Annotated in this window: 44 protein-coding genes (1 of these 44 running past the window's edge); 5 read left to right on the top strand and 39 right to left on the bottom strand. The window is 59.7% G+C overall.

The window, feature by feature from the left end; translation table 11 throughout:
• Positions 1-382: 382 nt before the first annotated feature.
• The 5 genes from phoH to putP all read right to left on the bottom strand — a co-directional run bounded on the left by phoH (position 383) and on the right by putP (position 6,576).
• A complete protein-coding gene (phoH, locus tag ACR6A7_RS09780) occupies positions 383-1,171 on the bottom strand; it encodes a phosphate starvation-inducible protein PhoH (protein WP_434124678.1) in 789 nt (262 codons plus the stop codon).
• 506 nt (positions 1,172-1,677) lie between these two features.
• Entirely contained in the window at positions 1,678-2,952 is a 1,275-nt protein-coding gene (gene efeB / locus ACR6A7_RS09775; RefSeq protein ID WP_434124677.1) for an iron uptake transporter deferrochelatase/peroxidase subunit, read from the bottom strand.
• 1 nt (position 2,953) lies between these two features.
• Complete coding sequence (efeO, locus tag ACR6A7_RS09770) at positions 2,954-4,075, bottom strand: iron uptake system protein EfeO (RefSeq protein WP_434124676.1); 1,122 nt, start codon at positions 4,073-4,075, stop codon at positions 2,954-2,956.
• Positions 4,076-4,079: 4 nt separating this feature from the next.
• The gene (gene efeU / locus ACR6A7_RS09765) at positions 4,080-4,913 is read right to left on the bottom strand and encodes an iron uptake transporter permease EfeU (RefSeq protein ID WP_434124675.1); all 834 of its coding nucleotides are present in this window, start codon (positions 4,911-4,913) and stop codon (positions 4,080-4,082) included.
• 178 nt (positions 4,914-5,091) lie between these two features.
• The gene (gene putP / locus ACR6A7_RS09760; protein ID WP_434124674.1) at positions 5,092-6,576 is read right to left on the bottom strand and encodes a sodium/proline symporter PutP; all 1,485 of its coding nucleotides are present in this window, start codon (positions 6,574-6,576) and stop codon (positions 5,092-5,094) included.
• 451 nt (positions 6,577-7,027) lie between these two features.
• On the opposite strand from putP, the gene putA reads away from it, so the two are divergent.
• Complete coding sequence (gene putA / locus ACR6A7_RS09755) at positions 7,028-10,978, top strand: trifunctional transcriptional regulator/proline dehydrogenase/L-glutamate gamma-semialdehyde dehydrogenase (protein ID WP_434124673.1); 3,951 nt, start codon at positions 7,028-7,030, stop codon at positions 10,976-10,978.
• A gap of 94 nt (positions 10,979-11,072) precedes the next feature.
• On the opposite strand, the gene ACR6A7_RS09750 is transcribed toward putA, so the two are convergent.
• From ACR6A7_RS09750 to hinT, 8 genes are all read right to left on the bottom strand, one after another.
• Positions 11,073-11,615 (bottom strand): glycine zipper 2TM domain-containing protein, encoded by a 543-nt coding sequence (locus ACR6A7_RS09750; protein ID WP_033750889.1) that lies wholly within the window; start codon positions 11,613-11,615, stop codon positions 11,073-11,075.
• Between the two features lie 293 nt (positions 11,616-11,908).
• On the bottom strand, positions 11,909-13,213 hold the full coding sequence (locus ACR6A7_RS09745) for an NAD(P)/FAD-dependent oxidoreductase (RefSeq protein WP_434124672.1): 1,305 nt from the start codon (positions 13,211-13,213) through the stop codon (positions 11,909-11,911).
• Between the two features lie 210 nt (positions 13,214-13,423).
• The gene (ycfP, locus tag ACR6A7_RS09740; protein ID WP_434124671.1) at positions 13,424-13,963 is read right to left on the bottom strand and encodes an alpha/beta hydrolase YcfP; all 540 of its coding nucleotides are present in this window, start codon (positions 13,961-13,963) and stop codon (positions 13,424-13,426) included.
• A 36-nt stretch (positions 13,964-13,999) separates the two neighbouring features.
• Positions 14,000-15,043 (bottom strand): beta-N-acetylhexosaminidase, encoded by a 1,044-nt coding sequence (gene nagZ / locus ACR6A7_RS09735; protein WP_434124670.1) that lies wholly within the window; start codon positions 15,041-15,043, stop codon positions 14,000-14,002.
• 35 nt (positions 15,044-15,078) lie between these two features.
• Positions 15,079-15,894 carry a thiamine kinase gene (gene thiK / locus ACR6A7_RS09730; RefSeq protein WP_434124669.1) on the bottom strand — a complete coding sequence of 272 codons (816 nt, stop codon included), beginning with the start codon at positions 15,892-15,894 and terminating at the stop codon, positions 15,079-15,081.
• Positions 15,878-16,483 (bottom strand): penicillin-binding protein activator LpoB, encoded by a 606-nt coding sequence (gene lpoB, locus ACR6A7_RS09725; RefSeq protein WP_434124668.1) that lies wholly within the window; start codon positions 16,481-16,483, stop codon positions 15,878-15,880. Before lpoB ends, thiK begins: the two co-directional genes overlap by 17 nt.
• A 10-nt stretch (positions 16,484-16,493) precedes the next feature.
• Complete coding sequence (locus tag ACR6A7_RS09720; protein WP_434124667.1) at positions 16,494-16,862, bottom strand: YcfL family putative periplasmic lipoprotein; 369 nt, start codon at positions 16,860-16,862, stop codon at positions 16,494-16,496.
• Positions 16,863-16,883: 21 nt separating this feature from the next.
• Entirely contained in the window at positions 16,884-17,234 is a 351-nt protein-coding gene (gene hinT, locus ACR6A7_RS09715) for a purine nucleoside phosphoramidase (RefSeq protein ID WP_033750906.1), read from the bottom strand.
• A 353-nt stretch (positions 17,235-17,587) separates the two neighbouring features.
• Between hinT and ACR6A7_RS09710 the strand changes: the two genes are divergently transcribed.
• Complete coding sequence (locus ACR6A7_RS09710; protein WP_434124666.1) at positions 17,588-19,180, top strand: MFS transporter; 1,593 nt, start codon at positions 17,588-17,590, stop codon at positions 19,178-19,180.
• Positions 19,181-19,189: 9 nt separating this feature from the next.
• Positions 19,190-20,329 carry a beta-galactosidase BglB gene (gene bglB, locus ACR6A7_RS09705; protein WP_434124665.1) on the top strand — a complete coding sequence of 380 codons (1,140 nt, stop codon included), beginning with the start codon at positions 19,190-19,192 and terminating at the stop codon, positions 20,327-20,329.
• Between the two features lie 174 nt (positions 20,330-20,503).
• Here the strand turns inward: bglB and ACR6A7_RS09700 are convergent, their stop codons facing one another.
• The 17 genes from ACR6A7_RS09700 to yceD all read right to left on the bottom strand — a co-directional run bounded on the left by ACR6A7_RS09700 (position 20,504) and on the right by yceD (position 33,557).
• Positions 20,504-20,695: a hypothetical protein gene (locus ACR6A7_RS09700; RefSeq protein ID WP_434124664.1), complete on the bottom strand. Its 192-nt coding sequence runs from the start codon at positions 20,693-20,695 to the stop codon at positions 20,504-20,506.
• A 114-nt stretch (positions 20,696-20,809) separates the two neighbouring features.
• Positions 20,810-21,061: a bacteriocin immunity protein gene (locus tag ACR6A7_RS09695; RefSeq protein ID WP_434124663.1), complete on the bottom strand. Its 252-nt coding sequence runs from the start codon at positions 21,059-21,061 to the stop codon at positions 20,810-20,812.
• Positions 21,062-21,070: 9 nt separating this feature from the next.
• On the bottom strand, positions 21,071-21,334 hold the full coding sequence (locus ACR6A7_RS09690; RefSeq protein ID WP_434124662.1) for a pyocin-S2/colicin E7-DNase domain-containing protein: 264 nt from the start codon (positions 21,332-21,334) through the stop codon (positions 21,071-21,073).
• Positions 21,334-22,767, bottom strand: coding sequence for a PTS glucose transporter subunit IIBC (gene ptsG / locus ACR6A7_RS09685; protein WP_434124661.1), 1,434 nt, complete (start codon positions 22,765-22,767; stop codon positions 21,334-21,336). Before ptsG ends, ACR6A7_RS09690 begins: the two co-directional genes overlap by 1 nt.
• A gap of 285 nt (positions 22,768-23,052) precedes the next feature.
• Positions 23,053-23,844 carry a metal-dependent hydrolase gene (locus ACR6A7_RS09680; protein ID WP_434124660.1) on the bottom strand — a complete coding sequence of 264 codons (792 nt, stop codon included), beginning with the start codon at positions 23,842-23,844 and terminating at the stop codon, positions 23,053-23,055.
• A gap of 19 nt (positions 23,845-23,863) precedes the next feature.
• On the bottom strand, positions 23,864-24,853 hold the full coding sequence (holB, locus tag ACR6A7_RS09675; RefSeq protein WP_434124659.1) for a DNA polymerase III subunit delta': 990 nt from the start codon (positions 24,851-24,853) through the stop codon (positions 23,864-23,866).
• On the bottom strand, positions 24,850-25,482 hold the full coding sequence (tmk, locus tag ACR6A7_RS09670) for a dTMP kinase (RefSeq protein ID WP_434124658.1): 633 nt from the start codon (positions 25,480-25,482) through the stop codon (positions 24,850-24,852). Before tmk ends, holB begins: the two co-directional genes overlap by 4 nt.
• The gene (gene mltG / locus ACR6A7_RS09665) at positions 25,472-26,491 is read right to left on the bottom strand and encodes an endolytic transglycosylase MltG (protein WP_434124657.1); all 1,020 of its coding nucleotides are present in this window, start codon (positions 26,489-26,491) and stop codon (positions 25,472-25,474) included. Before mltG ends, tmk begins: the two co-directional genes overlap by 11 nt.
• Positions 26,488-27,300 (bottom strand): aminodeoxychorismate lyase, encoded by an 813-nt coding sequence (pabC, locus tag ACR6A7_RS09660; RefSeq protein WP_434124656.1) that lies wholly within the window; start codon positions 27,298-27,300, stop codon positions 26,488-26,490. Before pabC ends, mltG begins: the two co-directional genes overlap by 4 nt.
• Positions 27,301-27,420: 120 nt before the next feature.
• The gene (gene fabF, locus ACR6A7_RS09655; RefSeq protein ID WP_434124655.1) at positions 27,421-28,662 is read right to left on the bottom strand and encodes a beta-ketoacyl-ACP synthase II; all 1,242 of its coding nucleotides are present in this window, start codon (positions 28,660-28,662) and stop codon (positions 27,421-27,423) included.
• Positions 28,663-28,746: 84 nt separating this feature from the next.
• The gene (acpP, locus tag ACR6A7_RS09650; RefSeq protein WP_025901771.1) at positions 28,747-28,983 is read right to left on the bottom strand and encodes an acyl carrier protein; all 237 of its coding nucleotides are present in this window, start codon (positions 28,981-28,983) and stop codon (positions 28,747-28,749) included.
• Between the two features lie 153 nt (positions 28,984-29,136).
• The gene (fabG, locus tag ACR6A7_RS09645) at positions 29,137-29,871 is read right to left on the bottom strand and encodes a 3-oxoacyl-ACP reductase FabG (RefSeq protein ID WP_434124654.1); all 735 of its coding nucleotides are present in this window, start codon (positions 29,869-29,871) and stop codon (positions 29,137-29,139) included.
• A 10-nt stretch (positions 29,872-29,881) separates the two neighbouring features.
• On the bottom strand, positions 29,882-30,814 hold the full coding sequence (fabD, locus tag ACR6A7_RS09640) for an ACP S-malonyltransferase (protein WP_434124653.1): 933 nt from the start codon (positions 30,812-30,814) through the stop codon (positions 29,882-29,884).
• Between the two features lie 16 nt (positions 30,815-30,830).
• Positions 30,831-31,784 carry a beta-ketoacyl-ACP synthase III gene (locus ACR6A7_RS09635; RefSeq protein ID WP_434124652.1) on the bottom strand — a complete coding sequence of 318 codons (954 nt, stop codon included), beginning with the start codon at positions 31,782-31,784 and terminating at the stop codon, positions 30,831-30,833.
• Positions 31,785-32,825, bottom strand: coding sequence for a phosphate acyltransferase PlsX (gene plsX, locus ACR6A7_RS09630; protein WP_434124651.1), 1,041 nt, complete (start codon positions 32,823-32,825; stop codon positions 31,785-31,787).
• Between the two features lie 25 nt (positions 32,826-32,850).
• On the bottom strand, positions 32,851-33,021 hold the full coding sequence (rpmF, locus tag ACR6A7_RS09625; RefSeq protein WP_017348070.1) for a 50S ribosomal protein L32: 171 nt from the start codon (positions 33,019-33,021) through the stop codon (positions 32,851-32,853).
• 14 nt (positions 33,022-33,035) lie between these two features.
• Positions 33,036-33,557: a 23S rRNA accumulation protein YceD gene (gene yceD / locus ACR6A7_RS09620; RefSeq protein ID WP_033750954.1), complete on the bottom strand. Its 522-nt coding sequence runs from the start codon at positions 33,555-33,557 to the stop codon at positions 33,036-33,038.
• Between the two features lie 140 nt (positions 33,558-33,697).
• On the opposite strand from yceD, the gene ACR6A7_RS09615 reads away from it, so the two are divergent.
• On the top strand, positions 33,698-34,282 hold the full coding sequence (locus ACR6A7_RS09615) for a Maf family protein (RefSeq protein ID WP_434124650.1): 585 nt from the start codon (positions 33,698-33,700) through the stop codon (positions 34,280-34,282).
• A gap of 13 nt (positions 34,283-34,295) precedes the next feature.
• Here ACR6A7_RS09615 and rluC read toward each other — a convergent pair whose 3' ends face one another.
• Positions 34,296-35,252, bottom strand: a complete 957-nt coding sequence (gene rluC, locus ACR6A7_RS09610; RefSeq protein ID WP_434124649.1) for a 23S rRNA pseudouridine(955/2504/2580) synthase RluC — start codon at positions 35,250-35,252, stop codon at positions 34,296-34,298.
• A 570-nt stretch (positions 35,253-35,822) separates the two neighbouring features.
• Between rluC and rne the strand changes: the two genes are divergently transcribed.
• Positions 35,823-39,197, top strand: a complete 3,375-nt coding sequence (gene rne, locus ACR6A7_RS09605) for a ribonuclease E (RefSeq protein ID WP_434124648.1) — start codon at positions 35,823-35,825, stop codon at positions 39,195-39,197.
• A gap of 139 nt (positions 39,198-39,336) precedes the next feature.
• On the opposite strand, the gene flgL is transcribed toward rne, so the two are convergent.
• The 8 genes from flgL to flgE form a co-directional block, all read right to left on the bottom strand.
• On the bottom strand, positions 39,337-40,302 hold the full coding sequence (gene flgL, locus ACR6A7_RS09600) for a flagellar hook-associated protein FlgL (protein WP_434124647.1): 966 nt from the start codon (positions 40,300-40,302) through the stop codon (positions 39,337-39,339).
• 11 nt (positions 40,303-40,313) lie between these two features.
• Positions 40,314-41,954, bottom strand: coding sequence for a flagellar hook-associated protein FlgK (flgK, locus tag ACR6A7_RS09595; protein WP_434124646.1), 1,641 nt, complete (start codon positions 41,952-41,954; stop codon positions 40,314-40,316).
• A 122-nt stretch (positions 41,955-42,076) separates the two neighbouring features.
• Positions 42,077-43,015: a flagellar assembly peptidoglycan hydrolase FlgJ gene (gene flgJ / locus ACR6A7_RS09590; protein WP_434124645.1), complete on the bottom strand. Its 939-nt coding sequence runs from the start codon at positions 43,013-43,015 to the stop codon at positions 42,077-42,079.
• Positions 43,016-43,017: 2 nt separating this feature from the next.
• Entirely contained in the window at positions 43,018-44,118 is a 1,101-nt protein-coding gene (locus ACR6A7_RS09585; RefSeq protein ID WP_434124644.1) for a flagellar basal body P-ring protein FlgI, read from the bottom strand.
• A gap of 19 nt (positions 44,119-44,137) precedes the next feature.
• Positions 44,138-44,800 (bottom strand): flagellar basal body L-ring protein FlgH, encoded by a 663-nt coding sequence (locus tag ACR6A7_RS09580; protein WP_434124687.1) that lies wholly within the window; start codon positions 44,798-44,800, stop codon positions 44,138-44,140.
• A 111-nt stretch (positions 44,801-44,911) separates the two neighbouring features.
• Complete coding sequence (gene flgG / locus ACR6A7_RS09575; protein WP_120452019.1) at positions 44,912-45,694, bottom strand: flagellar basal-body rod protein FlgG; 783 nt, start codon at positions 45,692-45,694, stop codon at positions 44,912-44,914.
• 15 nt (positions 45,695-45,709) lie between these two features.
• Positions 45,710-46,468, bottom strand: coding sequence for a flagellar basal body rod protein FlgF (locus ACR6A7_RS09570; RefSeq protein WP_033750975.1), 759 nt, complete (start codon positions 46,466-46,468; stop codon positions 45,710-45,712).
• A gap of 20 nt (positions 46,469-46,488) precedes the next feature.
• Positions 46,489-47,371 carry the 3' portion of a flagellar hook protein FlgE gene (flgE, locus tag ACR6A7_RS09565; RefSeq protein WP_434124643.1) on the bottom strand. It continues 335 nt past the right edge of the window, so the window shows 883 of its 1,218 coding nt (coding positions 336-1,218); its start codon lies off the right edge, out of view; its stop codon occupies positions 46,489-46,491.

The following is a 47,371-nucleotide window of genomic DNA, read 5'->3' as shown; positions in this document are numbered from 1 at the left end:
GAGCGAAAGTTCAGGCTTTTTTCGTTTATATTCCTCGATGAGAGGGGTATGAGAACCCCCGCCGGGGTTCGACAACGCACATTTTAAATTCCCGCAACAACATCCACACCGTCTTAAAATCAACAACCTGCAAACGCGCGATATCTCCTACAACCGGGACACATCCATGCTCAAACGGGCCGTAACGCATACCCGTAACAGGTTTACTGACACAGCTTTTTCGCCCATATTAAATGCCGGTTAACTGGCCGCAACTTGCTGGACAAGGGGTCGCCATCAGCCCAGCGGTCAGTTAACTCTCCTCCAGAAAGCCTTTGTTATCATCCATAAAAAAACCCGGCTTGCGCCGGGTTTTGCTTGCTACACAGACGACTCAAATCCATCAACCATACGCATGCAGCGTGCGCTGACAGAGTGCCGAGCGCACGCAGTCATCTTTGCCGAAACGTACAATGCCGACCATCTCGTCCTCTTCGAATCGCGCCAGCGCGTCCGCAAGACCGGAAGGCACCCCAGCGGGCAAGTCGCACTGGGTAATATCGCCGTTAACAATCACCGTGACGTTTTCGCCAAGGCGTGTCAGGAACATTTTCATCTGGGCTGCGGTCACGTTTTGTGCCTCATCGAGGATCACCACCGCGTTTTCAAAGGTACGACCGCGCATATAGGCGAAAGGCGCGATTTCCACCTTGCCGATTTCGGGTCGCAGACAGTACTGCATAAAGGAAGCGCCAAGACGTTTAACCAGAACGTCATAGACCGGCCGGAAGTATGGCGCGAATTTTTCTGAGATATCCCCTGGCAGGAATCCCAGATCTTCATCGGCCTGGAGTACCGGACGCGTGACGATAATCCTGTCGATATCCTTATGTATCAGGGCCTCTGCCGCTTTCGCGGCGCTGATCCAGGTTTTACCGCATCCCGCTTCGCCGGTTGCAAAGATCAGCTGCTTCGATTCTATGGCCTGGAGATAGTGCGCCTGAGCATCGTTTCTGGCGGCAACTGGCGAACGATCGCGCACGTCGCGCGCCATGCCGATGGCATCCAGCCCACTCATCTGCACTAGCGAAGTGACCGATTCTTCTTCGCGCTGACGATGACTACGAGAGTCACTACGAAGCACCCTTCTGGCTTCACGACGCGCTTTGATCACTGCTTTCTGTCTTCCCATAGTCGCACCTTACAGTTGGTTTCATTTCCCGCGTTGGGCCGCTGCCCGCCACGATTAACTGAACGCTTTAGAGGTTTGATTGGCTTCCTTTCGAGCCATGACGTACCGTTGATAAAGATGTGTCGCCGCACCGAAGCGCAGAGGCACACCGGTAAAATCGAAGATCGAGAAACAATTTGATAAAGAAGAAGAGGCTGTCGAAGGCGCGCATGCCCTCGCTGAGGAGTGTGGAACCTGAGGTAAAGCTGTCTGTCCTGTAAAGGACCTTCCCATGCGCGACTCCAGTCTGCGAACCAACACGCTTATCCATTAAACTGCACTAATTTTAACAGAGTTGGCAACATTAATTTTACGACTATGCCCAGAATTCAGAAATAACAGTCGCTGGCAGGCAGGCAAAAGCAGCATTTCTTATGGCAATCAAGGGATTAGATTTTCAGGCGGGAAACAACTATTTTGCACGGCGCGCAGAAACCGCGCCGCCGATGCGGCGGCGCAGGGTGTCGTCAGGCTTCCAGCAGCGGCTGCGCCAGATAGTGCTCAGGGTCGGGAACGCCCGGTAAAACAAAGAAGTAGCCGCCGCCGACGGGACGCACATACTCCTCCAGCGCTTCGCCATTCAGCCGCTTCTGTACGGTGATAAAGCCTTTTTCCAGGTCGTGCTGATAGCAGACGAACAGCAGCCCCATATCGAGCTGCCCCGATGCGGTGGTGCCCGCCGAATAGCTGTAGCCGCGGCGCAGCATCAGGCTGCTCTCTGTCTCGGGCGTGCGCGGGTTGGCGAGGCGGATATGGGCGTCGAGCGCGATAACCTCGCCATCGGGATCTTTCGTATAATCCGGCACGTCACGCTCGTGCTGCATGCCCAGCGGCGCACCGCTCAGCTTGTCGCGGCCGAAAATTGCCTGCTGTTCGCCGAGCGGCGTGCGGTCCCACATCTCTACGCGGAAGCGGATAATCCGCGCCGCCTGATAGCAGCCTCGGCGCGCCCACGCTGGCTCATCCTGATCGGCCGTTACCCACAGCAGCTTATCCATCAGCGGCTTATTCTGCGTGTCGGGATTGGCCGTGCCATCCTTGAAGCCCAGCAGGTTAATGGGCGTCTCTTTCCCCTGGCTGCGCGCGGCGTGATCGGCGATAAAGCCTTCGCGCCGCCAGCGCACGCCCAGCAGATCGGGCGTATATTTCACGATATCGCGCAGCGCATGGATGACCGTGTCCTGGGTGTTGGCGCAGATCTGCAGCAGCAGATCGCCATGGCACTGGGCAGCATCCAGCGAATCGTTGGGAAAGCGCGTCATGCTTTGCAGCTTCTTCGGTTTCAGCGCCTGCAGGCCGAAACGCGCATCGAACAGCGACGCGCCTACCGACACTGTGATCGTCAGGTTGTCCGGCGCGATCTCAGCGCCCAGAATGCCTGAATCCATTGGCGGCAGCTTAGGGTTAGTCACCGCCGGTGCCGGGCCCCCGCGGGTCAGAAAAGCGATACGGGCGGTAAGCAGCTGAAACAGGCGCATCAGATCGGCCTTATCGCTGGCCAGCACGTCAAAGGCCACCAGCATCATCGACGCCTGCTGCGGCGTGAGAATACCTGCCTGATGCTCACCGTAGAAGGGTTGCACCTGACGTCGCGCGTCAGGTGCAACCGTACCGGGAGAGAAGCTGTCAGCCGCCGCGTGGAACGGGCAGCCGCCGCTCACAGCGGCCGCGCCGCCCAGCAGTCCCAGCCCTTTTAACAGGCGCCGCCTTGCAGGCTGCGCCTCATCCTGTTGACGACTCATATCAATCGAGACCTAAAGTACCGCGCAGTAAAGAGAGATCCTCCGCCAATGCGGTAACCGGCCCTTTCAGGGCATTGCGATCCGCACTGGTGAGTTTCTCGTAGGAGGCGAAGCCCTCTCCCTCGCGATACTTGCCGAGAATGGCATCGACTTTTTTGAAGTTGCCATCGACTTTCGCCAGCAGCTGCGGATTCGCCTGCTGCAGTTGCGGACGCAGCAGATCGACAATCTTTTGTGCGCCGTCGATATTCGCCTGGAAATCCCACAGGTCGGTGCGGCTGTAGCGATCCTCTTCGCCGGAGATTTTGCTGGAGGCGATCTCTTCGATCAGGCCCGCCGCGCCGCCGACTACTTTCACCGGCGGGAACGCCAGCTCGCTGATGCGGGTCTGCAAATCCTGCACGTCGCGGTTGAGCTGGGTGGCGTAGCCCTCCATGCCTTTGGTGCTGTTATCGCTGAACAGCGCTTTCTCCAGGCGGTGGAAACCGGTGAACTTCGGATCTTCCGCTTTCTTTTCGTAATCGTCTTCGCGCGCGTCGATGCTGCCGTCAAGATCGGAGAAGAGCTCGGCGATAGGCTCGATACGCTCGTAGTGCTGACGGGTCGGCGCATAGAGCGCTCGCGCTTTCTCGATATCGCCCGCTTTCACTGCATGGGTAAAGGCTTCGGTGCTTGACGCCAGCTGCGCCACTTCCTGCGTGACCCAGGCTTTATAGGCGGTGATGGGACCGGCCAGCGCCAGCACGTCAGATTTGCCCGCTTTTGCGGCTGGCGACGCCTCGCCCTGCACGGTCAGTTTGCCTTTTGGATTACTCAGCAGGCCGCAGGTCATCTCATACTCGCCCGGCTCAAGGTTGGCGGTGAGCTTCTGGCTAAAACCCGGCGCGATATTTTCGCGCTCCTCCACCACCAGCACGCCTTTCAAAATCTCCCACTCCAGCGCTTTCTGGCTGTTGTTCTTGATCAGAAACTGGGTTTTGCCTGGCTTGACCGTGAGCTGCATCGGCTCGCACTGGGTATCCGTCACGCTGACGGCGACCTGCGGAATATCGGCGGCCGCAGCGGTTCCCGTCAGCGCCAGCAGCGAAGCCAGCAGGGTTTTGCGGCGAAAGCGAATCATCATAGAGTTATCCCTGTTTAGTCGAGAGTTGGCGCGCCGGACGCGCCGGCAGTAAAAACAGCAGCAGCGCCGGAATAAGATAGAGAAAATAGGCCGCCACTTCGCTGACGCTCGGCGTCTCCTGATAGCCCAGCACGCCCTCAAGCAGCGTGCCCGCCAGCGAATGGGTGGAGAGCACGTTGCTCAGGTCGAAAGCGACAGTCTGAAAATGGTTCCACAGGCCCGCCTCATGGAAGGCACGCACAGCGCCCGCCGCCAGCCCGGCGGCGACGAACAGAATAAACAGGCTGCTCCAGCGGAAGAAGTGCGCCATATTCAGGCGCACGCCGCCCCAGTAGAGCAGCATACCGAGCACCACCGCCGTCGCCAGCCCGAGAACGGCGCCCACCGGCGGCGCGTAGCCGACATCCTGGGTAAAGGCCGCCAGCAGAAAGAACACCGACTCCAGCCCTTCGCGCGCAACGGCGAGAAACACCATCAGCACCAGCGCCAGCCCGCCGCGCCCGCTCTGATTCAGCGCCTGATCGACCGCCTGCTCAAGCTGCACGCGCATATTGCGCGCCACTTTGCGCATCCAGAACACCATGGAGGTCAGGATCGCCACCGCGACCACAGCCACAATGCCCTCGAACAGCTCCTGCTGTTTTTGCGGAAATTCGCCGGTGGTCTGGTTGATGATAATGCCGAGCGCCAGGCAGAGCGCCGCCGCGATAACTACGCCCGCCCACAGCGCGGGAAACCAGCGCGAACGGCCGGTACGCTTCAGATAGCTGGCGATCAGGCTGACGATCAGCGCCGCTTCCAGCCCCTCGCGCAGCATAATAAGAAAGGGAACAAACATCGCCGACCTCGTGAATGTTAAGCAGCGTCAATCGCAGGTAAAGTTAGGTAAAATGCGAACGATACCGATTATCATTATCGCGGAGGAAAAAACAAGTAATGCAGCGAAATTATTTCTGGACTGAAGACACAAAAAAGCCCGCTCCCATACGGAAAGCGGGCTTGTATGTTGTAATGAATTATTTAGTCAGGTATTCCGCCTCGGCCGCGTCGAAGCGCTGCTGCGCAGCGGCGGACGGCTCGCGGCCCAGCAGGCTAAAGAGCACGATGGCGATGCTGGAGAAGGCGAAGCCCGGAATGATTTCATACAGGCCCAGCCAGCCGAACTGCTTCCAGATCAGCACCGTCGCCGCGCCGATAACCATGCCCGCCAGCGCGCCGTTGCGCGTCATGCGCTTCCAGCAGACGCCGAACAGCACCACCGGACCAAAGGCGGCGCCGAAACCGGCCCAGGCGTAGCTTACCAGTCCGAGCACGCGGTTATCCGGGTTCGAAGCGAGTGCAATGGCGATCAGCGCCACCAGCAGCACCATGGCGCGGCCAAACCACACCAGCTCTTTCTGGCTGGCGTTTTTGCGCAGGAAGCCTTTATAGAGATCTTCGGTCAGCGCGCTGGAGCAGACCAGCAGCTGACAGCTGAGGGTCGACATTACCGCCGCCAGGATGGCCGAGAGCAGAACGCCGGCGATCCACGGGTTGAACAGAATGCGCGCCAGCTCGATAAAGACGCGCTCGCCGTTGCCGCTGACGTTCGCCGCCTGCTCCGGGTGATTCTGGAAGTAGGCGATGCCAAAGAAGCCGACCGCCACCGCGCCCGCCAGGCAGAGCACCATCCACGCCATGCCGATGCGGCGCGCGGTGCGGATCGAGCGATGCGAATCCGCCGCCATAAAGCGCGCCAGGATGTGCGGCTGGCCAAAGTAGCCCAGTCCCCAGCCCAGCAGCGAAATCACCGCGATGAAATCGAGCCCCTTCAGCATATTGAGGTTTTCAATGCTTTTCGCCTCGATCACCGCCAGCGAGTCGTCCAGTCCGCCAACGGCGACAATCACGATAATCGGCGTCAGGATCAGCGCAAAAATCATCAGGCTCGCCTGCACGGTATCAGTCCAGCTCACCGCCAGGAACCCACCCACCAAGGTATAAAGAATGGTCGCCGCCGCGCCGGCCCACAGTGCGGTTTCATAGCTCATGCCGAAGGTGCTTTCAAACAGGCGCGCGCCCGCCACCACGCCCGAGGCGCAATAGATGGTGAAGAAGATCAGGATCACCAGCGCAGAGATGACGCGCAGGATTTTACTTTTATCTTCGAAGCGGCTGGTAAAGAAATCGGGCAATGTCAGGGCGTTGTCATGGTGCTCAGTCTGCACGCGCAGCCGCCCCGCGACGATCTTCCAGTTCAACCAGGCGCCGATCGTCAGGCCGATGGCGATCCAGCTTTCTGAAATGCCAGAGAGAAAAATCGCGCCCGGCAGCCCCATCAGCAGCCAGCCGCTCATATCAGACGCGCCCGCCGACAGCGCGGTGACCACGCTGCCCAGGCTGCGGCCCCCCAGAATGTAATCGTCGAAGTTTTTAGTAGAACGGTAGGCCACGAACCCTATCAGCACCATCCCAAGGATATAAATAACAAAAGTCACCAGCATCGGTGTGCTTACACTCATTCGTCTCTCCACTTTATAGTTGATTTCCCGAGAGAAACCGCACGCTGTGGCCTCGCCGGAACGGGACGGGCCGCAGGTTTTTTTCCAGATTCAGGCGTCTGCGCTTTCCTGAGGCGCGGTATCCTGCCGGAAAGGCGCGATGCGCACAATGGATTTAACACAGGCCTTACAGCGATTTCACCTGTTAATCACGTAATTTTGTTAACAGGTTGCACTCGCTCACAGTTCCACAGTTGCACCCCGGCAAACCTCCGTCAATGCAGTAAGTTAGCGCTGCGCAATTGTGGCGAGATTCTTGCAGCAAGTTCCATGCCGCCTTTTAAGGCGTTAACAAATTAATCATTAAAAAGGCTGTTAAGCCGGTCACACTTAACACGGTTGCACAAAGTTGCAACATCAGAGATAGTGCTGGCCACGCAGTATGAGCGCTAAAGACAGGAGCAGACAGGTCATGGGCACGACAACAATGGGGGTGAAGCTGGATGAGGCCACCCGCGAACGCATTAAACTGGCGGCACAGAAGGTTGACCGCACGCCGCACTGGCTAATTAAACAGGCGATTTTTAACTACCTCGGTCAGCTGGAGAGCGGCGACGCCCTGCCGGAGATCCCTGTGACGACGGGCGCACAGCCGGAGCAGGAGGAGATCGTCCCGGAAGAGACGCACCAGCCGTTCCTCGATTTCGCCGAGCATATTCTGCCGCAGTCGGTGGCGCGTGCCGCCATTACCGCCGCCTGGCGCCGCCCGGAGACCGACGCGGTGCCGATGCTGCTTGAGCAGGCGCGTCTGCCGGCGGCGCTGGCGGAAAAAACGCATCAGCTCGCCTGGAGCCTCGCCGACAAGCTGCGGCACCAGAAAGGGGCAACCGGACGCGCCGGCATGGTGCAAAGCCTGCTGCAGGAGTTCTCTCTCTCCTCTCAGGAGGGCGTGGCGCTGATGTGCCTGGCGGAAGCGCTGCTGCGTATTCCCGATAAACCGACGCGCGACGCGCTGATCCGCGACAAAATCAGCAACGGCAACTGGCAGTCGCACCTGGGCCGCAGCCCCTCCCTGTTTGTTAACGCCGCTACCTGGGGTCTGCTGTTTACCGGCCGTCTGGTTTCAACGCACAACGAAGCGAATCTGTCGCGATCGCTGAACCGCATTATCGGCAAGAGCGGCGAGCCGCTGGTGCGCAAAGGCGTCGATATGGCGATGCGCCTGATGGGCGAACAGTTCGTTACCGGCGAAACCATTGCCGAGGCGCTGGCGAACGCGCGCAAGCTGGAGGAGAAAGGCTTCCGCTACTCCTACGATATGCTGGGCGAAGCGGCGCTAACCGCCAGCGACGCCAAAGCCTACCTGGTCTCTTACCAGCAGGCGATCCATGCGATTGGCAAAGCCTCTAATGGCCGCGGCATTTATGAAGGCCCCGGCATCTCGATCAAGCTTTCCGCCCTGCACCCGCGCTACAGCCGCGCGCAGTACGATCGCGTGATGGAAGAGCTCTACCCTATTCTGAAATCCCTGACGCTGCTGGCGCGCACTTACGACATCGGCATCAATATCGACGCCGAAGAGGCGGACCGCCTTGAGCTGTCGCTCGATCTGCTGGAAAAGCTCTGCTTCGAGCCGGAGCTGGAGGGCTGGAACGGCATCGGCTTTGTCATTCAGGCCTATATGAAGCGTTGCCCGTTCGTGATCGACTCACTGATCGATCTGGCGCAGCGCAGCCGTCGCCGCCTGATGATCCGCCTGGTGAAAGGCGCCTACTGGGACAGCGAAATCAAACGTGCCCAGGTGGAAGGCCTCGAAGGCTATCCGGTCTATACCCGCAAGGTCTACACCGATATCTCTTACCTCGCCTGCGCGCGCAAGCTGCTGTCGGTGCCGAATCTGATCTACCCGCAGTTCGCTACCCACAACGCCCACACGCTGGCGGCCATCTACCAGCTGGCGGGCAATAACTACTATCCGGGCCAGTATGAGTTCCAGTGCCTGCACGGCATGGGCGAACCGCTCTACGAGCAGGTGGTCGGCAAAGTGGCAGACGGCAAACTCAACCGTCCGTGCCGCATCTATGCGCCGGTCGGCACCCATGAAACCCTGCTCGCCTACCTGGTGCGTCGCCTGCTGGAAAACGGCGCCAATACCTCTTTCGTTAACCGTATCGCCGATACCTCGCTGCCGATTGACGAGCTGGTGGCCGATCCGGTTGTGGCGGTGGAAAAACTGGGGGCGAGCGAAGGGGCGATTGGCCTGCCGCATCCGAAGATCCCCCTGCCGCGCGATCTTTACGGCGCGGGACGCAGCAACGCGGCGGGCATCGATATGGCCAACGAACATCGTCTGGCGTCGCTTTCCAGCGCCCTGCTGAGCAGCGCCGCGCAGCCCTGGCTGGCACAGCCGATTATTGACGGCGAGCTGAGCGACGGCGAAACCCGTCCGGTAATCAATCCGGCTGCGCCGGGCGATATCGTCGGCCAGGTGCGCGAGGCGAGCGAAACGGAGGTGTCGCTGGCGCTGGATGCGGCGGTGAATGCCGGTCCAATCTGGTTCGCGACGCCGCCGGACGAGCGCGCGGCGATCCTCGATCGCGCCGCGCAGCATATGGAAGACGGCATGCAGCAGCTGATCGGCATCCTGGTGCGCGAAGCGGGCAAAACCTATAACAACGCCATCGCCGAAGTGCGCGAAGCGGTCGATTTTCTGCGCTACTATGCCGGCATGGTGCGTAATGATTTCGATAATGAAACGCATCGCCCGCTTGGTCCGGTGGTCTGTATCAGTCCCTGGAACTTCCCGCTGGCGATCTTTACCGGCCAGATCGCGGCCGCGCTGGCGGCGGGCAACAGCGTGCTGGCCAAACCGGCGGAACAGACCCCGCTGATCGCCGCACAGGCGGTGCGCATTCTGCTGGATGCTGGCGTGCCTGCGGGCGTGCTGCAACTGCTGCCGGGCGACGGCGAAACCGTCGGCGCGCAGCTGACGCGCGACGCGCGCGTGCGCGGCGTAATGTTTACCGGCTCTACTGCCGTGGCGACGCTGCTGCAGCGCAACCTGGCTGGCCGCCTCGATCCCCAGGGCCGCCCGACGCCGCTTATCGCCGAAACCGGCGGGCTTAACGCGATGATCGTCGACTCTTCCGCGCTCACTGAACAGGTGGTGGTCGATATTCTCGCCTCGGCGTTCGACAGCGCCGGACAGCGCTGCTCGGCGCTGCGTCTGCTCTGCATCCAGGAGGATGTGGCGGATCACACGCTGAAAATGCTGCGCGGCGCGATGGCCGAATGCCGCATGGGCAACCCGGAGCGCCTCTCTACCGATATCGGCCCGGTCATCGACGCCGAGGCGAAGGCGAATATCGAGCGTCATATCCAGGCGATGCGCAACAAAGGCAATGCCGTCTACCAGGCGGTGCAGGATCATCCGGAAGATCGCGCGGAGTGGCAGAGCGGCACCTTTATTAAGCCGACGCTGATCGAGCTCGATCAGGTCAGCGATCTCGACAAAGAGATCTTCGGTCCGGTGCTGCACGTGGTGCGCTTCGCGCGCAATGCGCTGCCGCAGCTGATCGACCAGATCAACGCAGGCGGCTACGGCCTGACGCTGGGCGTGCATACCCGCATCGATGAAACCATCGCGCAGGTCACCGCCAGCGCGAAAGTCGGCAACCTCTACGTGAACCGCAATATGGTGGGTGCCGTGGTTGGCGTGCAGCCGTTCGGCGGCGAAGGACTCTCCGGTACCGGCCCGAAAGCGGGCGGCCCGCTCTATCTTTATCGCCTGCTCTCCAGCCGTCCGGAAACGGCGCTGAGCGCCACCTTTGCGCGCCAGGATGCCGAGCGTCCAGCGGACGGCTCGCTGCGTGAGGCGCTGCTGGAGCCGCATAAGGCTCTGGCGGCCTGGGCGCAGCAGGATAAGCCGGAACTGGCTGCGATCTGCCAGCGCTACGCCACGCTGGCGCAGGCGGGCACCGTGCGGCTGCTGACCGGCCCGACCGGCGAGCGCAACACCTTCTCGCTGCTGCCGCGCGAACGCGTGCTCTGCCTCGCCGATAACGAGCAGGACGCGCTGGTGCAGCTGGCGGCGGTGACCAGCGTCGGCAGTCAGGCGCTCTGGCCCGACGATGAGCTGCACCGCACGCTGCGCCAGACGCTGCCGCAGGCGGTACAGGCGCGCATCGCGCTGGCGAAGGATCTGTTCGCGACCCACTTTGACGCGGTGATCTACCACGGCGACGCCGATCAGCTGCGCACGCTGTGCGAGCAGATCGCGGCGCGCGACGGCGCGATTGTCTCGGTGCAGGGCTTTGCGCGCGGCGACACGCAGCTGCTGCTGGAGCGGCTGCTGATTGAGCGTTCGCTGAGCGTTAACACCGCGGCGGCCGGCGGCAACGCCAGCCTGATGACCATCGGCTAATACCTCGTCTCATCCGTATCGGCACCATACAAAAAAGGCACATCGCAAGATGTGCCTTTTTATTTTGTGTGTGCTGTGTGGGAATCTTTGCCCGTTAAGCCTGATTGCTGTTCAGAATAAGCTGGCCGTTACGGTCCAGCGGGATGCGGGTGCCAGGGTCGTTTTCCATGCGGATTTTGCCCTGCTGGTCGCCTATTTTATAGGTCACGTCATAACCCAGCATCTTTTCTTGTTTATCGTATACCGTTTTGCAGCGCTGTTCTGAGGTGGTGTAGGTGTCGCGATCCTGCAAACCGCCCTGCACCTGGTTGCCGGCATAGCCGCCCGCCAGCGCGCCTGCGACCGTTGCCACATCGCGTCCCCGTCCGCCGCCAAACTGGTGACCCAGCACGCCGCCCGCTACCGCGCCCAGCACCGAACCGGCGATGCGGTTCTCATCCTGTACTGCGCGACGATGGGTCAGCGTCACATTGCGACACTCCTGACGTGGCTGCTTAATGCTCTCTTTGATTGGCGTCGCTGAAAGCACCTGCGCATACTGCGGACCACGGTCAAATACATCCATGCTGGCAACGGCGGCCACACCCAAAGCGGCAGCCACGCCGATACCGATACCCGCTAACATCGATTTATTCACAGGATTGTCCTCCTGAAGTTGTTACCGTGCATGCGTGCCGCGACGATGTCCCCTGTCGCTATGGCACAGAACGGCGTGCACGACCCGCCGTATCATTGCAGGAAGTTTTGCAGATGGTCCGAAATTGCAACATCAGATTAATGGAGGAAAACGCACCGGAAGCGGATCAGGACCAGCTTTTCGGAGAGTTCTGAGCAAGGGGGGCAGCAGAACTTTAATTAATTTGTGTTATGTTTCAGCAGCTTAACAAGCATATGAGAAAAGAAAAGGCGGCTTACGCCGCCTGGGAATCATTAGTGCAGCTTGAGGCGCGGACGGATCACGCGGTTAAGGCTGCCTACCAGCATCATCAGGCCAGTCTTGAAATAGCCGTGGAGCGCAATCTGATGCATACGATATAAGGAGATGTAGACAAAGCGCGCAATGCGGCCCTCTACCATCATGGAACCGCGCATCAGGTTGCCCATCAGGCTGCCCACGGTACTGAAGCGCGACAGCGACACCAGCGAGCCGTGATCTTTATAGACGTAGGCTTTCAGCGGCTTGCCGCTACGCTGGGCGAGAATATTCTCCATCGCGCGCGACGCCATCTGGTGTGCCGACTGGGCGCGCGGCGGCACGAATCCGCCTGACGGCAGCGCGCAGGAGGCGCAGTCCCCGATGGCGTAGATATCGTCATCCAGCGTGGTTTGCAGCGTCTCTTTCACCACCAGTTGGTTGATGCGGTTGGTCTCCAGCCCGCCAATCTCTTTCAGGAAGTCCGGCGCTTTAATACCCGCCGCCCATACCATCAGATCCGCCTCGATAAATTCGCCGCCTTTGGTGTGCAGGCCATTTTTATCAGCGCTGGTCACCATGGTTTGCGTCAGCACGCGCACGCCCAGCCTGGTTAGCTCGTTGTGCGCGGCGGCGGAGATGCGCGGCGGCAGCGCAGGCAGAATACGCTCGCCCGCCTCCACCAGCGTGACGTTGAGCGCTTCACTGCTCAAACCTTTATAGCCGTAGCTGTGCAGCTGCTTGACCGCGTTGTGCAGCTCGGCTGACAGCTCGACGCCGGTCGCCCCGCCGCCGACAATAGCGATATTGACCTTCTCCAGCCGACCTTCGCTGGCGGAGAACTTCAGGAACTGGTTAAGCATCTCATTGTGAAAACGCCGCGCCTGGTGCGGGTTGTCGAGGAAGATGCAGTGATCTTTTACGCCCGGCGTGCCGAAATCGTTCGAGGTGCTGCCGAGCGCCATCACCAGGGTGTCGTAGGCCACCTCGCGCTGCGGCACCAGCACTTCGCCGTTGTCGTCGCGCATCTCCGCCAGCTCAATGGTTTTGCGCTCGCGGTTGATGTTGGTCAGCGAGCCGAGCTGGAACTGAAAGCCGTGATTGCGCGCGTGCGCCAGATAGCTCAGCGCATCAATGCCTTCGTCCATCGATCCGGTTGCGACTTCGTGCAGCAGCGGCTTCCACAGGTGGCTGTGGTTGCGGTCTACCAGAATAATCTCGGCCTTTTTCTTACGGCCCAGCTTGTGACCGAGCTGCGTTGCCATCTCCAGCCCGCCCGCGCCGCCACCGACAATAACGATTTTTTTCATGGATGTAGTCAACAAGACCCCCTCAAAATGTGAACCAATAGTTAATCAATGGTTAAATTAAACCTTAATAAACATAGGGTTGGCGAAGTTAAAATCGCTGCTGAGGGCAGAATAGCATGGGCAGGGAAGATGGTCATACCAAAATTGATTTACATCAATTACCAGGCGGTTAACTCAGATTATTACGCAAAAGGTGCAGGCGCCTGACAGGCGCCCGGCTGCTCAACCCAATGTTTTAAAAGCGTTAATGCGCTGGAGATGCGGGGAGAGGCTGCTGAACTTATGGCCTGCGTTATCATCCCAGACAATGTCGTAGAAGGGGCGCAGCGTCTCTGCGCTGCGCTGGCTATCCAACGCCTCGTCGTGGCGCGACAGAAACACCAGGCAGCGATCGCGGTTCTTTTCGCGAAAGTCGCTGACGCACTTAGTGGCGATGTCGAGATACTCTTCAGGCCGGTCAATTTTTCCCTCCATATTTTCGAAGGGAAAGAGATTGGGATTGAAAATCGCCTGGCGAATGCCGCAGAGAAAGCCGATGCGCTCCGCCCAGTAGCCGCCCAGCCCGACGCCACATATCAGGGGCTGGGCGCCGCCGTGCGTCAGCAGCTTGTCGGTCTCTTTCAGCAGGAACTGCATATCGTGTCTGGGGTGGCGGGTGCTGTAGCCGATCATCCTGACGTCAGGATCGATAAACTGCAGCTGCAGCACCTTTTCATGGTTGCCCGGACTGGTGGAATCGAAACCGTGCAGATAGATAATCATGACACTCCTCAGCGTTGTGCGCGCCAGGAGGAGAGATTACTTTCCTGACGCTTTGTGTTCCAGCCAGCGCGCCTGCAGGTTGCTCAACTGCTGCGCGTTCTGCTTCCAGCGCGCGCTCTGCTGTAGGCTCTGGCGGGTAAAGGTTCCCCGATGGTACAGCCGCGGCACGCGTTCAACACCGATCGCGATCAAATTATCCAGCACGCTGATCGCGCCTGCGCGGTGGTTGCAGACCAGGATCATGTCGCATCCGGCCGAGAGCGACTGCTGCGCACGCTCCGCATAGCTGCCCATGATGGCAGCTCCCTCCATCGACAGATCGTCAGAGAAAATGACGCCGTCAAAGCCCAGCTCTTCCCGCAGCACCCTCTTCAGCCAAAAGGGCGAACCACTGGCGGGCAGCGGATCCACCTCCGTATAGATAACGTGCGCTGGCATGACGGCATCCAGCGCCCCCTCGTCAAACAGCGCCTGGAAGATCGCCATGTCGTGACGACGCAGCGTCTCGAGATCGCGCGGGTCGCGCGGCGTCTCTTTATGCGAGTCGGCACTGACCGCGCCGTGGCCGGGGAAGTGCTTGCCGGTGGTTTTCATGCCCGCCTCATGCATGCCAGCGATAAAGCGGCGCGCCATCGCCAGCGCAATCTGCGGATCCTCATGGAAGGCGCGGTCGCCGATCGCCGCGCTGATGTGGCCGAGGTCCAGCACCGGCGCGAAGCTGATATCGATATCCATGGCGATCATCTCCGCCGCCATCTGCCAGCCCGCCTGCTGCGCCAGCTCGCCGCCGCGTTGCGCGTCGTGCAGCGCCGCGAAAGACTGCATCGCGGGCAGCGTGGTGAAGCCGTCGCGGAAGCGCTGAACGCGTCCGCCCTCCTGGTCGACCGCCACCACCAGCCGCGTGCGCGAGGCGCTGCGGATCTGGCGCACCAGCTCGTTTAGCTGCGCCGGATCGTGGTAGTTGCGCGCAAAGAGGATCACGCCGCCAACGGTAGGATGCCGCAGGATCTCGCGCTCTTCGGCGTCCAGTTCAAAACCTTCGACATCCAGCATCAGCGGGCCGGGAAGTTGTGTCGTCATAATCATTTCCTGGCGCGGCGCTCTCGCCGCGCGAATTAAAGAGTTTGCCAGCTCTGCCGCGCCAGCTGGCGCAGGGACGCATCGTCGCTCTGCTCGGCGCGCAGCTGATACCAGCTGGCCATCAGCAGCCGCAGCCAGGGCTGCCAGCGCGCAACCTGCCGCGCCAGCGCTGCGGGCGACAGATGCGCCGCCCCGGCATAGGCCTCTAGCCAGCTCTCCGCCCTGTCGGGATCGGCGGCGCACAGTGCCGCCAGCTCGAGAGCCACGTCGCCATCGGCGGCGTACTCCCAGTCAATCAGATGCAGCCCTTGCGCATCGGCAATCAGGTTACCGGCGTGAACATCCATATGCAGCGGCGCCAGCCGCAGCGGCGCGGGTTCGCCCGCCTGCGCCAGTCGACGCAGAGCGCGCTGCCAGCCCAGGTGCCGCTGTCGGCAGAGCTGCCAGTAGCGCTGTAGCAGCGGCAGCAGCTGCAGGCGGTAGCCGGTCTGCGGCTGGCGGTGCAGCCGCAGCAGCAGCGCGACCACTTCGTCACGCCGCTGGTGAAACCGCTGTGGCGACAGCGGTTCGCCCTCGCGCCACGGCAGCAGCAGCAGCTGCGCATCACCCAGCAGGGGCCGCGGCGTCAGGCCGCTGGGGTGCAGCTTGCGCAGCAGGCGGGCTTCGCGCTGGCGATCGACAAAAGGAATCGGCGGCTGCGGCGCAGGGCGCGCGACAAACGCGCCCTGCTCGCTTTCCAGTTTACAGCTGTGGCCGGTAAGCCCCTGCAGCGGCGTCAGCCTTTCCGCCGAAATGTCCGGCAGCCGCTCTTGCAGACGCGCCAGCAGTAAGGGATTAATTCTGGGCGACACCTTTGCCTGACCAGATAATCTCGCCGGTTTGCACCAGCATCAGCTGCATCTGCAGCGTCGGGGTTTTTACATCGCCCTGTGCCGTGCTGTAGAGCACATACTGCGCGTTCAGCGTGCGGGCCAGACCGATCGCCTTGCTGCGCGAGTTCAGGCTGTCCTCCGGCGAGAGGCCAAGCGTCTGCTTGGCCTGCGCCAGCTGATCGCTGGTCACCAGCGTAAACTTGCCGTTGTTGGCCAGCGCGTTTTGAATCGCGTCGGTGGCTTTTTCGCTCTGTAACGCGCCGTTGGTGCTGTTCTTAATGCGATCGACCATCAGCACGCTGCCCGGTGCGACACCGTTGGCGGAGCGCAGCATCTGCGCCACCAGCGGCTGCACGCTGGCGTCCCAGTTAATGGTTTTCAGCTTCGGCGGCTGCGGCACCGGCTGCGTCGGCTCTGGTACTGGCTGCGGCTGCGGCACCGGCTGCGGCTGGGTGGGTTCGGCGGGCTGCGTCGGTTCAACGGGCGCAGGCTGCTGCTGCTTAATCACGCAGCCGGAAAGAATGAGCGCCATCAGGAGCGCTCCGGAACGAGGGAGTCGGCGAATCACGTAACAATCCTCAGAGATAAAGGTAGAGACGAACCTTGCTGGCCGTCAGGTTGCCCATTTGGGAAGCGGCGACAATACTGCCGTGCGCCGGAACGGTGACCCGCTGCGCCGGTTCGCCCGGCATAATTTCCAGCCCTTTGTCGTCGTACCAGTAATAACGATAGTGGATCACCACCGGCGTCTCGCGCTGATTATAGAGCACGCTGCGCGCGCGCTGCTGCCCATCCTGCTCATCCACCACCGGCTCATCGGTGATGATGCCGGCAGAGAGCACAGAGGACTCCATCACCAGCGACTGCGACGTATCGATCATCGGTTTATCGCTGCTGCAACCTGCCAGTGTCAGCAGGAGCGGCAGGCTTGTCAGCCATTGACGCATAACTCGCTTCCGTATGGAGGATCAGTCGGCCAGCATCGGACCCAGCGGACGCCCGCCGAGTAAATGCATATGAATGTGATAAACCTCCTGACCGCCGTGACGATTACAGTTAACGATCAGGCGATAGCCATCTTGATCGATGCCCTCGGCGCGCGCGATTTTTGCGGCGACGGTAAACAGTCGGCCTAGCGCCTGCTCGTGGGCGGGCAGCGCGTCATTCGCAGTAGGGATTAACACGTTCGGGACAATCAAAATATGGGTCGGCGCTTTGGGAGAGATATCGCGAAACGCAGTGACCAGTTCATCCTGATACACAACGTCGGCAGGAATTTCGCGACGGATGATTTTACTGAAAATCGTTTCTTCAGCCATGGTGCATTTCCTTAAGCCTGATGGACAGTCAATCAGTATGCGTGAGGAATTTGTTTTCTTTCAAGCTCAGGACCACTTTTCCCCGATTAACTGCCTGCCTTTGCGCCATTTTCACCGCTTCTTTTAACTGTGCGCCGCTTCGCAAATTCCCACTCTGCGCGAGGTTAAAATGAAACACCGTTTCATAAATTAGAAACGCGCCACCCTTTTCTTTGCGTTATTGCCAGCCAGGGACGACGCCTGTCGGAATCGCGAAGGTTTGACCCGGGCTGCGGCTCTACTTTCTATCTATTCCGAGTATGTCGTCCGGATAACAAAGGATGTAAAGACTATGGCTATAAAGGAGCATCCGTATGCGCTCACGTAAAATTGGTTTTGGCCACTATCTGGCTTATGGTTCCGGGGATTTTCTCGGCGCAGGCACCACGGCGCTGACTGCCGCCTGGCTGCTCTATTTTTATACCACCTTCTGCGGTCTGACCCCTATCGAAGCAACTTTTATCTTTGCTGCCGCGCGCGTGCTGGACGCGGTGGTCAGCCCGCTGATGGGCTTTCTGACCGATAACTTTGGCTCTACCCGGCTGGGCAAACGCTTTGGCCGCCGCAAATTCTTTATTCTGCTGGGTATTCCCTGCGTCTTCAGCTACAGCCTGATGTGGATCGGCGATATGAGCTTCTGGTGGTATCTCGCCACCTATCTGCTGTTCGATATTGTCTACACCATGATCCTGGTGCCCTATGAAACGCTGGTGCCGGAGATGACCGATGATTTCAAACAGAAGACCCGCTTCTCCGGCGCGCGTATTGCGCTGGCCCAGCTCTCGGCAATTCTTGCCGCCTTCCTGCCAGGCGTGTTAATCGGCGCGCTGGGCAAAGATAACCCGCTCTCGTTTTTCTACGCCAGCCTGGTCTTTTCGATTATCTGCGCGCTGGTGCTGACGCTGGTCTGGCTCTTTACCTGGGAGCGCGATGCAGACGATTTCTCCGAGGAGTCGCGTCGCGCCGAAGAGGAGAAGCGGCAGCTGTCGCTGATGCAGAGCCTGAAGCGTCTCTATGTCGAGCTCGCCTCCACGCTGCGCATCCGTATTTTCCGTCAGCATCTCGGCATGTATCTGGGCGGCTATATCGCGCAGGATGTCTTTAACGCCGTCTTTACCTGGTATGTGGTGTTCGTCCTGATGCAGAGCGCGCAGATCGCTTCCAACCTGATGGGCACCATGGCGGTGCTGCAGTTTATCGCCGTGATGGGCATGATCCCCCTCTGTATCCGCATGGGGCCGGCACCAGCCTACCGCCTGGTGGTCGCGCTGTTCGGCCTCGCGGCCCTCTCCTATGCCGGTCTCTGGTATGCAGGCATGAATGACAACTTCTCGCTGCTGCTGCTGATCTCCGCGCTGGCAGGCCTGGGACGCGGCGGTATCAACTATGTGCCCTGGAATATCTACACCTATATCGCCGACGTAGACGAGGTGATTACCGGTCAGCGCCGCGAAGGGATTTTCGCCGGCATTATGACCCTGACCCGCAAAGCCTCTCAGGCGGGCGCGGTCATGCTGGTCGGTATCGTGCTGCAGCTCTCCGGCTTCGTCTCCGGACAGGCGACCCAGCCGCCGGGCGTCAGCCATACCATTCTCGGCATCCTTAGCCTCGGCACGCTGTGCGTGCTGGCCTGCGGCTTCCTGATTTCGCTGCGCTTTAAACTCAATCTGCAGACCCACACCGTGCTGCGCGAAGAGACGCTGAAGATGCGCGAAGCTGACCGCGTCCTGCCAGAGCGCATCACGCCAGAGGCGCGCGACATCGTCGAAACCCTGGCCGGCATGCCATATGAGAACCTGTGGGGCAACAACAATATCGGCTTCCTTAACCGTCATAAACCGGCCGCGCCGCCGCTCAGGGCCGCGCGTCCCATCGCTTCTTCCCTTACTACGACCTTGAAACGATAGGAATGAATCATGACTGTATTTCCTGTGAAACAGAGTGCTCTTTTGTGCCAACCAGAATTTCTGCTGCCGCGCCGGGAGCTGTTGCAACTGATTCACAAACTGACGCAAAACCTGGTGAATATCACCGACGAAACGGGGGAGTTTTTGCTACGCCTCGATGACGGGCGCGTGATTGATACCAAAGGCTGGGCGGGCTGGGAGTGGACCCACGGCATCGGGCTCTACGGCATGCTGCACTATTATCAGCAGACCGGCGATCGGCAAACGCTGAGCATTATCGACGACTGGTTTGCCGCGCGTCTTGAGGAAGGGATGCCGACCAAGAACGTCAACACTGTCGCCCCCTTTCTGACGCTCGCTTATCGCTATGAAGAGACCGGCAACGCCGCCTGGCGGCCGGTGCTGGAGCGCTGGGCGGAATGGGTCATGTATGAAATGCCGCGCACGGAACAGGGCGGCCTGCAGCATATCGTCTACAACAACGAAAACCACCAGCAGCTCTGGGACGATACGCTGATGATGAGCGTGATGGCGCTGGCAAAAATCGGCCAGCTGCTGAATCGTCAGGAGTTTATCGAGGAGGCGAGCTATCAGTTTCTGCTACACACGCAATATCTGATGGATCGCCAGACCGGGCTCTGGTTTCACGGCTGGAACTTTGAAGGACGCCATAACTTCGCCAATGCGCGCTGGGCGCGCGGCAACAGCTGGATCACCATTGTGATCCCCGATTTTCTGGAGATGATGAACTGGCCGGAACAGCATGCGACGCGCCGCTTCCTGCTACAGGTGCTGGAGAGCCAGGTGAAAGCGCTGCGCGACTGCCAGCATTCGAGCGGCCTGTGGCATACGCTGCTGGACGATCCCGATAGTTATCTGGAAGCATCGGCGACAGCAGGCTTCGCCTACGGCATTATCAAGGCGGTGCGCAAGCGCTACCTCAGCGCAGATTATCTGCCCACCGGCCTGAACGCGCTGCGCGGCGTGATCGCCAATATCGACGAAGACGGCGAGCTGAAACAGGTTTCGTTCGGCACCGCCATGGGCAGCGACCTCGACTACTACCGCAACGTGCCGCTGACCTCGATGCCCTATGGGCAGGCGATGGCGCTGCTGTGCCTGACGGAGTATTTGCGCGTTTATCTCTGAGAGCAAAACGCAGATAAAAAAGCCCTGCCTGTGCGGTAATGCTTGTCAGTTAAGCTTTTAAGAATGCCGCGGCGGATAACGCTGCGGCTTCTTTTTTACCGCCCGCGGATAGTGTCTCTGCCGCCAGCCAGACAACACGAAGCTTTCCGCCGTCGACATGATTTCATTTATCAACTACGGTATTCGCCCCGGTGCAACCCGAGGCGGCAGACTCAGCTGGCCGGTCAGATACAGCGCCGCCTGCTTAAAGCCCGGCTGATATGGTTCGACGTTTTTAAGGTGTATGCCGCCTGCGCCATCATAAAGCGCAGACAACGCTTTCGGCGAGAAATTAAGAATAGTGTCCAGAACCTGACTGAGCAGCATAAAAAAACCTGTAATCCTCCATGAGAGATTACAGAGTTCACACAGCCACCGGATCGTTCAACCGCTCATTTCTGCCTTAACTGATCGGCATTATCCCTAAAGAGGCCTTATCACTTATGACTTGAAGCCACTTTTACGCTGGGCTTTTCGCCATGCTTTAACAGCGGCGACAATCTTGACAGGTGTTGCGTCCTTATCTTCGCTGTAGAAGATCAGGTCAGAACCTTCAGGGTGCTCACTGACCGAAATGAAATTTTCCAAAAGCTTGTCCTGATAAGCCTCACCGCCTTTAGCGCTACAGATTTCACTCACAAGCCGGGTGAATTCTGCTTCCGTGTACTCCTCGAATGTATGCTTCAGTTCCATATTTCCATCTTATTGCTTTGAATGGATTTCGATATGACGCTTTGGTGTCAGAGCGCGAAGGTTATCGATATCATATACTTCGCCGCCTTGTAAGATAAGTTCGACAGGATAAAGCTCAAAAGAGCGATGACCGCCAACCCTTTCCTTTGTATGTACGCAAGGTGCTAATCCTTCCTTCATACGTGGACGGCTGTTAGTGCTAAACCGACATCCGCGATGGCACTGCGCCAAAAAAAAGCCCCGCTTGTGCGGGGCTTTTTTCTTATCACGCATTACATGCTGCGAATGTAATCGTCCATATCGGTTTTCAGGTTATCGGACTTGGTGCCGAAAATCGCCTGAACGCCAGAGCCTGCGACCACCACGCCACGAGCGCCGAGGTTTTTCAGCTCGTTCTGGTTAACCTTGCTGACGTCCGCTACGCTGACGCGCAGACGCGTAATACAGGCATCCAGGTTGGTGATGTTCTCTTTGCCGCCGAAGGCGGAAACCAGCTTGCCCGCCATTTCGCTGCCGGTCGCTGAAGAGGACTCGGTGGTGGTCTCTTCACGGCCTGGCGTTTTCAGGTTCAGCTTCACAATCAGCACGCGGAAAATGGTGTAGTAAACCAGACCGTAAATAATGCCGACGACCGGGAACAGCCAGATTTTACTGCTGTTGCCGCTCAGTACGATAAAGTCGATCAGGCCGTGCGAGAAGCTGGTGCCGTCACGCATACCGAGCAGAATACAGATCGGGAACGCCAGACCGGCCAGAATTGCGTGGATCACGTAGAGGATCGGCGCAACGAACATAAATGAGAATTCGATCGGCTCGGTAATACCGGTCAGGAATGCAGTCAGCGCGGCGGAGATCATGATACCGCCCACTTTGGCGCGGTTTTCAGGCTTCGCCGAGTGCCAGATGGCGATTGCCGCCGCCGGCAGGCCGTACATTTTGAACAGGAAGCCGCCAGAGAGTTTGCCCGCCGTCGGATCGCCCGCCATGTAGCGCGGGATATCGCCATGGAAGACCTGACCCGCCGCGTTGGTAAACTCGCCAATCTGCATCTGGAAAGGGACGTTCCAGATATGATGCAGGCCGAAAGGCACCAGCGCACGCTCAACGACGCCATAGATACCGAACGCCACAACCGGGTTTTGATAGGCTGCCCACTGCGAGAACTCCTGAATCGCCGAGCCAATCGGTGGCCAGATAAAGGAGAGCAGCACGCCCAGTACGATCGCCGTCAGGCCAGAGATAATCGGCACAAAACGCTTACCGGCGAAGAAGCCGAGATATTCCGGCAGCTTGATACGGTAGAAGCGGTTGAACATATAGGCCGCTATCGCACCGGCGATAATGCCGCCCAGTACGCCGGTATCCGCCAGATGATGCGCAGCAATCTCCTCAGCGGAGAGATGCAGCACCAGCGGCGCGACCACCGCCATAGTTTTCACCATGATGCCGTACGCCACCACTGACGCCAGCGCGGAGACGCCGTCGTTGTTGGTAAAGCCGAGCGCCACGCCGATAGCGAAGATAAGCGGCATATTAGCAAACACCGAACCGCCCGCTTCCGCCATCACGTGGGAAACGACGGCTGGCAGCCAGCTAAAATTTGCCGAACCAACACCTAATAAAATGCCGGCGATCGGCAGAACCGATACCGGCAGCATGAGCGATTTACCGACCTTTTGCAGGTTCGCAAATGCGTTCTTGAACATAGCCTGAAGCTCCTGAGTATGAGTGCGATTTTGCGCAGTGCGCTGGGTCGCAGGGGAGGATCCGCAACCCGTATGACGGTGACCGCCTTTTAATTATTACGAAGGGTAAAATAAATCCGTCAGCGTTACTTTGACGACTATCACGTTTCCGGGATCGGCTCAGCCTGATATCAGTATATTCCGACTGACAGCGCCCGTTTTACCGCCATAAAAGCGTAGCCCTGCGATATAAAGCAGGGCAATCAATGGGTATTACCGAATTATTACAGGCTTTGAAATAAAACCCTAACCGCCGAGATGGCTCAACGGCACCTTGAAAAGCGTTGAGAAGTTTTGCGTGGTCGCCGAGGCCAGCGTCTCGATATCGACCCCTTTCAGCACGGCAAGATATTCCGCCACGTCGCGCGTATAGGCTGGCTGGTTCTCTTTGCCACGATACGGCACCGGCGCCAGGTAGGGAGAGTCGGTTTCCACCAGCATGCGATCCAGCGGGACATAGCGCGCCGCTTCGCGCAGCTGTTCGGCGTTACGGAAGGTGACGATACCGGAAAAGGAGATATAGAAGCCCATATCAAGCAGCTTCGCCGCCGTCGCCTGATCCTCGGTAAAACAGTGCAGCACGCCACCGCAGCGCTCGACCTGCTCTTCGCGCAGAATCGCCAGCGTATCGTCACGCGCGTCGCGGGTGTGCACGATAATGGGCTTGTTCAGCGCGATGCCGGTGCGGATATGCTCGCGGAACGACGCCTGCTGCTGCGCTTTGGTTTCCTGTTGATAATAGTAGTCGAGGCCGGTTTCGCCCAGCGCCACCACGCGCGGATCGGCGGCCAGACGACGAAACTCCTCGACGTCGTACGGCTCTTCCTGATTCAGCGGGTGCACGCCAACCGAGAGCGCGATATTTTCACGCTCGCCCACCAGCGCCTTCAGGGTATGAAAACCCGGCAGCGTGGTGGCGATTGCCAGCATAAACTTCACGTCGCGCGCGGCGGCCTTGGCCAGCACATCGTCGAGATCGCGATGGTTCTTTTCATAATCCAGGCCATCAAGATGGCAGTGTGAATCCACAATGAACATAAGGTATCTCGTTTGGTCGTTAAGCGACTACGCCGGGCTTGCGTTGATCGGCCCAGCTCAGAAGTCGGTCGGTTAACAGCAGTTCGCGGTTGACGGCGGCTACGTGGATTAGCTCTTCCCGGCACTGCATCCACGCACGCGCGCTTTTATCCAGCGCACGGGCGGGAAAGGTTTCGGCCAGCAGCGCCACCACATCCTCACGGTCGGGATTGCTTAGCCAGCGCACGGCGCCCTGCTGCCATTTGATCGCATCCACCAGCAGCGCCATCAGCCAGCTGATGCGCGCGGCAACATCTTCGGCATTAAGCAGCGGCAGCAACAGCAAAATATCCTGCCGCAGCGCGGCCGGCAGCGCGTCACACAGGTTCTGGCGCGCCTGCCAGCGCGCCGGCTCCAGCAGCTGTAACGCCGCCGCAGGCGCGCCCGCGCTGAGACGCAGCGCGGTCTGCAGCGCGACAGACTCGTGCGGTAGCTGCCTGCCCAACCACTGCAGGCTCTGCGCCTCGTCCGGCGGCGCCAGCGAGAGCGCCATACAGCGGCTGCGCAGCGTGGCCAGCAGACGCGACGATTCGCGACTGCCTAAGAAGAACCAGCTGTTGGCTGGCGGCTCCTCCAGGGTTTTCAACAGCGCGTTAGCCGCCGATTCGCTCAGCTGCGCGGCATCGGGTAGCCAGACCACCTTCGCCCCGCCCTGCTGGGCAAAATGATAAAGTTTTTCAGTCACCTGACGCACCGCATCGATGCCCAGCGTGCTTTTGCCCTTCTCCGCCTCCAGGCGGTACCAGTCGGGATGCGTCTGCGCCTGCATCAGCTGACAGCCGTGACACTGGCCGCAGCTCTTGAGTCCATCCTTTTGCTGGCACATCAGCCAGCGGCTGACGCCCCATACCAGCGCCTCCTCACCCATGCCGTCAATCGCCTGGATCAGCAGCGCGTGATGCGCGCGTCCCGCCTGATGCTGGCCGATAATGTAGCGGTAGGGCTGATTCAGCCACGGATACCAGTTCATGCCTGCCGATCCAGCCAGCCGCTCAGGGCCGCTTTGATCGCCTGGGTGACGCTGTCGAGCGGCTGCGTGGCATCCACCGTCAGGATGCGATCGTCTTCGGCAGCCAGCGCCAGATAGCGCTCGCGAGTGCGTTCGAAAAAGCGCAGCGACTCCTGCTCGATGCGGTCCAGCTCGCCGCGGGCGCGGGCGCGCTGCAGGCCGATTTCCGGCGTGACGTCGAGGTAAAGCTGAAGGTCGGGGCGAAAATCGCCCAGCACGGCGTCGCGCAATGTGCGCATCAGCCCGGCGTCCAGCCCGCGCCCGCCGCCCTGATAGGCCTGCGAAGAGAGGTCGTGCCGGTCGCCGAGGACCCAGGCGCCGCGCGCCAGCGCGGGCTTGATCACCGTATCCACCAGCTGCACGCGGGCGGCGTAGAGCATCAGCAGCTCCGCTTTGTCCGTGACCTGTTCCCCCTCGATGCCCTGCTTCACCAGGATGCGCAGCTGCTCCGCCAGCGGCGTGCCGCCCGGCTCGCGGGTGAAGACGATATCCTGAACGCCTCGCTCGCGCAGCGTTTCGACCACCGCCTCGCGCGCCGTGGTTTTTCCGGCGCCTTCCAGGCCTTCAATGACGATAAACTTACTTTTCATCTTTTTCCTTCAGCGTTTGCCGGTAGGCCTGTACCGCCTGGTTATGACTGGCAAGGTTGGTGGTAAAGGTATGACCGCCCTTGCCGTCGGCGACAAAATAGAGGTAATCGGTTTTTTCGGGATGCGCGGCCGCTTCCAGCGAGGCTTTGCTCGGCACGGCTATAGGGCCAGGCGGCAGGCCATTTATGGTATAGGTATTGTAATCGGTCGGCGTCTCGAGGTCTTTACGCGTCAGCGTGCCCGTATACTTCTCCCCCATGCCGTAAATCACCGTCGGATCGGTCTGCAGCTTCATGCCGGTGCGCAGCCGGTTGATAAACACCGAGGCGACACGCGCACGTTCAGCGCTGACGGCGGTCTCTTTTTCAATCACCGAGGCCATGGTGACCATCTCCTGCGGATTGTTATAGGGCAGATCTGGCATGCGATTTTTCCAGATCTGATCCACCAGCGCCGCCATGCGAACGTGCGCGCGCTGCAGCAGCGCGATATCGCTGGTGTTGGCGGTATAGAGATAGGTATCGGGATAGAAACTGCCTTCCAGCGCCAGCGGATCGATGTTCAGCGTCTTCGCCAGCGTGGCGAACTGATCATCTTTCAGCTGGTGTTTGATATAGGGGGCAGCGCGCAGCTCGGCGAGCCAGTCACGCAGTCGCTGTCCCTCGACCAGCCGCAGCGGGAACTGCGCCTCTTTGCCGCTGGCGAGCAGCTGCAGCAGCGCGCGCACCGTCATTCCCTCCTCCAGCCGGTAGGTCCCCGCTTTAAAACGCGCCAGCTCCGGTTCGAGCTTCAGCAGCGGACCGAACCAGACGCTTTGCGGGATCAGATGCTGGCTCTCCAGCTGCGCCTCCAGCGCCACGCGGCCGGTGCCCGCGGGTAAGGTATAGATTGTTTCCTGGTCAATGGTTAACGGCGTTGCGGCGAAGCGCTGGATTTGCCAGTAGCTGTAGGCCGCCGCCAGTACCAGAATCACCGCGATAACGGCGAAAATTTTTTTTGTTCGACTCATTTTGCTTCCATTAAATAGCAGCTGTGCTGTAACCGGTGGTAAAGCGCGCGCGCGCTGAACGCCTTGCCGTCCAGCTCTCGTACCGGTAAAACCGGCATCAGGGCATTGCAGATGACGATTTCGTCGGCCATCTGCAGCTGCGCCGCTTCACAGCGCACTACATCGCAGCGCAGGCCTGCAGCGGCCAGCTGCGCCATCAGATAGCGCCGCATCACGCCGTCGACGCCAGCGTGCGTCAGGTCGGGCGTAAAAACGCGCTCGCCCTGCCGCCAGAATAAATTGGCCGCACAGCATTCCACCACGTAGCCCGCAGTGTCAAGCACCAGCGCCTCGTCGGCATCGCTCTGATCGAGATGCGCGCGGATCATCACCTGTTCCAGACGATTCAGGTGCTTGATGCCCGCCAGCAGCGGGTTCTGCGCCAGCCGCACCGGACTGGTCTGCAGCCTGACGCCCAGCGTTTGCAGCGGCTGATAGTGGTGCGGCCAGGGCGCAACCGAGACAATACGCGTGACGCCGCTGCTGCCTTTGCGGCTGTAGCCGCGTCCGCCAGCGCCGGCGCTGAGAATAACTTTCAGCACCGCCTGGCCGTGCGGCTCTGCAGCCGTGCGCATCTCCATCTCCAGCTGCGCCCAGTCGGCGTCGGGCATCATCAGGCGTTCACATCCCTCGCGCAGACGCTGCAGGTGCGCCGTCAGCAGCTGAATGCGGCCGTTGTGCACCGCTGCCGTGGTAAAGCAGCCGTCACCGAACTGCGTCGCGCGATCGCTGACTGGCAGCGTGCGCTGCTCCGTTCCATTTATCCACATGAGGCTCTCCCGCAAGCTAAAGCGCTATGGTAGCGCGTTGTGGTGTGATAATCCGTTTCAGAGCCTTTCCAGATAGAAAAAAGGCCCGCATTTGCGGGCCTTTTGCCAGAACGTGAATCGTCAGATTTTACGGAAAATCAATGAGCCGTTCGTGCCGCCGAAGCCGAAGGAGTTACACAGCGTGTACTCCAGACCGCTCACCTGACGCGCGGTGTGCGGCACGAAGTCGAGATCGCAGCCCTCATCCGGATTGTCCAGGTTAATGGTCGGCGGAACCGCCTGGTCGCGCAGCGCCAGAATCGAGTAGATTGACTCTACCGCGCCTGCCGCGCCCAGCAGATGGCCGGTCATTGATTTGGTCGAGCTGACCATAACGCTTTTCGCCGAGGCGCCGAAAATCGTTTTCACCGCCTGCGCTTCCGCTTTGTCACCCGCCGGCGTAGAGGTGCCGTGCGCGTTGACGTAGCCGATCTGCTCTGCCGACAGCTGCGCGTCGCGCAGCGCATTTTCCATCGCCAGCGCGGCGCCAGCACCGTTTTCCGGCGGCGACGTCATATGGTAAGCATCGCTGCTCATGCCAAAGCCGACAATTTCCGCATAGATTTTCGCGCCGCGCTTTTTCGCGTGCTCATACTCTTCCAGCACGATAATGCCCGCGCCGTCGCCCAGCACGAAGCCGTCACGATCTTTATCCCACGGGCGGCTTGCCGCCTGCGGGTTATCGTTGCGCGTAGAGAGCGCGCGCGCAGCGCCGAAGCCGCCCACGCCCAGCGGGGTGCTGGCTTTCTCTGCGCCACCCGCCAGCATCACGTCAGCATCGTTATAGGCGATGATACGCGCCGCATGACCGATGTTGTGCACGCCAGACGTACAGGCAGTAGCGATAGAGATGCTGGGACCTTTCATGCCATACATAATCGTCAGATGACCGGCGATCATATTTACGATGGTGGAAGGCACAAAGAACGGACTGATTTTGCGCGGACCGCCGTTGACCAGCGAGGTATGGTTCTCTTCGATCAGACCCAGTCCGCCGATGCCGGAACCAATTGCCGCGCCGATGCGTCCAGCGTTTTCTTCGGTCACAACCAGACCCGAATCCTGCATAGCCTGCACGCCGGCAACAATACCGTATTGGATGAACTCATCCATCTTGCGCTGATCTTTGCGCGAGATGATTTCATCACAATTAAAATCTTTTACGATGCCAGCAAAACGGGTTGCGTAGGCACTCGTATCAAAATGGTCGATCAGGTTAATGCCGCTCTGACCGGCAAGGAGAGCACTCCAGGTAGACTCTACGGTTTTGCCGACAGGAGACAACATGCCAAGACCGGTCACAACTACACGACGCTTAGACACGTTCGTCCTCCAGGGAGGGGAAATAAAAACTCTAAGGAACTAGCATAAAACTCAGGCGGTCGAGCGACCGCCTGAAGATATTCATTAGCCTTGGTGGCTATTGATGTAATCGATCGCTGCCTGAACGGTAGTGATTTTCTCAGCTTCTTCGTCTGGAATTTCAGTATCAAACTCTTCTTCCAGAGCCATTACCAGCTCAACGGTGTCAAGAGAATCAGCACCCAGGTCTTCAACGAAAGATGCAGAGTTAGTTACTTCGTCCTCTTTCACACCCAGCTGCTCAGCAATGATTTTCTTAACGCGTTGTTCGATATCGCTCATACTATTTAATTTCCTATCAAAACTCGCTTTCGCGATGGTTTTCGTAGTGTATAAAATGTTGAAAAAGATGCAACAAAATCCCGGCTGGTCGAACCACGATTTTACGCTATTTTGCGGTTTTTACCGCAAATAATGCAAATGATTTCGTGATTATCAGACCATGTACATGCCGCCATTGACGTGCAGCGTTTCACCCGTGATGTAGGCTGCTTCGTCAGAGGCTAAGAATGCAACAGCATTGGCGATTTCCTGCGCGTCGCCTAAACGACCTGCTGGAACCTGCGTCAAAATGCCGGAACGTTGATCTTCGCTCAGTGCACGCGTCATGTCCGTCTCGATAAAGCCCGGAGCCACGACGTTTACGGTAATGCCACGTGACGCAACTTCGCGCGCCAGTGATTTGCTAAAGCCAATCAAACCCGCCTTGGCTGCTGCATAGTTTGCCTGGCCCGCGTTGCCCATGGTGCCAACAACGGAACCGATGGTAATGATACGACCCACGCGTTTTTTCATCATGGCGCGCAATACCGCCTTGGAAAGACGGAAGACCGACGTCAGGTTGGTATCAAGGATATCCGCCCACTCGTCGTCTTTCATGCGCATCAACAGATTGTCACGCGTAATGCCTGCATTATTGACCAAAATGTCTACTTCGCCAAATTCTGCGCGAACCTTCTCCAGCACGCTGTCGATCGATGCGGAATCGGTCACATTCAGCAGCAGACCTTTGCCGTTATCGCCGAGGTAAGCGCTGATGGCTTCCGCGCCGCTTTCGCTGGTCGCGGTGCCGATAACTTTCGCGCCGCGCGCGACCAGCGTTTCAGCGATCGCGCGGCCAATGCCGCGGCTCGCGCCTGTTACCAGCGCAACTTTACCTTCAAAGCTCATGTTTATCCTCTTATTCCTGTTCAAGTGCTGCAGAAAGCGACGTCGGGTCGTTGACCGCTGTCGCCGTCAGGCTGTCCACGATACGTTTGGTCAGACCCGTCAGCACTTTACCCGGCCCCATTTCCAGCAGTTGGGTAACGCCCTGCGACGCCATAAATTCTACGCTCTCGGTCCAGCGAACCGGGCTGTAAAGCTGGCGTACCAGCGCATGACGAATCGCAGCCGCGTCGCTTTCGCATTTTACGTCAACGTTGTTTACCACTGGAACGGACGGCGCGTTAAACGCTATCTTTTCCAGCGCTACCGCCAGTTTGTCTGCGGCAGGCTTCATCAGCGCGCAGTGCGATGGCACGCTCACCGGCAGCGGCAGCGCGCGCTTGGCGCCTGCGGCTTTACAGGCTGCGCCCGCGCGTTCAACCGCTTCTTTATTTCCGGCGATGACCACCTGGCCCGGCGAGTTAAAGTTAACCGGCGAAACCACCTGGCCCTGCGCGCTCTCTTCGCAGGCTTTGCGAATCGAGGCGTCGTCGAGACCGATAATCGCCTGCATCGCGCCGGTGCCTTCCGGTACCGCTTCCTGCATCAGCTTGCCGCGCAGCTCCACCAGCTTGATGGCGTCGGCGAAATCAAGCACGCCAGCGCAAACCAGCGCAGAGTATTCGCCAAGGCTGTGACCAGCCATTAGCGCAGGCTGCGCACCGCCCTGCTGCTGCCAGACGCGATAGATCGCCACGGAAGCGGCCAGCAGCGCAGGCTGCGTCTGCCAGGTTTTGTTGAGTTCTTCAGCCGGGCCAGCGCTGACCAGCTGCCACAGATCGTATCCCAGCGCGTCAGACGCTTCGCGGAAGGTCGCTTCCACCAGCGGAAAGGCCGCCGCCAGCTCAGAGAGCATGCCGACGGTCTGTGATCCCTGACCGGGAAAAACAAAGGCAAATTGCGTCATCTTTCTTTCCTGTGAATCAAAAGCGAACCAGTGCGGAACCCCAGGTGAAACCGCCACCAAAGGCTTCCAGCAGAATCAGTTGTCCGGGTTTGATACGGCCATCGCGCACGGCTTCATCCAGCGCGCTGGGCACCGACGCCGCCGAGGTATTGCCGTGACGGTCCAGCGTGACCACCACTTTGTCCATGCCCATGCCAAGTTTTTTCGCCGTCGCGCTGATGATGCGCAGGTTTGCCTGATGCGGCACCAGCCAGTCGAGCATCTCGCGATCGAGATTATTGGCCTGGAGGGTTTCGTCAACGATGTGCGCCAGCTCGGTTACCGCTACCTTGAACACTTCGTTGCCGGCCATGGTGAGATAGGCTGGCTCGTCCTGGCTCGCACGGTTCTGATAAGGCAGCGTCAGCAGCTGGCCGTAGCGGCCGTCGGCGTGCAGATGCGTAGAGATAATGCCCTGCTCTTCGCTCGCGCCTAATACCACCGCGCCCGCGCCGTCGCCGAACAGAATAATGGTGCCGCGATCGTTCGGATCGAGGGTGCGCGCCAGCACGTCGGAGCCAATCACCAGCGCATGCTTTACCGCACCGTTTTTAATGTACTGGTCCGCGACGCTCAGCGCATAGGTAAAGCCTGCACAGGCGGCCGCGAGATCGAAGGCGGCGCAGTCGTTGATGCCCAGCATCTGCTGGATCATGCAGGCCGAGCTGGGAAAAGCGTGGCTGGACGAGGTGGTGGCGACGATAATCAGTCCGATGTCGCCTGCGTCTACGCCCGCCATCTCCAGCGCGCGCTGCGCGGCCGCGAAGCCCATGCTGGCGACGGTTTCGTCCGGGGCAGCAATGCGGCGCTCGCGGATGCCGGTGCGGGTTACAATCCACTCGTCCGACGTCTCCACCATTTTTTCCAGATCTGCGTTCGAACGCACCTGGCTAGGCAAATAGCTGCCCGTACCGATAATTTTGGTAAACATCTAGGCTTTGTCACTCCTGGCTAATACAGCATCAAGACGCGCGGCGATTCGTTCGGGAACCTGCCGTCGCACCGCCTGCTCTGCCTGTTCTATCGCCACGGCAAAGGCGCGTTGATTGGCCGCGCCATGGCTTTTGATCACTGTTCCGCGCAATCCTAACAGACAAGCGCCATTGTACTGGTCGGGGTTGAGATGCCCGAAGCGCTGCGCCAGACGTTTCTGAATCCAGCGCCCCAGCAGCTTCAGCCACCATGACCTTTTTTTGCCCTCCCCTGAAGACTTCAGCAGGGAAAGGAACATTCTTACCACGCCTTCCATGGTTTTCAGCGTGACGTTGCCGACGAAACCGTCACACACCAGCACATCTGTCTTGCCGGTAAGCAGGTCATTGCCTTCCAGGTAACCAATATAGTTAATCTGCCCGGACGCTTTCAGCATGCTGGCGGCGCCGCGTATGCTCTCCAGCCCTTTGGTCTCTTCCTGACCAATATTGAGCAGCGCGACGCGGGGATTGGGGATCGCTAACACCTCTTCCGCCATCACCGCGCCCATTACGGCAAACTGCACCAGCATCTCGCTGTCGGAGTCCACGTTGGCGCCTAAATCGAGCACCACCGTTTTGCCGCGCTGCTGATGCGGCAGCACGGTCATCAACGCCGGGCGTTCAATGCCGTCCAGCGGTTTTAACATTAATTTCGCCAGCCCCATCAGGGCGCCGGTGTTACCAGCGCTGACGCAGGCCTGGGCTCGTCCCTCTTTCACCAGCTCCAGCGCAACACGCATTGAGCTGCCGCGACTGGCGCGAATAGCCTGAGAGGGCCGCGCATCGCTTGCAATAACTGACTCCGCAGGAATAACCTGCAAACGTTCTGTTAGCGAGGAATCCGCTTTGGCAAGCAATGGAGTGATATTGTCGGGAATGCCGACCAGAAGGAGATTGAGATGCGAATGAGAGGCCAGTGCCTGCAAAGCTGCAGGCACTGTCACGCAGGGACCGAAATCCCCGCCCATGGCATCAATAGCCAGGGTCAAACGTGTCAAAGTATCACCTTGCTAAGCGCAAGTCTTACTTGGTGATAACCTTGCGACCGCGGTAGTAACCATCCGCAGTGATGTGGTGACGCAGATGCGTTTCGCCAGAAACTTTATCTACAGACAGAGTTGCAGTGGTCAGCGCATCGTGCGAACGACGCATGCCACGCTTAGAACGGGTGGGTTTATTCTGTTGTACGGCCATGGACCTTACTCCTATTACTTACGCTTTAAACTGGCTAATACGGCAAATGGGTTTGGTTTTTCCGCCTCTGCAGGCAATTTGCCAAAGACCATGTCCGCCTCGGACACTTCACAGTGTTCAGAATCATGCACCGGAACGACCGGCAGCGCGAGGATGATTTCATCCTCTATCACCGCCAGCAGATCGACCTCGCCAAAATCATCGACGTCGATCGGCTCGTAGGCTTCCGGCAGTGCCTCGGCCTGCTCATCAGTTGAGACAGGACTGAAGCAATAGCTTACGTGGACAGCGTGAGGGAATGTCTGGTTGCAGCGCTGGCAGCGCAATGTAACCTGCACGTCCGCTGTACCTTGCAGTACGGCGAGGCGCTGGCTGTCAACCGCAAACGACATGGTACATTCCACGTCACTGTCCACACTAACAACTGATTCGGCTACGCGCTCCACCTGTTCAGGGGTGTAAACGCCCTGATAATCCAGGCGTTTTTGAGCGGCGCGGACCGGATCCAGCGTCAGGGGTAATTTTACCTTTTGCATAGGGCGCGCATATTAACTTTGTAACGTCATAGAGTCAAAGAAAAAGGCCGTTTCACAGCATCTTTCACCAGTTATTCGCATCCAGTGCGGCGCACAGTTTAAAATGAGTGTCACCAATTCGCCATTACTATTGTGAAAAAATGCCTGTCTCCCTTATTTTAGCCTCAACCTCGCCGTTTCGTCAGGCGCTGCTGGGCAAACTCGGCCTGCCTTTTATTACCGCTGCGCCAGACGTTGATGAAACACCGCGCGCTGGCGAAGCAGCCGACGCCCTGGTGACGCGCCTCGCCGTCGCCAAAGCGCAGGCGCTGGCCGCCGACTACCCCGACAGCTGGATTATCGGCTCGGACCAGGTGTGCGTGCTCGACGGCGCCATCGCCGGCAAGCCGCACACGCCCGACCGCGCCTTTACGCAGCTGCGTCAGGCGAGCGGCAACGCCATTACCTTTTATACCGGGCTGGCGCTTTACCAGCCGCGCAGCGACACGCTGATGCAGTGCTGCGAACCCTTTGTGGTGCACTTCCGCTCTCTCAGCGATGCGGAGATCCGCGCCTATATAGAGAAGGAGCAGCCTTTACAGTGCGCCGGGAGTTTCAAAAGCGAGGGGCTTGGCATCTGCCTGTTCGAGCGGCTGGAGGGGCGCGATCCTAATACGCTGGTGGGGCTGCCGCTGATTGCGCTCAGCGGCATGTTGCGGGCGGTCGGCATCAATCCTCTGCTATGACGCCGACAGCGCGTCAGCTTTTTTGCTGACGCAGCGCCTGCAGGCAGCGCTTGAGTTCGTTATCGAGCGGCGCCTCTAAACGCAGCGTTTCGCCGCTGCCAGGGTGGGTAAAGGTCAGGGCGGCGGCGTGCAGGAACAGACGACGCAGTCCGGTTGAGGCGAGCTGGCTGTCGAACTCGCGCTCGCCGTAACGATCGTCGAAGGCGATAGGATGACCGGCGTGCAGGGTATGCACACGGATCTGATGGGTGCGGCCCGTGACCGGACTCGCCTTAACCAGCGTGGCGAAGGCGAAGCGCTCTTCCACTTTAAAGCGCGTTTCTGACGGTTTTCCTTCGCTGCTGACGCGCACCACGCGCTCGCCGCTCTGCAGGATATTCTTCAGCAGCGGCGCCTGTACGCTCTTGAGATGCGACGGCCAGCTGCCGCGCACCAGCGCCAGATAATCCTTCTGCATCCCCTTTTCGCGCAGCTGCTCATGCAGCGAGCGCAGCGCCGACCGCTTCTTGGCGACCAGCAGCACGCCGGAGGTGTCGCGATCGAGACGGTGCACCAGTTCAAGGAAACGCGCCTCAGGACGCAGCGCACGCAGCCCCTCAATCACGCCGAAGCTCAGCCCGCTGCCGCCGTGCACCGCCGTACCGGAAGGTTTGTTGAGCACCAGAATATGATCGTCTTCAAAGAGGATCGCCTCAGCCAGCGCCGCGACTTTCTCCAGCTTTGGCGACACGGCCTGCTCTTCGCGCTCGGCGACGCGCACCGGCGGGATACGCACCTCGTCGCCCTCTTCCAGCTTATATTCCGGCTTAATGCGTTTTTTATTCACCCGCACTTCGCCTTTGCGCAGGATGCGGTAAATCATGCTTTTCGGCACGCCTTTAAGCTGGGTGCGTAAAAAGTTATCGATGCGTTGTCCGGCATTTTCAGCCGAAATGGCGACAAGCTGTACGCCAGGATTCTCTGTTTTCATGGCGGCGATTCTAAATAGTGTCCTGTGATAGCGCCACCCCTTTTTCTGTGCTTAACTCTCCTCTTGTCGCGCGAAAAAGCGCAGCGTGCGCTGGCTTTTTCAGCAGCCTGCTCATTCGTCCGACATATTAAGGTGTTATGCATCACTAATCTTCATCTGGCGGCAAAAGTCGCCTTGCTATATGAAGGTTAGCAATGGAATAATGCCTGAGTTTCTCGTCTGATGCATTTCAGGCCAGAAAAAGAGCTAATTAGTCATTTTGCCGAATGAAACGCACACGCAGCAATGGCGTAAGACGTGATGTTTATTCAGGCACTTAGCGGGCTGCGGGTTGCGGCCTGGACGGAAGTTTGAAATGCAGGAGTTATCAATTTCTCTCAGGCATTTCAGCGCAACGGCGCTGTTTTTCCTTATGAAAAACAGGCCACCGACGTTATTTGCGCCCCTCGCGCAGTCGACAACCGGGAGGTTGACGTAAGGCACTTAGTCACGGGGCCATCGGTCAGAACTCGTCCAGGGTAACTATGCCCGCAGCTTTATCACTCATGTGAGAATAACGAGTCAGAAACGATGAAAAGAATGTTAATTAATGCAACTCAGCAGGAGGAGTTGCGCGTTGCCCTGGTTGATGGACAACGCCTGTACGATCTGGATATTGAAAGCCCCGGACACGAACAGAAAAAAGCCAACATCTACAAAGGTAAGATCACCCGCATTGAACCCAGCCTCGAAGCTGCGTTTGTCGATTACGGCGCCGAGCGCCACGGTTTTCTCCCCCTGAAAGAAATCTCCCGCGAATACTTCCCATCCAGTTATAACGCGCAAGGCCGTCCGAATATTAAAGAGGTGCTGCGCGAAGGCCAGGAAGTGATTGTTCAGATCGATAAGGAAGAGCGCGGCAACAAAGGCGCAGCGCTGACCACCTTTATCTCTCTGGCGGGTAGCTATCTGGTGCTGATGCCGAATAATCCGCGCGCGGGCGGCATCTCCCGCCGCATCGAAGGAGACGATCGCACCGAGCTGAAAGAGGCGCTCTCGTCGCTGGAGTTGCCGGACGGCATGGGCCTGATCGTACGCACCGCTGGCGTCGGTAAATCCGCCGAGGCGCTGCAGTGGGATCTGAGCTTCCGTCTGAAGCACTGGGAAGCGATCAAAAAAGCCGCTGAAAACCGCCCTGCGCCTTTCCTGATCCATCAGGAAAGCAACGTTATCGTGCGCGCCTTCCGCGACTACCTGCGCCAGGACATTGGCGAAATCCTGATCGACAACCCGAAAGTGCTTGAGCTGGCGCGCCAGCATATCGCCGCCCTTGGTCGTCCCGACTTTAGCAGCAAAATCAAGCTCTATACCGGCGAGATCCCGCTGTTCAGCCACTACCAGATCGAATCGCAGATTGAGTCCGCCTTCCAGCGCGAAGTGCGCCTGCCGTCAGGCGGTTCAATTGTTATCGACAGCACCGAAGCGCTGACCGCTATCGACATTAACTCGGCGCGCGCTACGCGCGGCGGCGATATCGAAGAGACGGCCTTCAACACCAACCTGGAAGCCGCAGATGAGATCGCGCGTCAGCTGCGTCTGCGCGACCTGGGCGGTCTGATTGTTATCGACTTTATCGATATGACGCCGGTGCGTCACCAGCGCGCGGTGGAAAATCGTCTGCGCGAAGCGGTGCGTCAGGATCGCGCGCGTATTCAGATCAGCCATATTTCGCGCTTCGGCCTGCTGGAGATGTCGCGCCAGCGCCTCAGTCCGTCGCTGGGCGAGTCGAGCCATCACGTCTGTCCGCGCTGTAGCGGCACCGGCACCATCCGCGACAACGAATCGCTGTCGCTGTCAATCCTGCGCCTGATTGAAGAAGAAGCGCTGAAAGACAATACCAAAGAGGTGCACGCCATTGTCCCGGTGCAGATCGCCTCTTACCTGCTGAACGAAAAACGTGAAGCGGTGAACGCGATTGAGAAGCGCCAGGGCGGCGTTCGCGCGATTATCGTGCCGGACGACCGTATGGAAACGCCGCACTACTCCGTGCTGCGCGTGCGCAAAGGCGAAGAGACACAGACCCTCAGCTATCACCTGCCGAAGCTGCATGAAGCTGAAATGGCGATGCCGTCGGAAGAGGAGCACGCCGAGCGCCGTCGTCCTGAGCAACCTGCGCTGGCCGCTTTCGTCATGCCTGACGCGCCACCGGCGCCGGCCGAGACCCCTGCCGAGCAGCCTAAAGCCGTTGAGCCACAGCCTGCAGCCAAACCGGCCGCCGCCGCCCCAGCCGCCGCCAGCGGTACCGGCTTCTTTAGCCGTCTGCTGAAAAAACTGTTCGGCGGCGACGAGCCCGCTCCGGCACCCGCCGTGGAAGCGACGCCAGCGCCGCAGGCCAGCAGCGAAGGCAGCGAGAACGACAGCAGCGCCAAAGAGCGCGGCGATCGCCGCAACAATCGCCGCAACAACAACCGTCGCGAGCGTACGCCGCGCAACGGCGACAGCCGCGAGCCGCGTGAAAACCGTGAGAGCCGCGAGCCACGCGAAAATCGTGAGCCGCGTGAAAATCGCGAACCGCGTGAAAGCCGCGAGCCGCGCGACAACGCCGATACGCGTCGCAACAAGCGCCAGTCACCGCAGAACGACGCGCGCGAAGAGCGCAGCCCGGTTCTGAGCGATGAAGCGCGCCAGCAGCGCGAAGAGCAGCAGCAGCAGCGTCGCGAACAGCGCGCCGAGCGCCAGCGTCGTCGTCAGGAAGAGAAGCGTGCGCAGCAGGAAGCGAGCAAAGCCGCTGAAACCGCCGCCGTTGCTGATGTCGTCGAAACCCCGGAAGCGCAGGAAGAGGAGCGCGTTCAGGTGATGCCGCGCCGCAAGCCGCGCCAGCTGACGCAGAAAGTGCGTATCGGCGGTGAGACGGAGCAGCCGACAGCGGACGCAGTGGAAACACAGCCAGAGGCCGCACGCAGCGCGTCGCAGATCGACGAGCCAGCCCCGTTCGAGCAGGATGAGACGGAAAACCGCGACAACGGCAATATGCCGCGCCGCTCGCGCCGTTCGCCGCGCCACCTGCGCGTCAGCGGCCAGCGTCGTCGTCGCTATCGCGACGAGCGTTATCCCACCGAGTCAGCGATGCCGCTGGCTGCTGCTGCCGCGTCGCCAGAGATGGCCTCCGGCAAGGTCTGGGTACGCTATCCGGTCGCTCAGCCGGTAGAGATGCAGGCGCCTCAGCAGGATGCGCCGGTCTCTGACCAGCAAGAGACCGCAGGCGCTATCGCCCTGCCCGTTGCCGCTGCCGAAGCCGCGCCGTCTGTCGCCGATACTGCACCGCAGACGACGGGTGCCGACGTGCAGCAGGGTGAGGCTCAGCATCTACCGCAGCCGAATGTCGCTGAAGCCGGGCAGGCTGAGGAGGTGCAGCAGGCTGAACCTCAGGCGGAAACGCCGGTCCCGCTGGTGAATACGGATAACACCGCGCCGATTGAGGCCCCGGTAAATCATGAACCTGCCGTTATCCCGGCCGCCGACGAAGCCGTAGCGGAAGCGATCGCCGAGCAGGCTGTTCCCGCCGCGCCGATGGTTGAAGAGGCGACGCCAGCCGCTGACGCTACCGAGATTGCCGCTGAATCCGCGCATGACGTTACGCCGGAAGCAGAAGCGCAGGTTGAAGAGGTGCTGAACGCGCCGGTTGCAGCAGAACGCGCGCCTGAGCCGCTTAGCGAGCCGCATGCGCCCGTTCCGGCACGTGACGCCGCGCCGCAGGCAATCATGCCGCAGGAAGCCGCCGTTCGCTTTACCCATCACGCTTCTGCGCCGATGACGAAAGCCCCGGCGCCAGCCTGGCAGCCGGAGCCGGCACGCCACAGCGACTGGGTGCGTGCGCCGTTCGCCTTCGAAGGCAAAGGTGCAGCGGGCGGTCACAGCGCCACGCATCAGGCCACCGCTCCGGCGACCCGACCTGAAAGCGCGTAATCACCCGACGCGACCTACAAAAAACCCCGGCAAGCCGGGGTTTTTTATTGCTCAGGGATAAAAAAATCCCACGATACCGGTCAGGGTCGTGGGACAAAAATGAGCATGTCCGGTTCAGGCATGCTCGAATCAGGTTTTGTCAGGCATTAAGCTGAAACAGCGACATTTTGGACATGTCGGTAAAGGTTTTATAAGAGGCCTGAAGCGCCGTCTGCTGCATGGTATAGCTGGAGATCGCGGAGGTGTAGTCGGTGTCGACCAGGTCACTCATTTCGCTGCTCAGGATAACGTCGCGGTTGCCGCCCTGCCCATCCAGCGTGCTCAGTTCAGAGAGCTGGGTGCCGATCTCGGAGCGCACGGTCAGCACATTGTTCAGCGCGTTGCCCAGGCCACGGTTGGTTTTATCCATCGCATCCTGAAACGTCTTTTTCGCGGCGTCGTCGGCGTTTGCCTGCGGCGTCTTCAGCGCGGCGATGGCGCTGTCGAGCATATTAAAGATATTGGTTTCGCTCGCGCTGCCGTCCGGCTCTTTTTTGGCGTTGCCGGTGATGGACATAAAGATATCGTCGCCGGTGTGGCCTACGGTCATGGTGCGGCTGGTATCCACCTTCTGCGTAATGGCGTCGCTGCCGCCCGCATAGGTGACCGCGCCGCTGCCGTTGTCGACAAAAGGCGCGCTGTCGGTTTTATAACCGGCGAAGATATAGCGGCCGTTGCCGTCTTTGCTGTTCGCCAGGTTCAGCAGCTGCGAGCGCAGGCCCTCCAGCTGGGTGGCGATAGAGCCGCGGTCGTCGTCGCTCAACGTGCCGGTCGAGCCGTTTACGATCAGCGTCTGCGCATCCTGGATGGTGCTGGTGACGCCGGTGAGCGTATTCTCTTCCATCGACAATCCCTGCGTCGCAAAGGTGCGCGCCAGTGAGTACTGGCTGCTCTGTGCCTGAGTCTGCGCCAGCACCACGGAGCGCGACGCGGCGATAGGATCGTCTGAGGGATTGTTGACGCGGCGGCCGCTGGAGAGCTGCTGGCCCACTTTCAGCCAGGAGGATTGCGAATCGCTGATGCCACGCACCTGCTGGTCAAAAATCATATTGGTACTGAGTCGCATAGTTCTTTTCCTTAGCGGATGTTAAGCAGCGCGTCGAAAATCGAGCTGGCGGTTTGCAGCACCTGCGCGTTCGCCATGTAGTACTGCTGATACCTGGTCAGGTTGGCGTACTCTTCATCAAGGTTGACGCCAGATACCGACTGCTGGCGATCGGTCAGCTGCGTCACCACGTTTTTCTGCGTGGTGCTGGCGGTCTCCAGCGTGCTGGTTTTGTTGCCCACGGTGCTGACGATGCTGGCGTAAGCCTGCGACAGCGTCGCGTTGCCGTTCACCAGCTTCGCGTCCTGCAGCGCCAGCAGCTTCTGGGCGTTGCGGTTGTCGCTTTCGCCGCCCGTCGCGCCCGCCGCAGCGATCTGCGATTCATTGGTAATGGCGACCGACATGCCGCCGATAACGTTCTGCACCGGTTTCACCAGGAAGCTGTCCTGCGCGCTCGGCGTGCCGTTCACGGTCAGCTGGACACCGTCGAAGCTCAGCGTGGCGTTACCCGAGGCGTCGGTGCCGGCCGTGGCGGTTATCTTCACGTTGTCGGACGCGCGCATGACGTTCCAGTTCGCACCGTCATAGCTGACGGTATAATTAGAGGCTTTCAGCGCGCTGGTATCGGTCCAGCTCGCCGTTACGGTCGTGGCGGAGCTGTTTTTACTGTTGCTCTGCACCGTTGGGCTGCCGATAGTGAAAAAGTCCGCGCCCTGATTGCCGTTGCTGTCGTAGCCCTGCTTATGCACCGCGTTGAAGCTGGTGGTAAAGGCGGCCGCCAGCTGGCCGAGCTGGTTCTGCGCGCTGTCCAGGTCCTGCGAGCGGAAAGCCAGCAGACCGCCCAGCGAGCCGGTACTGATATCCTTTTCTGCAATCTGGACGTTGCCAGCGCTGTTATCGACATAGCCGACGGTGGTGCGCGTCGTATCGCTGCTGGAGGGCATCGCGACCAGGCTGGTAGCTTTGTTGCCGTTGACCAGCGTCACGCTACCCATTGAGACGATATAGTTGCCGTCCTGCTTAGAGACGCTGACGCCAACAATATTGTTCAGGCTATTGACCAGCTGGTCGCGCTGATCCATCAGATCGTTCGGCTGCGCGCCGCCTGCGGTGCTCAGCTTGCCAATTTGCTTGTTGAGATCGGCGATCTGGCTGGTAAAGGTGTTGATCTGATTAACGTTCGAAGCGACATCGGTATTGACGCTGTTCTGCATATTGGTCAGATACTGCGCGGTGGTCTGGAACTGATTCACCAGCCCCTGGGCGTTGCTCAGCATCGACTGACGCGCCGACGGATCGTTCGCGTTGCTCACCACGTTCTGCAGGTTAGTAAAGAAGCTCTGAATCGACGTCGAGAGGCTGGTGGTTGAAGTAGAAAGCAGATCGTCGATGTTGGAGATTTGCGAGTACTGGGTATTGGCCGCGCTGTAGGTGGCACTGGAACTGCGCAGCTGCGCCGTGATGAACTCGTCATACTCGCGCTGTACGCCGGTGATGTTCACGCCATTGCCGTAGTAGCTGCTGCCCTGCAGGGTGCTGTTCGCCTGCGACAGCAAAATCGTCTGCCGCGAGTAGCCTGCGACCGTATAGTTGGTGATGTTGTTGCTGGTGGTGCTGAGCGCCGCCTGTGCGGCGCTCAGCCCACTCATCGCAGAGTTTATTATGCTGGACATTTCGGTTCCTTTCTTTCCCGTTAAGCGGGCTCGCACTCATCAAGGCTCGCCCGTGCGCAAAAAACGCGTCTGGCATCTGCTGATATTATCGGCGCGCCGGCGTGAAACTTGAGGCTGAGCCGCTAGAAGAGATCGTTTAAATCTTTGCTGTACGCCTTCACCACTTTCTCACCCATGTTCTTGAATTGCTGAATCATTCCCACCAGCTTCTGCGCATACTTAGGATCGGTAGCGTAACCGGCGGCCTGCAGCGCGTGTGCGCCCTGCTCGGCAGTCTGCGCGCTGGTGACGGCGGCGTAGCGCGGGTTGTTCGAGAGCAGTTTGACGTAGTCGGTAAGCGCCTCGAAATAGGAGTGGTAGACGCGGAAACTGGCGCGCACCTTCTTCGCCTCGCCCCGCTCATACTCGGTGGTCATGATATCGGTGGTTTCGCCCGTCCAGTTACCGCTCGCCTTGATGCCAAAGACGTTGTAGCTCGGCTTGCCGTCACGGGTCAGGATCTGGCGCTGGCCCCAGCCCGATTCCAGCGCTGCCTGCGCCAGAATCAGGTGGTGCGGAATGCCGCTTTCAGCGCTGGCGGCCTGCGCCGGCTGCGCCAGCTGGGCGATAAACTCGCTGCTGTCGGCAGGCAGGTTGGTCGGCGAGACCGGCAGGCGCGGCACCGCTTTGCGCACTATCTGCTCCAGCTGGCTGGAGGCCGCCGCGCTGTAGATGAAGCTGTCGTCGAGCGGCATCGGCACGGTGCCGGCGCGCTCGTCGGGCTCCTGCGCCGGCTGCATCTGCCTGACGATAAGATCGGCCATGCCCAGACCGCGCTTGCCAATCTCTTGCGCAATCTGCTGATCGTACATCGAGGTAAACATTTTGGTCGATTCGTTGCTGAAGATGCCGTCCTGCGGCAGCGCTTCGCGCATGCTCTTCATCATCATCTGCACAAACATGCCCTCAACCTGTTTCGCCACCTGCAGCGCCTTGCCTTTCGGGTCGGTGCTGGCTTCGCGCTTCAGGTCGTTCAGCGAGCGGCTGTCAAAGGCCGCCCTCATCAGCGATTGCGTATCCATCGTCAGATAATTTCCAGTCTGGCGCGCAGGCAGCCCGCGCTCTCCATCGATTGCAGGATCGACATCAGCTCGATTGGCGAGGCGCCTAAGGCGTTAAGCGCGCGCACCACGTTGTTCAGGTTGGCGCTGGCGCTGACGCGCTGCAGCGCGCCGCCGCTCTGGCGCAGATCGATCTGCGTCTGCGGCGTCACCACCGTCTGACCGCCGCCAAACGGCGTATTCGGCTGGCTGACGTTCTGCGACTGGTTGACCGTGACCGACAGGTTGCCCTGCGCCACCGCACAGGTGCTCAGCGTCACTTCGCGGTTCATCACCACCGACCCGGTGCGCGAGTTGATGATCACTTTGGCGTCTTCAATCGGAATCGAAACGTCGATATTCAGGATCTCCGCCAGCATACGCACCTGGGAGCTGTTGTTCGGCGAAACGCGCACCTGCACGGTACGGGCGTCAAGCGCCGTCGCCTGGCCGTAGCCGCCGCGTCCGTTGATGGCGTCGGCGATGCGCTGCGCCATGGAGAAATCTTCGTTGTTCAGCTGCAGGTTAAGGGTGTTCTGGCTGCCGAAGTTGCTTTGCAGTTCGCGCTCAACGGTGGCGCCACCGGTAATACGGCCGCCGTTAAGCTGGTTGACCTGCACGCTGCTGCCGCCTGCGGACGCACCCGCACCGCCCACCAGAATATTGCCCTGTGCCAGCGCGTAGACCTGGTTGTCGACGCCTTTCATTGGCGTCATGATCAGGGTGCCGCCGCGCAGGCTTTTGGCGTTGCCCAGCGAGGAGACCACCACGTCGATGGTCTGCCCCTGACGGGCGAAGGCGGGCAGCTGCGCCGTTACCATGACCGCCGCGACGTTTTTCAGCTGCATGTTGGTGCCCTGCGGCACGGTAATGCCGAGCTGGGAGAGCATGTTGCTGACGGTTTGCGTGGTAAACGGCGTCTGGGTGGTCTGGTCACCGGTGCCGTCGAGGCCCACGACCAGGCCATAGCCAATCAGCTGGTTATCGCGCACGCCCTGCACGCTGGCCAGATCGCGAATGCGATCCGCGTGGGCGCTGAGGCAGAGGCCGAGCGTCAGGCTCAGGCCGAGCAGTAAACTTTTCACACTTTTCATCATGACCTCATTACATCGGCGAGATGTTCAGGAAGAAACGCTGGAACCAGCCCATGGTCTGCGCTTCATTAATATATCCATTGCCGACATATTCGATGCGGGCATCCGCCACCGCCGTCGACAGTACCGAGTTGCTGGCGCTGATCGTGCGCGGGTTCACCACGCCAGAGAAGCGAATAAACTCGGTGCCCTGGTTAATCTCGATCTGCTTCTCGCCGACCACGCGCAGGTTGCCGTTCGACAGCACCTGGTTCACGGTGACGGTAATGGTGCCGGTAAAGGTGTTGTTGGCGGTTGCGCCGCCTTTGCCAGCGAAATCGTTTTTGCCATTGGCGCCCAGGTTGGCTTTTGAGCCGTCTGCGCCCACCAGGCCGTTCAGACCGGTCGGAATAGCGTCGAGGCCGAAGTTGGCGCTGCCGTCGCGCGATGCGTTTGCAGAAGAGCTCTTGCTGGCGCTGACGTTTTCCTGCAGGACGATAGTGAGCGTATCGCCAATATTACGCGGGCGACGATCCTCAAACAGCGGCTGATAGCCGTAGTTGAGCGGCGCGACGCCTTGAAAAATAGAGCCGTTGACCACCGGCGGCGCGGAAGGCAGCGGCTGCGCCGTTGTTGCCCCTTCCACCAGCGGCGTGCGCGGCACTAACGCACAACCGTTAAGGGTCAGCAGCATTGTTGCCACCAACCAATGTCCAGGCTTTATGTTCAGTTGCTTCGCCACGGAGTCACGACCTTTTAGATGTGTTGACTACAGGCCAGCCAGCGCTGGCCCTGATAACCGACATTAAATCTGCGTTAATTTCTGCAGCATTTGGTCGGAGGTGCTAATTGCCTTGCTGTTGATTTCATAAGCGCGCTGCGTCTGGATCATGGTGACCAGCTCTTCCGCCACGTTGACGTTAGAGGTTTCCACATAGCCCTGATAAAGCAGACCCGCACCGTTCTGGCCCGGCGTGCTCTGGGTCGGCGCGCCTGACGCCTGGGTTTCCTGGTAGAGGTTTTCGCCCATGCTGTCGAGACCGGCGTCGTTAATAAAGGTGCTGAGGGTCAACTGCCCCACCTGCGCCGGGTTGGTCTGGCCCTGCTGCGTCACGCTCACCACGCCGTCGCGCGAGATGGTGATGCTGGTGGCGTTGGCCGGGATCGTGATGCCTGGCTGCACCGGATAGCCGGCGTTGTTGACCAGCTGGCCGTTCTGGTCCACCTGGAATGAGCCGTCGCGGGTGTAGGCGGAGGTGCCGTCCGGCAGCTGCACTTCAAAATAGCCCTGGCCGTTAATGGCCACATCTTTGGAGTTGCTGGTCTGCGACAGGTTGCCCTGTGTGTGCAGGCGCTCGGTAGTGACCGGACGCACGCCGGTACCGATCTGCAGGCCCGACGGCAGCGTAGTCTGTTCGGAAGACTGGGTGCCCGGCTGACGCAGGGTCTGGTACATCAAATCTTCAAACACCGCGCGCGAACGTTTAAAGCCGTTGGTGCTGACGTTCGCCAGGTTGTTGGAGATAACGTCCATATTGGTTTGCTGGGCGTCAAGACCGGTTTTGGCGATCCATAAGGAACGAATCATCTTTTTTCCTCTGCCTTAGCTGCTCATGTTCAGCAGCTGGTTGGCTTTTTGTTCGTTTTCGTCGACGTTGGTGATGACTTTCATCTGCATCTCGAAACGTCGGGCGTTGGCGATCATATCGACCATGGTCTCTACCGGCTTGACGTTGCTGCCCTCCAGCACGCCCGGCATGACCTGTACCGTGGCATCGGCGGCCAGCGCCGCGCCGCGCGTCGCCTGGGTCTGCTGGTTAGGACGGAACATGCCGTCGTCGCCGCGCTGCATCTCTTTGCCGGTCGCTTTCACCAGCTTCAGGCGGCCGATCTGCACCGTGGCGTTTGGCGCATCGCCCGCGTTACGCGAGGTGATGGTGCCGTCCGCCGCGATGGTCAGCTCGGCGCCCTGCGGCACCGCGATGGGGCCGCCGTCGCCCATGACGGGATTGCCCTGGACGGTCAGAATGCCGGTCGAGCTGATCTGCATATTGCCGTTGCGGGTATAGGCTTCGCTGCCGTCAGCGGTACGCACCGCCAGCCAGCCGTCCTGCCCCATCGCCACGTCCAGCGTGCGTCCGGTGTTGTCCATCGCGCCCTGGCTCATATCGGCGCCGGGCGTCGAGGCGGCGACCAGGGTGCGCGTCGGCAGCGACCAGCCGCTGACCGGCACCGCGCGCAGCGCATTGAGCTGCGCGCGAAAGCCCGGCGTTGAGGCGTTGGCGAGGTTGCTGGCCGTGACGGCCTGCTGATCCAGCGTCTGGCTGGCCGCGCCCATTGCGGTATATATCGCGTGATCCATAAAGCAATCCCGTTAGTGAATTAACGCAAGTTAACCAGGGTGTTGAGAATCTGGTCCTGAGTTTTGATGGTCTGGGCGTTCGCCTGATAGTTGCGCTGCGCCACGATCATGTTCACCAGCTCTTTGCTCATATCGACGTTCGACGCTTCCAGCGCGCCGGAGGTCAGCGAACCGTAGGTGCCGGTGTTCGCCAGGCCGATCGCCGCCTGACCAGAGGAGCTGGTAGCGGACCAGACGTTGTCGCCCTGCGACTGCAGCCCTTCCGGGTTAGAGAAGCTGGCCAGCACGATCTGGCCCAGCAGCTGAGTTTTCTGGTTGGAGTAGCTGCCGGTAATGGTACCGTCGTCGTTAATGGCGTAGCTGGTCAGGTCGCCCGGTGCGTAGCCATCCTGCGCCGGGTTGCCAAAGGTGGTGGCGCCGGTGTTCTGCTGCAGGCTGCCCAGCATGTTGAGCGAAATGGTTTGCCCCGCCGCCGCGCCGTTGGAGCCATTGATGGTCAGGTTAACGGTGGAGCCGGTGCCGCCGTTGATGCCAGTCAGTTTGCCGCTGTTGTCAAACGCCATGGTGAAATCACCCGCGCTGGTACCAGTCGTCGAATCGATCGCATGGACCGTCCATTTGTTATCGGCGGTTTTGACGAAATACATATCAAGGGTGTGATCGTTACCCTGCGAGTCATAGACCGTCATGGTGCTTTTGGCGTTACGGCTGTCGGCATTGCTGGCGCTGAACGGCGTCACGGTGGGAATGGCGCTGGTAGAGTTCAGGTTGGCTACCAGACTCCCGGTGGTGGTGGCGCGCGCCGACATCTGCGTGGTCGGAATGCTCAGCGCAACCGGGTTGGCACCGGTCTGCACCGTCGGCGGCGTGCCGCTGACCGGATAGCCGGTGACTTTCAGGCCC

Origin of the sequence: Pantoea phyllosphaerae (assembly GCF_051025595.1) — a bacterium.
Classification (GTDB): domain Bacteria; phylum Pseudomonadota; class Gammaproteobacteria; order Enterobacterales; family Enterobacteriaceae; genus Pantoea.
Note: the sequence above shows the minus strand (reverse complement) of the source record. Positions and strands in the feature narration are given on the sequence as shown.

Excerpts from the sequence above, each read along its gene's own strand:
- ACR6A7_RS09615 (WP_434124650.1), top strand. The coding sequence starts at position 33,698 with ATGCCTGTCTCCCTTATTTTAGCCTCAACCTCGCCGTTTCGTCAGGCG.
- rne (WP_434124648.1), top strand. The coding sequence starts at position 35,823 with ATGAAAAGAATGTTAATTAATGCAACTCAGCAGGAGGAGTTGCGCGTT.
- efeB (WP_434124677.1), bottom strand. The coding sequence starts at position 2,952 with ATGAGTCGTCAACAGGATGAGGCGCAGCCTGCAAGGCGGCGCCTGTTA.
- ACR6A7_RS09570 (WP_033750975.1), bottom strand. The coding sequence starts at position 46,468 with ATGGATCACGCGATATATACCGCAATGGGCGCGGCCAGCCAGACGCTG.
- tmk (WP_434124658.1), bottom strand. The coding sequence starts at position 25,482 with ATGAAAAGTAAGTTTATCGTCATTGAAGGCCTGGAAGGCGCCGGAAAA.
- flgG (WP_120452019.1), bottom strand. The coding sequence starts at position 45,694 with ATGATTCGTTCCTTATGGATCGCCAAAACCGGTCTTGACGCCCAGCAA.
- ACR6A7_RS09680 (WP_434124660.1), bottom strand. The coding sequence starts at position 23,844 with ATGTTCATTGTGGATTCACACTGCCATCTTGATGGCCTGGATTATGAA.
- ACR6A7_RS09695 (WP_434124663.1), bottom strand. The coding sequence starts at position 21,061 with ATGGAACTGAAGCATACATTCGAGGAGTACACGGAAGCAGAATTCACC.
- bglB (WP_434124665.1), top strand. The coding sequence starts at position 19,190 with ATGACTGTATTTCCTGTGAAACAGAGTGCTCTTTTGTGCCAACCAGAA.
- ACR6A7_RS09700 (WP_434124664.1), bottom strand. The coding sequence starts at position 20,695 with ATGCTGCTCAGTCAGGTTCTGGACACTATTCTTAATTTCTCGCCGAAA.
- ACR6A7_RS09635 (WP_434124652.1), bottom strand. The coding sequence starts at position 31,784 with ATGTTTACCAAAATTATCGGTACGGGCAGCTATTTGCCTAGCCAGGTG.
- acpP (WP_025901771.1), bottom strand. The coding sequence starts at position 28,983 with ATGAGCGATATCGAACAACGCGTTAAGAAAATCATTGCTGAGCAGCTG.
- ptsG (WP_434124661.1), bottom strand. The coding sequence starts at position 22,767 with ATGTTCAAGAACGCATTTGCGAACCTGCAAAAGGTCGGTAAATCGCTC.
- nagZ (WP_434124670.1), bottom strand. The coding sequence starts at position 15,043 with ATGACGACACAACTTCCCGGCCCGCTGATGCTGGATGTCGAAGGTTTT.
- flgJ (WP_434124645.1), bottom strand. The coding sequence starts at position 43,015 with ATGGATACGCAATCGCTGATGAGGGCGGCCTTTGACAGCCGCTCGCTG.
- ACR6A7_RS09710 (WP_434124666.1), top strand. The coding sequence starts at position 17,588 with ATGCGCTCACGTAAAATTGGTTTTGGCCACTATCTGGCTTATGGTTCC.
- fabD (WP_434124653.1), bottom strand. The coding sequence starts at position 30,814 with ATGACGCAATTTGCCTTTGTTTTTCCCGGTCAGGGATCACAGACCGTC.
- ACR6A7_RS09720 (WP_434124667.1), bottom strand. The coding sequence starts at position 16,862 with ATGCGTCAATGGCTGACAAGCCTGCCGCTCCTGCTGACACTGGCAGGT.
- holB (WP_434124659.1), bottom strand. The coding sequence starts at position 24,853 with ATGAACTGGTATCCGTGGCTGAATCAGCCCTACCGCTACATTATCGGC.
- ycfP (WP_434124671.1), bottom strand. The coding sequence starts at position 13,963 with ATGATTATCTATCTGCACGGTTTCGATTCCACCAGTCCGGGCAACCAT.
- flgK (WP_434124646.1), bottom strand. The coding sequence starts at position 41,954 with ATGTCCAGCATAATAAACTCTGCGATGAGTGGGCTGAGCGCCGCACAG.
- flgL (WP_434124647.1), bottom strand. The coding sequence starts at position 40,302 with ATGCGACTCAGTACCAATATGATTTTTGACCAGCAGGTGCGTGGCATC.
- fabG (WP_434124654.1), bottom strand. The coding sequence starts at position 29,871 with ATGAGCTTTGAAGGTAAAGTTGCGCTGGTAACAGGCGCGAGCCGCGGC.
- pabC (WP_434124656.1), bottom strand. The coding sequence starts at position 27,300 with ATGTGGATAAATGGAACGGAGCAGCGCACGCTGCCAGTCAGCGATCGC.
- rpmF (WP_017348070.1), bottom strand. The coding sequence starts at position 33,021 with ATGGCCGTACAACAGAATAAACCCACCCGTTCTAAGCGTGGCATGCGT.
- putA (WP_434124673.1), top strand. The coding sequence starts at position 7,028 with ATGGGCACGACAACAATGGGGGTGAAGCTGGATGAGGCCACCCGCGAA.
- rluC (WP_434124649.1), bottom strand. The coding sequence starts at position 35,252 with ATGAAAACAGAGAATCCTGGCGTACAGCTTGTCGCCATTTCGGCTGAA.
- efeO (WP_434124676.1), bottom strand. The coding sequence starts at position 4,075 with ATGATGATTCGCTTTCGCCGCAAAACCCTGCTGGCTTCGCTGCTGGCG.
- phoH (WP_434124678.1), bottom strand. The coding sequence starts at position 1,171 with ATGGGAAGACAGAAAGCAGTGATCAAAGCGCGTCGTGAAGCCAGAAGG.
- ACR6A7_RS09690 (WP_434124662.1), bottom strand. The coding sequence starts at position 21,334 with ATGCGTGATAAGAAAAAAGCCCCGCACAAGCGGGGCTTTTTTTTGGCG.
- efeU (WP_434124675.1), bottom strand. The coding sequence starts at position 4,913 with ATGTTTGTTCCCTTTCTTATTATGCTGCGCGAGGGGCTGGAAGCGGCG.
- hinT (WP_033750906.1), bottom strand. The coding sequence starts at position 17,234 with ATGGCTGAAGAAACGATTTTCAGTAAAATCATCCGTCGCGAAATTCCT.
- ACR6A7_RS09580 (WP_434124687.1), bottom strand. The coding sequence starts at position 44,800 with ATGCTGCTGACCCTTAACGGTTGTGCGTTAGTGCCGCGCACGCCGCTG.
- putP (WP_434124674.1), bottom strand. The coding sequence starts at position 6,576 with ATGAGTGTAAGCACACCGATGCTGGTGACTTTTGTTATTTATATCCTT.
- yceD (WP_033750954.1), bottom strand. The coding sequence starts at position 33,557 with ATGCAAAAGGTAAAATTACCCCTGACGCTGGATCCGGTCCGCGCCGCT.
- mltG (WP_434124657.1), bottom strand. The coding sequence starts at position 26,491 with ATGAGTCGAACAAAAAAAATTTTCGCCGTTATCGCGGTGATTCTGGTA.